The sequence below is a fragment of the Pseudoalteromonas sp. R3 genome (assembly GCF_004014715.1).
Taxonomy (GTDB): domain Bacteria; phylum Pseudomonadota; class Gammaproteobacteria; order Enterobacterales; family Alteromonadaceae; genus Pseudoalteromonas.
The window spans coordinates 3,628,498-3,686,168 of record NZ_CP034835.1 but is presented as its reverse complement, the minus strand read 5'-3'; the positions used below and the strand labels follow the sequence as shown (position 1 = coordinate 3,686,168).

At 51.6% G+C, this 57,671-nt stretch carries 39 protein-coding genes, 1 tRNA gene and 1 pseudogene (2 of these 41 only partly in view); 28 read left to right on the top strand and 13 right to left on the bottom strand.

Going from position 1 to position 57,671, the window contains the following annotated elements:
* The 16 genes from trmJ to ELR70_RS21160 form a co-directional block, all read left to right on the top strand.
* A protein-coding gene (trmJ, locus tag ELR70_RS21235) for a tRNA (cytosine(32)/uridine(32)-2'-O)-methyltransferase TrmJ (RefSeq protein WP_054015964.1) crosses the window boundary here: on the top strand, window positions 1-284 show its 3' end. The gene continues 439 nt to the left of window position 1, outside the view; only the last 284 of its 723 coding nucleotides appear in the window; the start codon falls outside the window, past its left edge; it ends in the stop codon at window positions 282-284.
* A 266-nt stretch (window positions 285-550) separates the two neighbouring features.
* A complete protein-coding gene (iscR, locus tag ELR70_RS21230; protein ID WP_010384014.1) occupies window positions 551-1,042 on the top strand; it encodes a Fe-S cluster assembly transcriptional regulator IscR in 492 nt (163 codons plus the stop codon).
* Between the two features lie 23 nt (window positions 1,043-1,065).
* Entirely contained in the window at window positions 1,066-2,280 is a 1,215-nt protein-coding gene (locus tag ELR70_RS21225; protein WP_054015963.1) for an IscS subfamily cysteine desulfurase, read from the top strand.
* Between the two features lie 53 nt (window positions 2,281-2,333).
* The gene (iscU, locus tag ELR70_RS21220; protein WP_054015962.1) at window positions 2,334-2,717 is read left to right on the top strand and encodes a Fe-S cluster assembly scaffold IscU; all 384 of its coding nucleotides are present in this window, start codon (window positions 2,334-2,336) and stop codon (window positions 2,715-2,717) included.
* Between the two features lie 9 nt (window positions 2,718-2,726).
* The gene (gene iscA, locus ELR70_RS21215; protein ID WP_054015961.1) at window positions 2,727-3,050 is read left to right on the top strand and encodes an iron-sulfur cluster assembly protein IscA; all 324 of its coding nucleotides are present in this window, start codon (window positions 2,727-2,729) and stop codon (window positions 3,048-3,050) included.
* Between the two features lie 63 nt (window positions 3,051-3,113).
* A complete protein-coding gene (gene hscB, locus ELR70_RS21210; protein ID WP_054015960.1) occupies window positions 3,114-3,638 on the top strand; it encodes a co-chaperone HscB in 525 nt (174 codons plus the stop codon).
* A gap of 56 nt (window positions 3,639-3,694) precedes the next feature.
* Window positions 3,695-5,557: a Fe-S protein assembly chaperone HscA gene (gene hscA, locus ELR70_RS21205; protein ID WP_054015959.1), complete on the top strand. Its 1,863-nt coding sequence runs from the start codon at window positions 3,695-3,697 to the stop codon at window positions 5,555-5,557.
* Window position 5,558: 1 nt separating this feature from the next.
* Window positions 5,559-5,897, top strand: a complete 339-nt coding sequence (gene fdx, locus ELR70_RS21200) for an ISC system 2Fe-2S type ferredoxin (protein ID WP_010384025.1) — start codon at window positions 5,559-5,561, stop codon at window positions 5,895-5,897.
* Between the two features lie 60 nt (window positions 5,898-5,957).
* The gene (locus ELR70_RS21195) at window positions 5,958-7,394 is read left to right on the top strand and encodes an NAD-dependent succinate-semialdehyde dehydrogenase (RefSeq protein WP_054015958.1); all 1,437 of its coding nucleotides are present in this window, start codon (window positions 5,958-5,960) and stop codon (window positions 7,392-7,394) included.
* A gap of 237 nt (window positions 7,395-7,631) precedes the next feature.
* Window positions 7,632-8,288 carry an NTP transferase domain-containing protein gene (locus ELR70_RS21190; protein ID WP_347232130.1) on the top strand — a complete coding sequence of 219 codons (657 nt, stop codon included), beginning with the start codon at window positions 7,632-7,634 and terminating at the stop codon, window positions 8,286-8,288.
* A gap of 270 nt (window positions 8,289-8,558) precedes the next feature.
* The gene (locus ELR70_RS21185) at window positions 8,559-9,632 is read left to right on the top strand and encodes an aminoglycoside phosphotransferase family protein (RefSeq protein WP_054016058.1); all 1,074 of its coding nucleotides are present in this window, start codon (window positions 8,559-8,561) and stop codon (window positions 9,630-9,632) included.
* A gap of 181 nt (window positions 9,633-9,813) precedes the next feature.
* Complete coding sequence (locus ELR70_RS21180; RefSeq protein WP_054015956.1) at window positions 9,814-11,190, top strand: Gfo/Idh/MocA family oxidoreductase; 1,377 nt, start codon at window positions 9,814-9,816, stop codon at window positions 11,188-11,190.
* Window positions 11,191-11,275: 85 nt separating this feature from the next.
* Window positions 11,276-11,812, top strand: coding sequence for a nuclear transport factor 2 family protein (locus ELR70_RS21175; protein ID WP_235577110.1), 537 nt, complete (start codon window positions 11,276-11,278; stop codon window positions 11,810-11,812).
* 30 nt (window positions 11,813-11,842) lie between these two features.
* Window positions 11,843-12,097, top strand: a complete 255-nt coding sequence (locus tag ELR70_RS21170) for a hypothetical protein (protein ID WP_054015955.1) — start codon at window positions 11,843-11,845, stop codon at window positions 12,095-12,097.
* Window positions 12,097-12,717 carry a nicotinamide riboside transporter PnuC gene (gene pnuC / locus ELR70_RS21165; protein ID WP_054016056.1) on the top strand — a complete coding sequence of 207 codons (621 nt, stop codon included), beginning with the start codon at window positions 12,097-12,099 and terminating at the stop codon, window positions 12,715-12,717. Before ELR70_RS21170 ends, pnuC begins: the two co-directional genes overlap by 1 nt.
* Window positions 12,704-13,492 (top strand): phosphotransferase, encoded by a 789-nt coding sequence (locus ELR70_RS21160; protein WP_054015954.1) that lies wholly within the window; start codon window positions 12,704-12,706, stop codon window positions 13,490-13,492. Before pnuC ends, ELR70_RS21160 begins: the two co-directional genes overlap by 14 nt.
* A 99-nt stretch (window positions 13,493-13,591) precedes the next feature.
* On the opposite strand, the gene ELR70_RS21155 is transcribed toward ELR70_RS21160, so the two are convergent.
* Window positions 13,592-13,774, bottom strand: coding sequence for a helix-turn-helix domain-containing protein (locus ELR70_RS21155; RefSeq protein WP_054015953.1), 183 nt, complete (start codon window positions 13,772-13,774; stop codon window positions 13,592-13,594).
* 221 nt (window positions 13,775-13,995) lie between these two features.
* Here ELR70_RS21155 and ELR70_RS21150 point away from each other — a divergent pair.
* Window positions 13,996-14,070, top strand: a tRNA-Arg gene (locus ELR70_RS21150).
* Window positions 14,071-14,107: 37 nt separating this feature from the next.
* Here the strand turns inward: ELR70_RS21150 and ELR70_RS21145 are convergent.
* Both ELR70_RS21145 and ELR70_RS21140 read right to left on the bottom strand, forming a co-directional pair.
* On the bottom strand, window positions 14,108-15,067 hold the full coding sequence (locus tag ELR70_RS21145; protein ID WP_054015952.1) for a zinc transporter ZntB: 960 nt from the start codon (window positions 15,065-15,067) through the stop codon (window positions 14,108-14,110).
* A gap of 66 nt (window positions 15,068-15,133) precedes the next feature.
* Complete coding sequence (locus ELR70_RS21140; protein WP_054015951.1) at window positions 15,134-15,874, bottom strand: alpha/beta fold hydrolase; 741 nt, start codon at window positions 15,872-15,874, stop codon at window positions 15,134-15,136.
* A gap of 292 nt (window positions 15,875-16,166) precedes the next feature.
* Between ELR70_RS21140 and prfC the strand changes: the two genes are divergently transcribed.
* The 4 genes from prfC to ELR70_RS21120 all read left to right on the top strand — a co-directional run bounded on the left by prfC (window position 16,167) and on the right by ELR70_RS21120 (window position 21,193).
* Window positions 16,167-17,756: a peptide chain release factor 3 gene (prfC, locus tag ELR70_RS21135; protein ID WP_054015950.1), complete on the top strand. Its 1,590-nt coding sequence runs from the start codon at window positions 16,167-16,169 to the stop codon at window positions 17,754-17,756.
* A gap of 188 nt (window positions 17,757-17,944) precedes the next feature.
* Window positions 17,945-19,687, top strand: a complete 1,743-nt coding sequence (argS, locus tag ELR70_RS21130) for an arginine--tRNA ligase (RefSeq protein WP_054015949.1) — start codon at window positions 17,945-17,947, stop codon at window positions 19,685-19,687.
* Between the two features lie 95 nt (window positions 19,688-19,782).
* Window positions 19,783-20,421, top strand: a complete 639-nt coding sequence (gene pdxH, locus ELR70_RS21125; RefSeq protein ID WP_054015948.1) for a pyridoxamine 5'-phosphate oxidase — start codon at window positions 19,783-19,785, stop codon at window positions 20,419-20,421.
* Window positions 20,422-20,431: 10 nt separating this feature from the next.
* Window positions 20,432-21,193 (top strand): TatD family hydrolase, encoded by a 762-nt coding sequence (locus ELR70_RS21120; protein WP_054015947.1) that lies wholly within the window; start codon window positions 20,432-20,434, stop codon window positions 21,191-21,193.
* Window positions 21,194-21,256: 63 nt separating this feature from the next.
* Here the strand turns inward: ELR70_RS21120 and ELR70_RS21115 are convergent, their stop codons facing one another.
* Together ELR70_RS21115 and ELR70_RS21110 are read right to left on the bottom strand one after the other, a co-directional pair.
* Window positions 21,257-21,436, bottom strand: a complete 180-nt coding sequence (locus tag ELR70_RS21115; protein ID WP_054015946.1) for a hypothetical protein — start codon at window positions 21,434-21,436, stop codon at window positions 21,257-21,259.
* A gap of 185 nt (window positions 21,437-21,621) precedes the next feature.
* Window positions 21,622-22,242 (bottom strand): AhpA/YtjB family protein, encoded by a 621-nt coding sequence (locus ELR70_RS21110; RefSeq protein WP_054015945.1) that lies wholly within the window; start codon window positions 22,240-22,242, stop codon window positions 21,622-21,624.
* A 121-nt stretch (window positions 22,243-22,363) separates the two neighbouring features.
* Between ELR70_RS21110 and serB the strand changes: the two genes are divergently transcribed.
* Window positions 22,364-23,377, top strand: coding sequence for a phosphoserine phosphatase SerB (gene serB / locus ELR70_RS21105; RefSeq protein ID WP_054015944.1), 1,014 nt, complete (start codon window positions 22,364-22,366; stop codon window positions 23,375-23,377).
* A 50-nt stretch (window positions 23,378-23,427) separates the two neighbouring features.
* Here serB and ELR70_RS21100 read toward each other — a convergent pair whose 3' ends face one another.
* The 7 genes and pseudogenes from ELR70_RS21100 to ELR70_RS21070 all read right to left on the bottom strand — a co-directional run bounded on the left by ELR70_RS21100 (window position 23,428) and on the right by ELR70_RS21070 (window position 47,572).
* The gene (locus ELR70_RS21100; protein ID WP_128064707.1) at window positions 23,428-29,073 is read right to left on the bottom strand and encodes a thioester reductase domain-containing protein; all 5,646 of its coding nucleotides are present in this window, start codon (window positions 29,071-29,073) and stop codon (window positions 23,428-23,430) included.
* A complete protein-coding gene (locus tag ELR70_RS21095) occupies window positions 28,968-40,808 on the bottom strand; it encodes a non-ribosomal peptide synthetase (RefSeq protein ID WP_277749885.1) in 11,841 nt (3,946 codons plus the stop codon). The genes ELR70_RS21100 and ELR70_RS21095 overlap by 106 nt, the downstream gene beginning before the upstream one ends.
* A complete protein-coding gene (locus tag ELR70_RS25775; RefSeq protein ID WP_277749884.1) occupies window positions 40,718-41,668 on the bottom strand; it encodes a polyketide synthase dehydratase domain-containing protein in 951 nt (316 codons plus the stop codon). The genes ELR70_RS21095 and ELR70_RS25775 overlap by 91 nt, the downstream gene beginning before the upstream one ends.
* 12 nt (window positions 41,669-41,680) lie before the next feature.
* Window positions 41,681-43,170 (bottom strand): annotated as a pseudogene (locus tag ELR70_RS25770) (beta-ketoacyl synthase N-terminal-like domain-containing protein); the annotation flags it as partial.
* 108 nt (window positions 43,171-43,278) lie between these two features.
* Window positions 43,279-44,823 carry a carbamoyltransferase C-terminal domain-containing protein gene (locus tag ELR70_RS21080; protein WP_241566343.1) on the bottom strand — a complete coding sequence of 515 codons (1,545 nt, stop codon included), beginning with the start codon at window positions 44,821-44,823 and terminating at the stop codon, window positions 43,279-43,281.
* A 260-nt stretch (window positions 44,824-45,083) separates the two neighbouring features.
* Entirely contained in the window at window positions 45,084-46,139 is a 1,056-nt protein-coding gene (fabD, locus tag ELR70_RS21075; protein WP_054015942.1) for an ACP S-malonyltransferase, read from the bottom strand.
* 17 nt (window positions 46,140-46,156) lie between these two features.
* Window positions 46,157-47,572, bottom strand: coding sequence for a PfaD family polyunsaturated fatty acid/polyketide biosynthesis protein (locus ELR70_RS21070; RefSeq protein ID WP_054015941.1), 1,416 nt, complete (start codon window positions 47,570-47,572; stop codon window positions 46,157-46,159).
* Window positions 47,573-47,763: 191 nt separating this feature from the next.
* On the opposite strand from ELR70_RS21070, the gene ELR70_RS21065 reads away from it, so the two are divergent.
* From ELR70_RS21065 to ELR70_RS21055, 3 genes are all read left to right on the top strand, one after another.
* Window positions 47,764-48,810: a fibrinogen-like YCDxxxxGGGW domain-containing protein gene (locus tag ELR70_RS21065; protein ID WP_054015940.1), complete on the top strand. Its 1,047-nt coding sequence runs from the start codon at window positions 47,764-47,766 to the stop codon at window positions 48,808-48,810.
* A gap of 311 nt (window positions 48,811-49,121) precedes the next feature.
* Window positions 49,122-50,252: a hypothetical protein gene (locus ELR70_RS21060; protein WP_054015939.1), complete on the top strand. Its 1,131-nt coding sequence runs from the start codon at window positions 49,122-49,124 to the stop codon at window positions 50,250-50,252.
* Between the two features lie 119 nt (window positions 50,253-50,371).
* Window positions 50,372-51,064 carry a penicillin-insensitive murein endopeptidase gene (locus ELR70_RS21055; RefSeq protein WP_054016055.1) on the top strand — a complete coding sequence of 231 codons (693 nt, stop codon included), beginning with the start codon at window positions 50,372-50,374 and terminating at the stop codon, window positions 51,062-51,064.
* A 39-nt stretch (window positions 51,065-51,103) separates the two neighbouring features.
* On the opposite strand, the gene ELR70_RS21050 is transcribed toward ELR70_RS21055, so the two are convergent.
* The gene (locus ELR70_RS21050) at window positions 51,104-52,753 is read right to left on the bottom strand and encodes an alpha/beta fold hydrolase (protein ID WP_054015938.1); all 1,650 of its coding nucleotides are present in this window, start codon (window positions 52,751-52,753) and stop codon (window positions 51,104-51,106) included.
* Between the two features lie 576 nt (window positions 52,754-53,329).
* On the opposite strand from ELR70_RS21050, the gene pdhR reads away from it, so the two are divergent.
* The 3 genes from pdhR to aceF all read left to right on the top strand — a co-directional run.
* Window positions 53,330-54,079 (top strand): pyruvate dehydrogenase complex transcriptional repressor PdhR, encoded by a 750-nt coding sequence (gene pdhR / locus ELR70_RS21045; protein WP_054015937.1) that lies wholly within the window; start codon window positions 53,330-53,332, stop codon window positions 54,077-54,079.
* Between the two features lie 68 nt (window positions 54,080-54,147).
* Window positions 54,148-56,814: a pyruvate dehydrogenase (acetyl-transferring), homodimeric type gene (gene aceE / locus ELR70_RS21040; RefSeq protein WP_046003629.1), complete on the top strand. Its 2,667-nt coding sequence runs from the start codon at window positions 54,148-54,150 to the stop codon at window positions 56,812-56,814.
* An 11-nt stretch (window positions 56,815-56,825) separates the two neighbouring features.
* Window positions 56,826-57,671 carry the start of a pyruvate dehydrogenase complex dihydrolipoyllysine-residue acetyltransferase gene (gene aceF / locus ELR70_RS21035; RefSeq protein WP_054015936.1) on the top strand. Its footprint extends 1,044 nt past the window's final position, so 846 of the gene's 1,890 nt are visible here — the first part of the coding sequence; the start codon lies at window positions 56,826-56,828; its stop codon lies off the right edge, out of view.

Below are 57,671 nucleotides of genomic sequence, written 5' to 3'. Positions count from 1 at the left end.
CGATGGCGGTGCAGACGTTGGCTTATGAAACTCGCATGACCTACCTGGACCGCCAGGAACAACCTGTTGAGCCGGACGATGCGCAGTACCCTACGTCCCAGCAGATGGAACTATTTTACGAGCATCTTGAGTCTACCCTGAACGACACTGGCTTTATCATTAAGCAACATCCGGGCATGGTGATGACCAAGTTAAAACGCTTGTTTAACCGTGCCCGCCCGGAAGATCAGGAATTAAACATCCTGCGTGGGATTTTAAGCTCAATAAATAAATCAATAAAATAAAGAGTTAGCGTTTTGGTATGAGATATACCAAAACGCTGCAATAATCTCTTACGCAAATACTTGACTAAATTACTCAGGTAATTACAATGTCCGTAATACCTGAGGAAATTAGTCAGGTATTACGATAAGCGCAGATTAAATACGTCAGGTAAGTACCTACCTACGTGTTATCCGCATGGTGCAGGGCGATTCGTTGTTGGTTAATACTTGACTATCTTAGTCAGGTAATTACAATTTGCGCCTTGATAACTTTTCTGGGGGCACGCATGAAACTGACTTCAAAAGGCAGATATGCAGTGACAGCGATGCTGGACGTCGCACTACACGCAAATATTGGGCCCGTGCCTCTTGCGGATATTTCCGAACGTCAGGAAATTTCCCTGTCATACCTGGAACAATTATTTGCCCGCTTACGCAAACATGGCTTAGTTAGCTCTGTTCGCGGACCGGGTGGTGGCTACTTGCTGGGCCGCGACGCGCATACTATCTCGGTTGGTGATGTGATCGCTGCGGTAGATGAATCCGTAGATGCAACCCGATGTCACGGAGAAGGCGGCGGCTGCCAAAGCGGCATGCGTTGTCTGACACATACGCTGTGGTCGGACTTAAGTATGCGTATAGAAGAGTTTTTAAACAGTATTTCCCTCGCCGAGTTAGTCGCCAATTCTGATGTGCAGTCTGTTGCCACACGTCAGGACAATGGGGTTAACAGTGCAATGAAGCAATTAGAGAATATTCAAGTGAGTTGCCAGCTGTAAACTGGCGTCTAGCGGAGAAAGAAATGAAATTACCGATATATTTAGATTATGCAGCGACCACACCGGTTGATCAGCGTGTTGCAGATGAGATGATGCAGTGCCTGACGATGGATGGTAATTTTGGTAATCCAGCCTCACGTTCGCACCGTTTCGGGTGGCAGGCAGAAGAGCTGATTGACCAGGCGCGTAATGATATCGCTGATTTAATCAATGCCGATCCGCGTGAAATTGTTTTCACCTCAGGGGCTACAGAATCAAATAACCTGGCTATCAAAGGTGCGGCTAACTTCTATCAGAAGAAAGGCAAGCACGTGATCACCGTTAAGACCGAGCACAAAGCTGTGCTTGATACTTGTCGTGAACTGGAGCGTCAGGGCTTCGACGTCACTTATATGGAAGTGGAAGAAAACGGTCTGCTGGATCTGAAAAAGCTTGAAGCCGCTATCCGCGAAGACACCATTTTGATAAGCGTTATGCACGTTAATAACGAGCTGGGTGTGATTCAGGATATCGCCACTATTGGTGAGATGTGTCGCGAGCGCAAAATCATGTTCCATGTCGATGCCGCGCAAAGTGCCGGTAAAGTACAGATTGACCTGCAACAGCTGAAAGTAGACTTTATGTCTTTCTCAGGCCACAAAGTGTACGGTCCTAAAGGCATTGGCGCACTGTATGTTCGCCGTAAGCCGCGTGCACGCCTTGAAGCGCAAATGCACGGTGGTGGTCATGAACGTGGTATGCGTTCAGGTACACTGGCAACCCACCAAATCGTGGGCATGGGCACAGCTTTCCGTGTTGCCAAAGAAGATTTCGAAAAAGATCATGCGCACATCAGCACACTGCGTAAGCGTTTGCTGGACGGCGTGATGGATATGGAAGAAGTGTATTTCAATGGTGCGATTGACCAGTCAGTACCTGGCATTGTTAACCTGAGCTTCAACTTTGTTGAGGGTGAGTCATTGCTGATGGCGGTTAAAGACATTGCCGTGTCATCTGGTTCTGCATGTACTTCTGCAAGCCTTGAGCCATCTTACGTACTGCGCGCACTGGGTCGTAACGATGAGTTGGCGCACAGCTCAATCCGTTTCAGCATCGGCCGTTTTACCACTGAAGAAGAAATCGATTATACCGTTAAGCTCATCAAAGACTCGATTGGTCGTCTGCGCGAGATGTCACCGCTTTGGGAAATGTTCAAAGATGGCGTGGACTTAGATGCAGTTGAATGGGCACACCATTAAGCAAATCCGTGTATAGCAAGTTAATACTATAGGCAGGTAGTGAGGAAAGAATTATGGCGTACAGTAATAAAGTAATTGACCACGTGGAAAACCCACGTAACGTTGGGTCATTAGACAAAAACGATCCGAGTGTGGCCACTGGTATGGTTGGTGCACCGGCGTGTGGCGATGTGATGAAGCTACAGATCAAAGTATCTGATCAAGGCATCATTGAAGACGCGAAATTTAAAACCTATGGTTGTGGCAGCGCCATTGCGTCATCTTCACTGGTTACTGAGTGGGTCAAAGGTAAGACGCTTGACGAAGCCGGAGAAATCAAGAATACCGATATCAGCGCAGAACTAGAGTTGCCACCAGTGAAAATCCACTGTTCAATTCTGGCAGAAGACGCGATCCAGGCTGCAATTGCAGACTACAAGAGTAAACAGGCGAAGTAAGAGATAACTATGGCAGTGACACTGACAGAGTCGGCGGCAGGCCGAGTACAGACTTTTTTGGCCAACCGCGGTAAAGGCATTGGGCTGAGAGTCGGCATTAAAACGACCGGCTGTTCAGGTCTTGCCTATGTACTCGAGTTTGTCGATGAGCTGGACGAAGGCGATGAGGTGTTCGAAGAAAAGGGCGTCAAGATCATCGTCGATGCCAAGAGCCTAGTGTATATCGATGGCACTGAGCTAGACTACACCAAAGAAGGTCTGAATGAAGGGTTTAAATTCAATAACCCGAATCAGAAGGACGAGTGTGGCTGCGGCGAAAGTTTCACCGTTTAATCTCTCTTGTGATTAACAAATAGAAAGCCCTGCCTTGGTAGGGCTTTGCTGTATTGGATGTGTATGCGATATTTTGAATTATTCGATTTACCTGTCAGCTATCAAGTTGATCTGAGTGTTTTAAATCAGCGTTACCTTGACCTGCAACGCGCGGTTCATCCTGACAAGTTTGCCCACCTTGGCGAGCGTGAAAAATTGTTGGCGGTGCAAAAGACGGCAGAGATCAACGATGCGTTGGCAGTGCTGAAGCACCCCGTGAAACGTGCGGAATATATGTTGAGTGAACGCGGTGTTGATATCCGTGCTGAGCAACAAACCCTGCAGGATCCTGCCTTTTTAATGCAGCAAATGGAGCTGCGTGAAGCGCTGGAAGACATTCAACATAGTGGCGATCCTGAAGCGGAAATCGAGTCATTTGAAGCGCAGGCCAAACAGCTGGAACAGCAATATAGCGCCGGCTTGGGTGAGCTTTTGGCGAGCAGTGACGAAGGTGACCTGCATCGCGCGGCGGATCATATTCGTAAACTCAAGTTTGTTTATAAATTGAAAGACGAGTTGTCTCGAATTGAAGACAGCCTGTTTGACTGATACGGTGTAGCTGCATATTGCAGCGACAACCAGCTTCACCAAAGTGAAAGAGCATTATGGCATTATTGCAAATTGCTGAGCCGGGGCAGAGCGCGGCACCTCATGAACATAAACTGGCCATTGGGATAGATCTGGGGACCACGAATTCGTTGGTTGCTACGGTTCAAAGTGGCGAAACCAAAACCCTGACCGACATCAATGGCGACGCGATGTTGCCTTCTGTGGTTCGTTATCATGGCGAACAAATCATCGTCGGTAAATCGGCGCAGCAAGAGGCGGCACTGGATCCGGAAAATACCTTGATCTCAGTGAAACGCTTTTTGGGTAAAACGGCTGAAGAAATTGCCAGCAGCTATGGTCAGCTGCCTTATACCTTTGTTGAACATCAGGGCAGCCTGGCTGTTCAGACCTGTGCGGGTCCTGTCAGTCCGGTTCAGGCATCGGCTGAAATACTTAAATCACTCCATCAGCGCGCAGTTGAAAGCTTCGGTGGTGAGGATGTAATGGGGGCGGTGATCACTGTACCTGCCTATTTTGATGATGCACAGCGTCAAAGCACCAAAGATGCCGCTGAAATCGCGGGTCTTAAAGTATTGCGTTTACTGAATGAGCCAACCGCAGCGGCAGTCGCTTATGGTCTGGACTCTGGTCAGGAAGGCGTGATTGCTGTGTATGATTTAGGCGGTGGTACTTTTGATATTTCTATCCTGCGCCTGAATAAAGGTGTATTTGAAGTACTGGCCACCGGTGGCGACTCAAGCCTGGGCGGTGACGACTTTGATGCACTATTGGTGAATACCTTTAAACAGCAAACCGGATTAACCGACCTGACAGCCAAAGAGCTGCGCCTGTTCATCAACAAAGCCAAGGCGTGTAAAGAAGCGCTGACCAGCTATGAAACGGTGAACGTGAAATTGCCTGTACGTGAGCAGGAATTTACCGTGACCATCAGCCAAGCGCAGTTTGCTGAATTGGCAGAGGAATTGGTTAAGAAAACACTACGTTCGTGCCGTCGTGCGCTCAAAGATGCGGGCGTTGAAAAAGAAGAGGTGCTGGACGTGGTGATGGTGGGTGGCTCAACCCGTATGCCAGTGATCCGCAGCGCCGTCGAAACTTTTTTTGCTAAACCTCCACTGACGTCGATTGACCCAGATAGAGTGGTTGCACTGGGCGCCGCAATTCAGGCAGATATCTTGGTCGGTAACAAACCGGACTCAGATATGCTGTTGCTGGATGTGCTACCTTTATCCTTGGGACTGGAGACCATGGGTGGTCTGGTTGAGAAGATCATTCCACGTAACACCACCATTCCGGTTGCCCGCGCTCAGGAGTTCACTACGTTTAAAGACGGTCAGACGGCCATGTCACTGCATGTGTTGCAGGGTGAGCGAGAGCTGGTTGATGATTGCCGCTCTTTGGCTAAGTTCAGTCTTAAAGGCATTCCGCCAATGGCGGCAGGGGCGGCACATATTCGCGTAACCTTTAAGGTGGACGCAGATGGTTTGCTGAGTGTGTCTGCGATGGAGAAATCCACTGAAGTACAGGCTGAAATTCAGGTTAAGCCGTCATTTGGTCTGAGTGACGATCAGGTTGCACAGATGCTCAAAGATTCAATGAGTAATGCCAAAGAAGACATGCAGGCACGTATGCTTAAAGAGCAGCAAGTTGAGGCGTTACGTGTCCTCGAAGCACTGGAGGCCTCTTTGGCGACCGACAGTGAGTTGCTAAACGAGCAAGAGCTTGTAGCACTGCGTAGTGCGATGGCCGAGCTTGACAATGCACGATTAACGGCCACAGATCCACAAGCGATCAAAGCGGCAATAGAACAGGTGGATGAGGCAAGCAGCGAGTTTGCATCACGCCGTATGGATGTATCAATTAAACACGCACTGCAAGGTCAGTCGGTAGACGAGGTGTAATATGCCACAGATTATCTTTTTACCCCATGAAGAACTTTGCCCTGAAGGCGCTGCTATTGAGGCTGAATCAGGCAAAACTGTACTGGATGTGGCACTGAAAAATGGCATCAGCATTCCACATGCCTGTGAAAAATCCTGTGCGTGTACCACCTGTCACGTGGTGATCCGCGAAGGGTTTGACTCGCTTGAAGAAAGTGATGAGCTGGAAGATGATATGCTTGATAAAGCGTGGGGGCTGGAAGCCGAATCCCGGCTGGGCTGTCAGGCGGTGATTGCCGACGAAGATTTGGTTGTGGAAATTCCTAAATACAACCTCAATATCGTCAACGAAGAACATTAATCTTTGTCTCTACAGGGCCGCATTTAGCGGCCCTGTTCAGTTATGGAAGGAGCGTTTGCTATGACACTTATCACCGAACAAAACCACTCATGGGTGAATGGCAGCCCCTGGCAATCACAGCGGCAATTAACAGTGCATAACCCGGCCAACGATGCACCCATCGCGACGGTTTCCATTGCCGATCACGAGGCCGCAGAACAAGCGCTCAGCGCAGCGCTGGCATGTTTTGATATCCTTAAACAGTGCCCGGCCCAGCAGCGAGCCGAGGTGCTGACGCGCTGGTATCAGCTCATACTGGACAATGAAGCGCTGCTTGCTGAGCTGATGACCAAAGAGCAGGGCAAACCGCTGCGTGAAGCGAAAGCCGAAGTCAGATATGCCGCGGGGTTTGTGCAGTGGTTTGCTGAAGAGGCCCGGCGTGCCTATGGTGAAGTGATCCCATCACATACCTCACATCATCAGCTGACAGCGATTAAACAGCCTGTCGGTGTGGTGTTAGGGATCACGCCCTGGAATTTTCCACTGGCGATGATCACGCGCAAAGTAGCGCCGGCTTATGCAGCAGGGTGTCCGTTTATCCTCAAGCCATCAGAGGAAACGCCGCTCAGTGCTATCGCGTTGGTTAAGCTGGCGCTGCAAGCTGGATTTGAAGACGGTGCTTTTCAGGTTCTGGTAACGGATGATGCTGAGGCGCTGGTAGCTCCGTTACTGGCAAGCCCGGTGGTGCGCAAGCTGACTTTCACAGGCTCCACGTTGGTGGGTAAAAAGCTGTTGGCACAAAGTGCCGACACGGTAAAACGAACCTCGATGGAGCTTGGAGGTAATGCGCCCTTTATCGTTTTTGCAAGTGCTGATATAGGTGAGGCGCTAGCTGGCTTGATGGTTGCTAAGTTTAGAAATGGTGGACAAACCTGTGTGGCAGCCAACCGGGTTTTTGTGCATCAGGATGTACAAAAAGCGTTCACAGATGCACTCATTGATGCGGTTGAAAAACTGGTGGTTGGTGACGGATTAGAGGCGGATACAGATATCGGACCGCTGATCAACGCTAAGGCCAAAGACAAAGCGCAGAAGTTGATTGAAGATGCGCTTAACAAAGGGGCTCAGCGGGTTTATAAGGGAGTTGCCGGAGCCGGCAACTTTATGGCACCGACTATCTTACTGGGTGTTACCGAGGAGATGGATATTTACCATCAGGAGATTTTTGCGCCAGTTGTTAGTGTTATTACATTTGATGACGAACAGTCTGTAATACGTCAGGCCAATACTGTTAATGAAGGGTTGGCCGCCTATTTCTATTCTCAGGATGTGTCTCAGATCCATCGGGTGTCGATGGCACTTGAATATGGCATGATTGGTATTAATGAAGGAGCGATTTCGAACCCAGTTGCCCCGTTTGGTGGTATGAAGCAATCTGGTCTGGGGCGCGAAGGAGCCAAAGAAGGGCTTCTGGAATTTCAGGAAATCAAATACCTGTGTCAAAAGTTTCATGAATGATTGTTCCGTAAACTGGAACTTTTATTTAGACCCATTGTTGGCAGTGCGAGTAGAGCCGTGGCTTTATTCGCATAGAAATGCGATTAAATCAATAAAATTCAATGTCTTAGTCTCTTTTCTCTCACCGTTTTGTGATATTTAAAGCGCGATGGTTATCTCACTTTTTACAACGACTTTTAATTTATGTCGAAGCTATGTACACTAGCCGTTTAAATTTTGATTGGCTGGAAATTGTCTATGTACACTGGGAAGGAACCGAGTCTGGTGATCCTGGCTGCGGGTCTGGGCACCCGGTTTGGTGGTAACAAGCAAATAGCACAACTGCCCGACTTTAACTGCACCATCATGGAGCTGAGCATTCAGGACGCACATGCAGCCGGGGTTCGTCACGTAGTCTTGGTCATTAACCGTTTGATTAGGCCATTGATAGAGCAGCAAATTTTACCGCGGCTTTCGGGCGACCTGCAGGTTGAGCTGGTCGAGCAAGCCATCATGGATGTGCCGCTGCGTTTTAACGACAAAGCCTTGTCACGCCAAAAGCCTTGGGGAACCGGTCATGCACTGTTGTGTGCTAAACCTCATATCCCTGGCGCAGCTATTGTGATAACGGCTGATGACTATTACGGCCCAGGTGCTTTTAAGCAATTGGTTTGTCACTTTGCAGGGCCAGAGCAAAGTGACATGGCTATTGTTGGCTATCCCTTAGCGCAAACTTTGTCACAACAAGGTGGCGTAAATCGAGGAATATGCCAAACTCACAAAGACTGGTTATCAGAAGTTGTTGAATATCTGGATATTCAACAAGGTTATGATGGTCTGTCGGGTAATTCGCCTGAAGGTAGCCGGGTTAAGTTGTCGGCATCTGCGCTGGCTTCGATGACTTGCTGGGGGTAACGCAAACCTTGTTATCGCAGCTTGAAGCAGAGTTTTCTCGGTTTCTAGAAAATTATGACAGCGATGTCAAAAGCGAGTATTATTTACCTGACTGTATCCAAAGCTGCATTAAGCAGGGCCTGCTGCGAGTTCGAGTGCACCGCGCCTGTGATCGCTGGTTTGGTATCACTTACAAAGAAGAATTAAAGAGTGTCTCAGGATTATTATATGAACTACGTCACGGATGAGCCTATCACCTGTCACAGTATTGAAAGTGGCAATGAGGTTACAATGAAAAATCGCGCAATTGCAGAAGTCTTGTCGCAGCAATTTGGTCTGCATGGAGACTCTGTCTCTCTTCGTCCTATCGGCAATGGACATATAAATACAACAATGTTGCTAAAAAATAAGCAGCGTGCTTTGGTTGTGCAAAAACTCAATACAGTTGTTTTTCCAGAGCCTGAGCAATTAGTTAAAAATGCCAGAAAAATAGAGCATCACCTTGAAAGTAAAGCTAAAAATGGTGACTATGAGTTAGCGATCATTCGTCATGTATCGACTGTCAGTGGTGACTACCTGGTGCATATTGAGGGCGAAGTTTGGCGGGCGTTAGAGTTTATAGGTGGCAGTTACAGTGAAGATGTCGTCGACAGTGAACTGAAAGCCGCCGTTGCAGCGAATGCTTTTGGTCAGTTTGCATCTGCATTAGATGACTTTGATGCAACTCAGCTCCATCATGTAATCCCGGATTTTCATAATCTGGCAATGCGCATTGAGATGTTTGAAGATATTCTCAGTCGCGACCCACAGGGACGTTCAGCCTTATGTCAGGAAGAAATCGCGTTTTGCCGAGCGCAATTTTCGCTGGCACAAGAAGTGGCCGATGTGGAAGCGCAATTACCATTGAGAGCTTGTCATAACGATACTAAAATCAATAATATGCTGTTCTGTTCTGAGTCAAATAAAGCACGAGCCGTCATTGATCTCGATACCTGTATGCCAGGTTATTGGTTCTATGACTTTGGCGATATGGTCAGAACTTTTTGCTCTCCGGAAGCTGAAGATTCGATTAACCTGGCAAACGTTCGGGTACGAGAAGAAATCTTTGCTGCGTTGGTGAAAGGCTACAAAGGCCCTCTGTCAGCGAGCCTGACTGACACTGAGAAGCACAGTTTCATTCTTGGCGCGAAAGTCATGCCTTTTATGATTGGCTTACGCTTTCTAACCGATTATCTGGATGGAGATAATTATTTCGCCACTAAACACTCTGAGCATAACTTACAGCGTGCAAGAAACCAGTTTGCGTTGTATCGGGACATCGTCGAGAAACAGGTCCAGCTGAGTCATATTATTGATGCAGCCTGAGTTTTCAGACGTAAAAAAAGCGCCGTAAGGCGCTTTTTTTACGTCTGAAATGCCTATTGCGCTAACGTGGGCAGCTAGAATATCACTTTGTACCGATTAGATACCTGTTTGTCGCAATGCTTTTGCAACCTTGTGTACAATCCGTTAGCGTTCAGGGGAAGTATCTTCGAGGATAATAATAATGACAAATTTAAATCGCCGAGATTTTCTCAAAGCTGCCGGGGTTGCAGCGGCCGCAGGTGTCGTTTCTGGGTGTGCGCAAAGTAAAGCGGACCCGTTGCAACATGTACCAGAGCGACAGGGTAAATCAGTGATTGGCCTGATAGCACCAAAAATGGACATTGTTCGTGTCGGTTTCATTGGCGTGGGCCAGCGGGGGTATGGCCATGTTAAACGCATGAGTCATATTGATGGGGCTGAGATTGTTGCCTTGTGTGATACCCATGATGAAGTGTTACAGCGCTCAGCAAACTACCTCGCTGAGCGTGGAGTAAAAGCACCAGCGCTGTATCAGGGGTCTGAATTTGCATACCGGGAAATGCTTGCCAGGGATGACATTGACATCGTTATCATTTCAACTCCATGGCGCTGGCACGCACCTATGGCTGTGGATACTATGGAAAGTGGTAAGCATGCCTTTGTCGAGGTGCCATTGGCTCTGACGGTTGAAGAAATGTGGCAACTGGTTGACACCGCAGAACGTACCCAGAAAAACTGTATGATGATGGAAAACGTCAACTATGGCCGTGATGAGCTGATGGTGCTGAATATGGTGCGTCAGGGCCTGTTTGGTGAACTGTTACATGGTGAAGCGGCTTATATTCATGAATTACGCTGGCAGATGAAAGAGCTGGAACATAAAACCGGCTCATGGCGTACGCAGTGGCACACCAAACGTAACGGTAACCTTTATCCCACCCATGGTTTGGGACCGGTTTCTCAGTATATGAACATCAATCGGGGCGACCGGTTTGATTATCTGACGTCCATGAGTTCTCCGGCACTGGGCCGTGCAGCTTATGCTGCGCGAGAATTTGCACCGGACCATGAGCGCAATCGATGGCAATATGTGGCTGGAGATATGAATACGACTTTGGTTAAAACGATCAAAGGTCGCAGCATCATGATCCAGCACGACACGACGACGCCACGCCCTTACTCCAGACATAACCTGATCCAGGGTACCAATGGCGTGTTTGCCGGATTCCCAAATCGCATTGCGCTGGAGCACGGCGGTAGTAAGTCCTTTCATGAGTGGGATGAGGACATGAATGCCTGGTATGCTAAATATGATCATCCCTTATGGCTGAAAATGGGGGCCGAGGCGGAACGTAATGGTGGCCATGGTGGTATGGATTTCTTGATGTTTTGGCGAATGATTTACTGTCTACGCAATGGCGAGCCATTGGATCAGGATGTCTATGATGGCGCAGCCTGGTCAGTGATTTCGCCTTTGTCGGCACTGTCAGTTGCAAATCGCAGTGAGTCAGTCACTATTCCTGACTTTACCCGGGGTGCCTGGGAAAGTGCAAAACCATTGGGGATTGTTGGCGTATAGTTGCTTGCCAACACAGATCATCCAATCCGGGTGTGGTATCATTTCAGGGTTAATACCTGATAGATACTCATACTCGGAGGTAAGTTTGCGCGGATCATTTAAAACTCATGTCTTTTTGTGTCTGATCTTATTGATCACTATGCTGACAGCTGGTTGTGGTTTGACACCAAGCGGTACCCAGCAAACACACCATGCCAGTAAGCTTCAACAGCACATAAATAACTATATTGCGACCTATCAGGCGCGTCAGGACTTTGAACACTTTTTGTCTTATTATGCCGATGATGTGCAGCTTGAAGACATGATCTATGGGTTTGTCGTCAAAGATAAACAGGGGCTGGCTGAGTTTTTTAACTGGTCGGCGGGAAACGTACAAATTCTGGATGGTGAACAAACCTTTATACTGGACGAGGTGATCGTCAATGAGCAGCAAAGACGTGCTGTTATTCGTGGTACCTATGTTCGCTTTACATATGAAGGGCGGGAAATGGGGCCCTGGCGGTTTACAACCGTGTTGCATTTTAACTCGGACAATAAGATTTCCTATCAGCAGGATTGGATCAACTACCGGCCTCTCACATTGACGGACGGTGGTAGTAATTTAAACCTTCTAAGCAACTAATCCCTTTATAACTCTGGCGAGGACTCTGCTATGCAACTCTCTGTTGAGATCAGCAAATACCCATTACACTCGGACTATATTCCGTTTATCAAAGACTTTATTGAGCGGCTGAATCAGCATCCGGAGCTCAAAGTGGTAACAAATACCATGTCCACCCAAGTGTTTGGCGACTATGATCTGCTGATGGCGGTATTATCTAAGCAAATGAAGCGCTCATTTGAACAGTTCGGTAAAATAGTGTTTGTCTGCAAATTTATCAGTGGCGATCTGTCACCTCAGTCATGATGCAGTGGCTTACTGAAACTCTGGCTGGGTTTACCGCCATGTCAATGTGGGAGTATCTGGCTGTTATTTTATCCGCGGCCTACTTGTTGCTGGCAATTCGGGAAAACTCCTGGTGCTGGCCTGCGGCATTTGTCAGTACATTTATCTACACCGTGATGTACTGGAATGGCGCATTGCTGATGGAATCACTGCTGAACTTTTACTACATGTTTATGGCGGTGGTCGGTTGGTGGATGTGGCGCAGTGGTCGGCAGGATAAGTCACTGCCCATCGTATCCTGGTCCTTATTGTGCCATACAGTTATCATTCTGAGCACCTTAGCTGTGGCACTGGCGATAGGGTATGTAATGGACAATTATACCCATGCTGAACTGGCCTATCTGGATAGCCTGACGACTTGCTTTGCTGTTGTGACAACTTATCTTGTTGCCCGCAAGGTACTGGAGAACTGGTTATACTGGGTGGTGATCGATGCCGCTTCCATGTATCTGTATTACCTCAAGGGCTATTATCCCACACTGGTGTTGTTCGGCTTCTATACTGTGATGGTCTGCTGGGGCTATGTACGCTGGTACGAGGTACATCAAGACAAAGAGGGTAAGCCGCTTGCCGCTTTGTAATGCCCAACTCGAAGGTTTGCTCAGGCAGGCCTTTGAGGATGTTTCAACCCGTGTGTTGCGACCGCTCGATAAAGGGTTAAGTAATAAGAATTACTACCTGGAGGTAGGACAGCAGAGCTATCTGCTAAAGTGCTACTCAAATGCGTTGCCCACAATGGCATTGGATGCGCAACGTCAGCTGGCAGAAGTTGGCGTGGCGCAACCTCCGGTTGTCTATGACGCGCACTCTCGGCTGGCCTTATTTGAATTTGTCACGCAGAGCAACGAAGCGATTAGTCTCAATGAAGCGCTATTAACGAGGCTGCAGACATTACATCAGTTTGCTTTCCCTGAGATCGGACATCTGAGTTTGAGCACTGCCCTGACAGAGGCAGGCCAGGTGCTGGCACAATCTGCATATGCAACACAACTGTGTTCGCAGTTGGCGCAGTTTGAGGGGGATATCTGCTTTTGCCACAATGATTTGGTCAGGGACAATATACTGGCAACAGCCCAGGGACCGATGTTTATCGATTTTGAATACGCGCAGTACAATGATCGGTATTTTGATTTAGCGGCTTTGTGTACGTCATTTTCACAGACAGTGCATCAGGGCAATGCTATGTTGAGTCAGTATTATACACTGTTGAACACAGCTATGCCTGCTTATGCTCAAGACAAGCTAAAGTGTTATGTTCAGGTTTATCTGCTACTTAGTATCGCCTGGTATCAGCAGCGTGGATTAGATCAGTATATAAGACCTTTGTGGGTACAACTTAAAGTCTGGCGGGGCTAGTTGCTTCGCACAGGCATGTCAGCCCGAAATCATTCGGGCATAAAAACAGGCTGATAACGAAGCACGTGGGAAGAAATGACTGGTCAGCCTTTCGCGGGGCTAAATACCTCCCAACCGTTGTGCCAGTTCTTTATACTTTTCTACATCTTCTTTATCAAAAATCGGTTCGCCCTGGTCGTCCTGTTGTTTGGCAACCAGAAGGTTTTCGCGTGCCAGTCGTCTGACGCGCTCCACTTTAACATCTAAAAATTCAGCAACTTGTTCAGTGGTCATTGGAGTCATAATACGGTCCTCTCAGATGATGTCATGTTAATACAGGAAGACCAATTTCCCTTGTATTAACAGGTCGTCATTATTGTTATTGTTCTAAGCATAGTTAAATATCGCGAATTTCGCTCTATGTGAAGTCTTTTTTCCAGTTTTAGACTATAAATTAAGCATATAGACAACAATGACTGGTATTTGCTGTTCGATATGATTATTATTGGCACCACAAAGATGTTGCTCTCGTGGTGAAATGGATATCACGTGGCCCTCCGGAGGCCAAGTTCTAGGTTCGATCCCTAGCGAGAGCGCCATTTTTCACTGCAAACTTGCTAGTCTTATATCAAGCGCCTAAATCCATTTTCTCCGCTTAAAAAGTATCGCAACTGCGATGGTCAATACCACCAATGAAATCACAAAGATAGTAAATGACCAAGGGTTCTCGGTGCCTGGAATACCACCGATATTGACACCCAACAGACCCGTTAAAAAGCCTAAAGGCAAAAACAAAGCCGCTACAACAGACATGATATACATGCGCTGGTTAAGTTGTTCATTGAGCTGATTGGCGATGCTTTGCTGGAGTACCTGTGCGCGCTCTATACTGGCTTCGAGTTCTTCAATATAGCGGCTCAGGGTATTATTGGCTTCACCCAATAACCGCCTTTGCTCAAGACTGAGCCAGCTTACCTTGGTATCGATCAGGTCATAGATTGCCTGGCGCTGCGGTTTAATATAGCGCTTTAACGAGATCACCTGGCGCCGCAACAGGGTAATTTGATGGTAGTCAGGCTGAGACTCTTCTTTATCGAGCTGTTCTTCAAATTCGTCCAGCTGTTCTTCGACCTGCCATAGTGTGTCTTGCATTCGGTGTGTCAGACGATCGATCAAAGCACAAGTCAGGTCGCTAATAGTGTGTGCACCAGCCCCATCCAGTAGGGCATCACGTAAATCTTCGATAGAGATCAACACACGTTTACGACAGGTGATCAACAGGTTTTTACTGACAAAACAGCGGACTGAAACCATGTCTTCGGGGTTTTGCCTCGGGTTTAGATTAACGCCCCGTAAAAAAAGCAACAAGCCCTGACTGGCCCGGGTCACGCGAGGGCGGGTTTCTTCGGCAAGTAGTGCCTGCCACTCCCACTCCTGTAAGCAATCTAGCTGGCTGAGAAAGTGTTGTACAGCCTCACAGGTATAGTCGAAATGCAACCATATTGGTTGTTCGTCTTGGAGTGCCTGTGCCAGATCAGTGACAGGCACAGTGCCACCCTGACCATTGAGGCTAAGCGCATGAAGTAAGCCTTCCATATTCAATCCCTACGGGTAAACAAGTATGTTTATCATTGGTTAGCAGAGGTGTTTTGGCAAGCACCACTACAGTATTTTACTGAGCACCTGATTCACCGCACGGATCACCTCATCACGACATTGATTAATGAAAAAGTGATCGCCATGGAAGTAGTGAATATCAATTGTATGGTCACTGAGGTCTTGCCAACCATGCAGTTGTTCATCGCTGATATCACTGTCATCGTATCCATGGAATACGGTGATTGGACAGGGCAGAGCGATTGCTTCTCCCTGATAACACTCGGCAATCTGAAAGTCGGCTCTGAGTAAGGGCAGTAGTAACTCCATCAGTTCTTTGTGCTCCAGCAGCTCCTTGGGCGTGCCATTGAGCTTGTATAATTCAGCGACAAAGGCGTCGTGAGGCAGGTTGTGGATACGCTCTTTATCTGAGGAAGTGTGGGGTGCGCGGCTGCCTGAAGCAATGAGGTGGCGTGGCAGAGGCGCGTTTCGTTCAGCCAAGTGTTTAGTGGTTTCAAAAATAACCCGACTACCCAAGCTGTGGCCCATGAGAACATAAGGTTTTTCGGTCAGAAACGCCTGATGTGCGAGCAGTTCGTTGACTTTGCGCTGCATGTCAACATGGGCCGCTTCTCCCATGCGAGCGCCCCGGCCGGGGAATTGTAGCAATACCAGCTCTACATCGGGGTGCAGTGCATTACTCCAGGGCATGTATATCGCAGGAGAGCCCCCGGCATAGGGAAAACAGAAGAGTCTGAGTTTTGCATTGGGGTTTGGTTTAGGTATTACAAAAAGCTTGTTGTTCATATCGTTATGTCTTTTTCTGGAATTGGGAACTATCCTACCAGACGATATTCAGCCGCGTCATTTTATTCAAAAAATATTCACATAATACTCAGACTTTCAGATGCGTAAGACAGAATTGACCTAGTGTTGCACGAAATCCTGATTGAACTTGCCTTCATTGATTGTTAAAAGTGCCAAGATCGGCGAAAATAGTGCACGATTAAAAATGAACCCGCCGGATGACCCTGCAAAGTGTCGTGCGCACACTTTGCGCAGCATGTATGGATCCGCGTATAACCAAAAGAATTGACTAATGGCAGATCAGACTTTCCTCAATGAAATAAATAAGCGACGTACTTTCGCTATCATCTCACACCCGGATGCGGGTAAGACCACCATCACAGAAAAAGTATTGTTGTTCGGTAAGGCCCTGCAACAAGCCGGCACGGTTAAAGGTCGTGGCTCCAACCAGCATGCAAAGTCAGACTGGATGGACATGGAAAAAGAACGTGGTATCTCGGTGACGACCTCAGTCATGCAGTTCCCGTACAACGACAGCCTGGTAAACCTGCTGGATACGCCGGGACACGAAGACTTCTCGGAAGATACCTATCGTACCCTGACTGCTGTGGACTCGTGCCTGATGGTAATTGATGCCGCGAAAGGTGTTGAGGATCGAACTCGTAAGCTAATGGAAGTCACCCGCCTGCGTGATACGCCTATCGTGACCTTCATGAACAAACTGGACCGTGATATCCGCGATCCGATGGAGCTGCTGGACGAAGTTGAGACCGAGCTGAACATCATGTGTGCACCGGTTACCTGGCCAATTGGTTGTGGTAAAGAATTTAAAGGCGTTTATCACATTCATCGTGACGAGACTATTTTGTATCAAACCGGTCAGGGTCACACCATTCAGGACGTCCGCACCATTAAGGGGCTCGACAACGCAGACTTAGATGCCGCCATCGGCGAAAGCCTGGCAGAGCAGTTACGTGAAGAGCTGGAACTGGTCATGGGTGCCTCTCATGAATTCGACAAAGAGCTATTCCTGAGCGGCGAACTCACACCTGTGTATTTCGGTACTGCATTGGGTAACTTTGGTGTGGACCATATGCTGGATGGCCTGACAGAGTGGGCACCGTCGCCGCTGCCACGTCAGACAGACGAGCGTGAAGTGAGCGCAGATGACGAGAAGTTCACCGGTTTCGTATTTAAAATTCAGGCCAACATGGACCCGAAACACCGCGACCGTATCGCCTTTATGCGTATCGTGTCGGGTAAATATACTCAGGGCATGAAAATGAACCATGTACGTCTTGGCAAGCAGGTGAGTATTTCAGATGCCGTGACCTTTATGGCGGGCGATCGTGAGCGCGCACAGGAGGCCTTTGCTGGTGATATCATTGGTCTGCACAACCACGGCACCATCCAGATTGGTGATACCTTCACTCAGGGTGAAAAGCTCAAGTTCAGCGGTATCCCGAATTTTGCCCCTGAGCTGTTCCGTCGTATCCGTCTTAAAGATCCGTTGAAACAAAAACAGCTATTGAAAGGCCTGGTACAGTTATCAGAAGAAGGCGCGGTTCAGGTATTCCGCCCGTTGATCAACAACGATCTGATCGTTGGCGCGGTTGGTGTGCTGCAGTTTGATGTGGTTGTGGCACGTCTGAAGTCTGAGTACAACGTGGATGCGATTTATGAAAGCGTCAACGTTCAGACAGCGCGCTGGGTTAATTGTGACGATGAGAAAAAGCTGGCAGAGTTCCGCCGTAAATGCGAGCAAAACCTGGCACTCGACGGAGGTGATAACCTGACTTACGTTGCGCCAAGTCGCGTTAACCTGAACCTGTCGATGGAGCGTTATCCGGACGTACAATTCCATCAGACACGCGAACACTAAACACTGTGGGCTGTTAAATACTCGCAAAAGTAATGGTGTGGGTTGATTTGAGCTATGGGCTTATCTTAAGCTGGTAAGTCCGCCCCGCCTGTTCGCTTAACTGAACGAGCCGCGTTTTATGCCGGCGCCTGAGGGCGTCGATGATGTTTGCTCAGTGCACACGCAGGCACTGACCCAAAGGAAACACAATGAACATTAAAAGTATTCTGATTGAAAAAGCTCTGTCTGCGATGGCTGCGGCAGGGATCCCTGAAGGCACTAACCCGGCGGTGACGCAAAGCACCAGGGCACAGTTTGGTGACTATCAGATCAATGGCGCAATGGGCGCCGCGAAAGCACTGAAAACCAACCCGCGTGAGCTGGCACAGAAGATCATTGATAATCTGGATGTCAGCGACCTGGCTGCAAAAACCGAAATCGCCGGCCCGGGTTTTATCAATATCCACCTGAAGCCTGAGTTTCTGGCAACCAGCCTGGAAGCGGCCAATCAGGACGCCAAGCTGGGCGTAGCTGAGCACGCTCAGGCACAAAATGTGGTGGTGGACTTCTCATCGCCTAACCTGGCCAAAGAAATGCACGTAGGTCACCTGCGCTCGACCATCATTGGTGATGCGGTGGTACGCGCCCTTGAGTTCCGTGGTGACAAAGTCACACGTCAGAACCACGTGGGTGACTGGGGTACTCAGTTCGGTATGCTGATAGCCCATCTGGAAGACATGCTGGCACAAGGCATTGACCTGGAAAATGTGGCCCTAGCCGATTTAGAAACTTTCTACCGTGACGCTAAGAAGCGTTTTGACGACGAAGAAGGCTTTTCAGACAAAGCCCGTGATTACGTGGTTAAGCTGCAAGGCGGCGATGCGCACTGTCAGAAGTTGTGGCAGCTGTTTATCGACACTTCTGTTAAGCACTCTGAAGAAGTGTACAAAAAGCTCAATGTGACGCTGACTCGCGACGACATCATGGCTGAAAGTGCCTACAACGATCGTCTGGCCGGTATTATCGAGCTGCTAAAAGAGAAAAACATTGCGGTTGAAGATCAGGGCGCGCAGGTGGTGTTCCTGGATGAGCTGGCAAACAAAGACGGTGAGCCGTCGGTGTTTATCGTGCAAAAATCTGGCGGTGGTTTCCTGTATGCCACAACGGATCTTGCGGCCTGTGACTATCGCTCTAATGAGCTGGGTGCCGAGCGTATCCTGATCTTTGTCGATGCACGTCAGAGCTTGCACTTTAATCAGGTTGAGTTGACTGCCCGTAAGGCAGGTTTGCTGCGTGACGAAACCAGCTATGAGTTCTGTCCTTTCGGTACTATGATGGGCAGCGATGGTAAACCATTCAAGACCCGTACCGGCGGCACGGTTAAGCTGGCGGAGCTACTTGATGAAGCCGTCAGCCGTGCCAGCGAAAAACTGGCTGACCGCGCGTCTGAGCTGAGCGAAGAAGCCCGTGCTGAAATCGCCCGTAAAGTGGGTATTGGTGCGGTAAAATACGCCGACCTGTCGAAGCACCGTACCAGTGATTACATCTTCAACTGGGATACCATGCTGAGCTTTGAAGGCGCTACGGCACCTTATTTGCAGTATGCTTATACCCGTGTGCGCAGTATCTTCCGTAAAGCGGGTGTTGACAGTGCAGCACTGAGCGGCAACATCAGCATTGTTGAACCACAAGAAAAGGCGCTGGCGCTGAAGCTTCTGCAACTGGAAGAAGTGTTAGACTTGATGATCGGCGAAGCGACACCGCACGTATTGTGTGGATATCTGTACGAGCTGGCGAGTCTGTACATGACCTTCTATGAAGCCTGTCCTATCCTCAAAGACGATGTGTCTGCTGAGGTACGTGAAAGCCGACTGTTATTGTGTAATCTGGTTGCCAGAACACTGCAAACCGGTCTGGAGCTGCTTGGCATCGAGGTGATGGAGCAGATGTAAACCCCGGGTGAGATCATGCAGCTCACCCTGTCCGTTACATGCTAGACTAAGGCCGCAATATTGCGGCCTTTTGTATTATATAAGGAATGACCACCATGAAACTTGATGATATTCGTCGCGAATATACCAAAGACGGCCTCTCCCGCGAGAAGCTGGATGATAACCCCATAGTACAGTTTGAGCACTGGCTGCAGCAGGCGGTGGATGCAAACCTCAGCGATCCGACTGCCATGGTGGTGGCCACGGTAGATGAACAGGGTCAGCCGTCGCAGCGTATTGTGTTGCTCAAGCAGGTTGACGATAACGGCTTTGTGTTTTTTACCAATACCGGGTCGCGTAAGGCACAGGAACTCAAAGGCAATAACAAGATTTCATTGCACTTTCCCTGGCACAATCTGGAGCGTCAGGTAATTGTGTATGGTGAGGCCGAGCAGCTGCCAACCTCGGCGGTGGCGAAATACTTTCTGTCACGTCCCAAGGAAAGCCAGCTGGCCGCCTGGGCGTCACAGCAGTCGCGCCCGGTGTCTTCTCGTCAGGCCCTGATGCAAACCTTTAACAGCATGAAAACCAAGTTTGCCAAAGGCGATATTCCGCTGCCAGATTTCTGGGGCGGCTATTGTGTTAAACCCCACCAGATTGAGTTTTGGCAAGGGGGAGAGCACCGTTTACACGACCGCTTTATGTATCGTAAAGATGCAAGCGGGCAGTGGCTGGTTGAGCGTCTGAACCCGTAAGGTAGAAACTATGCGTTTTGTCGATACCCATTGTCACCTCGACTTTACTGAGCTTGCATCACACCTTGCGGAGCATCTGAGTGAGGCACGGGCACTGGGGGTCGAGCAGTTTGTGGTGCCGGGGGTGACGCTGGCTCAATGCCGCACCTTGCCCGCTTTTGCGCGGCAGTATTCAGGCGTCAAAATCGCCTTTGGCCTGCATCCGTACTTTATGGCGCAGCATAAAGCGGGTGATATGGCGCAACTGGCCGCACTTGCACACCAGCATAGCTTAGAGCTGGTGGCCATAGGTGAGTGTGGCATAGATGCCATGGTAGAGGATATCCCCGCGCAGCAGGCACTGTTTATCGAACACATTACGCTGGCCAATGCACTCGGCCTGCCGCTGATAGTGCACCACAGAAAAAGCCATCACCTGCTGGCAGCGGCGTTTAAACAGCTGCCACCTCAAAACGGTGGCGTTATTCATGCCTTTTCCGGCTCACTGCAAGATGCCAACACGTATCTCAAACTGGGCTTTAAACTTGGCGTGGGGGGCACCATTAGCTATCCGCGGGCGGCGAAAACCCGCACTACACTGGCTCAAGTGCCGTTGGACTCTCTCGTGTTGGAAACCGATGCGCCTTCTATGCCGTTGGCAGGGTATCAGGGTCAGCCAAATCTACCTAAACGGTTGGTGGAGGTATTTGAGCATTTGTGCGCTATTCGCGACGAGTCACCGCAGGCTATTGCAGAAGCACTTTATTGTGCGTCAGGAGAGATGTTTGGATAGGGAAGTAAAGGCTGTAAGCAGCAAGAGTTGAATGAGAGGTATATAACCTCTCAAAGTCAGCACCTACTTAATTGTGCAGTATTCAAAGCCATTAGAGGCACAATTAAAATTCGTTTTATTACCATTGCAAAACTCAACATGCGTAATGAAACCAGCTCCTGCAACATTGGGAGTTGCCAAACGGTTGAGGTTACTTTGACTAGATAGCACTTTTATTTTTTTCTTTTTAATCTGTAATTTCATTTTATTTTCCTTAAACTTGAAATTGTGCCAACGCCGAATTTAATTGCTCAGCGCGGTAAGCTAGTTACCCATTCTGGTAACTCACAGTAAAAAATTATTTTAATTCCAACCTGATGTCAACAATTTTAACTTTTTGTTTTTTTGTGATTTATTGCCCATGCTGGTTTTTAGGGTTACTGGCAGTGCTATTGCTCATCAGCAACGCTATTGCGGATCTGACGTTTCACTTCCCAGCGCTTTAAGGCCCGGCCAATTTGCCAGGTAAAAATACAGGCAATAGCCAGCATCAGCAGCACCACGCGACCCAGCTCGTGGAAGTGGCGGTGACTTTCGGCCATCGCGGATTCGGTTAAATACTCGACGCTGACGAAACCTATGGGTTGTTGCTCTGTATCATAAATGGGTTCAATAATGGGCTGCTTAGACTGAGTCAACCCGGCTAAATGACGAGGCAAGTCGGTTATCTCAGGTGGTGCATCCTGGCCATCGTTGCCGATAACAAATTGGCCTTGTTGATTGTAGAGCCTGACCGACAGTACAAATTCGTCGCTGGCGAGGTGATTACACAAAGCCCTGAGTTGGGGCGTATCCATACGACTAAGCGGTAAAGCAGCATTCAGCGCCAGTTGTTTCGTCAGGCTACGGCCTGTGTGATCGGCATTGGTGTGTAACAGCTGATGAGAGCGAAAGCTGGTATTAAAGGCCAGCCAGGTAACGGTTAAAAAGCACATTGCGGCGACCAGTAGGCGCAGTAACCGGCGGTTGCGTGACGACGAGAGATATTCAAGGGCTTGTGTATTTTTCATAGATCTTGTTTGCCTGCTGACATGCCATGATTAAGATGTTACAAAGGGCGCATACCGTTACCAAACAAGTACTAATACATCGGTTCAGAAGAACCGGATATGACCCCAATCAGGAGTATCCATGTCAAAGTCACTCGCGTCAATCCAGTTGCGTGCCATCGCTGAGCCTGCTCAGCAGCTTCTTACCTTAGCAAATTGGTACCAGATTGAAAACGACGATCACCTTAAGCCTGGCGCTTGTCCATTGTCAGAAGACGGTCAGTACTTGTGCTTCTTTGGTGGCGAGATCAGCGAGGAGACTGTTTTGGAGGTTTTAGGGCAGTGCCTGCGTGCGGATATTGAGGTCACCAGGTTAGCGCTGTATCAACCCACAGCTGACATGGCACCCGGACTGGTTTTATATACCCAGTCGACACGCGATGTGCGCGCGACCATTCGCGCATTAGCGGCACAGTGTGGCCTGCAAGGTGCCGCAATCAGTCAGCCGCCCAGCATACTCAAGCCTGGTTTACTGGTGATGGATATGGACTCCACTGCAATCAAAATTGAGTGCATTGATGAAATTGCCAGACTGGCCGGGGTCTATGATGAGGTCGCCGCCGTCACTGCACAGGCGATGGCCGGGCAGCTGGCATTTAACGACAGTCTTTATCAGCGTGTTGCTAAGCTATCCGGAGTCGAATTGCCGCTTATCCAGCAGCTCAAAGATAACCTGCCGCTGATGGAGGGGGTTGCACAGCTATGTGAAATTCTTAAAGCCCATCACTGGCATCTCGCAATTGCCTCCGGTGGCTTTACCTGGTTTGCCGAAGCGTTAAAAGCGCCCTTACAGCTGGATGCCGTTTTTGCCAATACACTGGAAATTGCAGAGAACAAGCTTACTGGCAAAGTGCTGGGTGAAGTCGTCGATGGCAGTAAAAAAGCCGAAGTCCTTAAATCCTTGGCTACACAGTTTGGCATTGCACCCAGGCAAACCGTGGCTATGGGCGACGGAGCAAATGATTTAATCATGATGGCCGCTGCGGGCTTAGGCGTTGCAGTACACGGCAAACCTAAAGTGGTAGAGCAGGCCGATGCCGCCATTACCCAAGGGTCTTTGACTCAGCTGCTTTATTTGCTGAGTGTCCCGGTCTAGTTGTGAGTTACTAAAAGCAAAGCGGGCATAAAGCCCGCTTTGTTATCTCCTTAACTCTCCTGCCAGATCTCCCGATAGTGTCTGTCTTCCAGCCACTGGGTAAAGTAAGTATCAAACAAACGCTCCCAGTCACCCAGCGTGATGTCATAGCGCTCTGTCAGCGCAATAAAGTTGTCCTTATCATACGGGTCCATCGGCATAAAATAGGCTTCAAACAGGTATTCGTCATAGCCGGGGCGTGATGACAATAAACCCTGCATAATGACTTGATCTTTGCCCTCACGCCGGGCCGCGTAGGCTTCACAGGCACTAATAAACTCGGCTTTATCTGTTTGCGAAAAGCGTAAACCCCGCTCAGTGGCAAAGTCATAAAAGGCCGCAATGCTCAGTGGCGCTGGGTTGGCCACGTGATAGACCTGGTTGCGCTTTTGTGGGTCGTTCATGCCCGCGACAATACAGGTAGCTGCGCGGTCAACCGGAATAATATCCAGCATGTAAGGACTTTCAGTCGGGCGCACCTCAATGCTGAGCATCATTTTCAGGATACGGTGGAAGACATCATCCGTGTTACCAATGCCGGTTTTAGATGACCCCGAGATTTCTGAAAAACGGTAAACCGTGTAGGGCACACCTATGTGTGATGCCTGACGAATGTTTTCTTCCTGCACCCATTTCGACTGACCATAACCGCTGCACAGCAAGGCTGCTTCATCTGTTGGAATAAAAGACTCACGCGGGTTTACTGAGAAGTGGGAATCCTTTATCTGGGTACTGGCGGTGGTGCTGGAGACAAAGTGGATCATCTTCAGCGTGTCCGTACAGCACAGTGTTAGCAGGGCATTGGTACCAGCCACCGACTTTTTAAAGGCAAAGTAGGGCTGGATATGGTTCACATAAGACGCCGTATGGACCACATGCTGGATGTCCCGGCACAGCAGTGCCCAGTGCTCATCGGATACGCCTAACCGGGATTGCTCCATATCTCCCGGGACAGGCACGATGCGCTCCAGATCCAGAGTCAGCGCATACTGCTTGGCATTATCGGCAATGCGAGTGAGGGCTTGCTCTACACTGTCGGCGCGTACCAGGCAGTATATTTTTGCTTTGGTGGTGGCCAGCAGCTCTGCCAGCAGGTGACTGCCTAAAAAGCCGGTTGCTCCGGTGAGCAGCACATTGCGGACGTCGCCCTCATAGGCATGCACTATCTCATCGGGCAGCGTCGGCAAGTCAATGCCCGCATCGACAATAAACTCAGGTAACGAAGCGTCGTCCTCATGCTGAACCTGGCCATGGGCCTTGTCGATTTCGTCGATCAGTGTCTGAATGGTATTCATGTTCTTAAAGGCATCGGCCTGAATATCAATATTGAGCCGGGCCTTGAGCTGCTGGAAGGTTTTCAGCAATGAGATAGAGTCAAAGCCATAATCATACAGGTCGCAATTTAGATCCAGCTCATCGGGAGCTATTCCCAGCACCTGGCCAACAATGCTCACCACAGTGCCAGCGATATCCTGAGACGCCTCAGTTACTGCCTCTGAACCGTGTTCAAGGCGGGATTGTAGGAGGCGTTTACGCTGTAATAGTGCCGTTGTGTTATGCATGATGCGCTCCGGCTCTGTGGTGCAAATGGCCGCCAGGGTGCTGCGCTTGGTGCTGAGCAGCTTGGGCAGTTGTGCAAAGGCATCGTGCATCTGGATCAGCTGATAGCCCTTTTTCTCGGCAAAGCTGTTTTCAATGCTTTTTAGCGGATCATCTGAATGCCAGTAGCCCCAGTTAATTGCCAGAGTCTGACCATGACGCTGTTGCTTATCCACTTGCTGATTTCGGGTCCGGGCAAAGGCGTTCTGAAAGCCATTGGCATATGAGTAAGACAGATGATTCAGGCTACCAAACACGGCCATAGAAGAGAACAGCACAAAAAAGTCCAGCTCACAGTTGCTGAGCAGGGAGTCCAGCTGCTGCGTGCCTTGCACTTTGACCTGCATTGAGCGGGCAAAGTCGGCCCAGTCGTTTTCTTCTTCCGTGTAGGTGGTGCCGAGGTGAAACACGCCGTTGAGCTCTAGTGATTTGTCGTTCAGTAAGTCGCTGAGTGATGCCAGATGTTGGGCGTCGGCAATATCACACGCCAGGTAATGCACTGTGCCTTTTCCTCTGAACTGAGTCAGTTGTGGCTGTACGGCTTGCTCATCGCGCCTGCCTAGTAAGATGAGGGTCGCATCAAAGTCTTCCAGCAAGCGCTGGCTCAGTGCCATACCCAGTTCGCCCAGTGCCCCTGCGATCAGATAAGTACCGCCGTGACGTATTTCATACTCAGGCTTAACTGTGTCGCTTGCGTCCGGCAGTTGTGTTAGTTGCAGTGCATAGCGCGCACCATCGCGGTATTGCACCTGATTCGGCTGATGCTCGGTTATGCTCAGTAAGGTACTGGCAAACTCCTGTAGCAACAATTCGCCCAGACAAGCAGCCTCACCGAGCTGCTCAACTAACATCCAGCTGTGCTGCGGATTGCGCAGGTTGTAGCAACGTAGCAGGGCACTCAGGTCGTCCCGGGTTTCAATTTGCGAGTCGGTCTGAGTGGCATAAAACAGCTGCATCGTGTGATTGTCGTGACGGGCGGTTAGCTGCATCAGCTCGAACAGGGGTTTTATCTGCTGCTGCGGCTCAAGCAATGAACCACAGCCCAGCACAAAGATGGTATCCGGCAGATCTTCTGGATCCAGCGCTGAGTTATCCAGTTGCTCAAAGCACAGCGAAGTCACCTTACAGCCACTTGCATGTAGCGGCTTACTAAGTGTTTCAAGCTGCGCCTGGGTGTCTGATACCAGCAAAATATGTCTGTGTGCCAGCTGTGTTGTCAGTAGCGTCTGCCAGTCCTTAGGCAGAGTCAGTGCAGCCGGGTGAAATTGGTTGTCGAGCAGCAGCCAGGGACTTGTTTGTTCAGCCTCAATCACATTTTTGCTGATAAAAGACGTACCAGGCAGGTGCAGTTTTGGTAAAGAAGTTGGGTAAAGCGGTTGCCAGCTCACGACTTTGCCGGATTGCCACAAGCGTATTATGGCGGCATATTCCTGAGTTTGATGCAGTGTCAGCAATTGCTCAGCTGTTAGCTGCTCGCTGGTGTTATTGCTGACCTTGGAAGCCTGATCAGGCACGGCCTCGCTCAGGGCTGTGCGCAGCTCGTCCAGTGAGGACACCACCCAGCCGAGTCTGTACGCCTGCGCGGTGCGGCCCTGTGCTAGGGTCGCGGCCAGTTGTGCCAGTATTTGCGGCGTGTCTGGCAAAGTCGCAACATGATTGGCAAGCTCAGTGACTTTTTGTCCCAGCGCCGCTTTGCTGGTGGCCGAGAGCACCACCATCGCCGGCGAGTCTGGCAAAGCTGTGTGTTGCTCAGTGATGTTCGGCTGATACTCTTCGAGCACCACATGGGCATTCACGCCACTGATCCCAAAGGCACTGACGGCTGCCCGCCGTGGTGTATCGCCCTGCTCCCAGGGCTGCGCTTGGGTTTGTACCGTGATCGGCGTATCCTCGAGTGCCAGATAGGGGTTAAGTGCCTGCACATGGAGCGATGGTACCAGGGTCTGATGCTTAAGTTGCAGCACAACCTTGATAAGCCCGGCGATACCCGCCGCAATCTCGGTATGGCCTATGTTGCTTTTCACTGAACCCAGCGCACAGCGGGCTGGCCACTGATGTGTATTAAAGGCTGCCTTGAGCGCATCCAGTTCAACCGGATCGCCGAGTGTGGTGCCGGTGCCATGACACTCGATGTAGCTGAGTGTGGCCGGGTCGATGTTGGCGTTGCGCCAGGCTTTATCCAGCAGCTGAGTTTGTGCCCGGGCATTGGGCACGGTAAAGCCTTGTGATTTACCGCCATGGTTAACCGCTGAGCCCAGCAATGTGGCGTAAATGGCGTCCTGATCGCGCTCGGCTGCCGAGCGCTTTTTCAGCATGATCATGCCAACGCCTTCGCCCCGTACTATGCCATCGGCATCGGCAGCAAAGGTTTTGCATCGTCCATCCGGCGACAGCGCACCTATCTCCTGCATGGCCATAGAGGCGGTGGGGGTGTCTATGATATTGACGCCGCCAACAATGGCCTGCTCACACTCACCCATGCGAATGGCTGCCATGGCCTTATGTACGGCCACTAGCGATGATGAGCAGGTGGTATCTATCCCTTCGCTCGGGCCGTGCAGGTCGAGGAAGTAGCTCATACGGTTTGGCGCAAATGCCGGGGAGGTGATCAGCCCTTCGTGATATCCAGACTGACAACCAATAAATAACCCGGTGCTGGTGCCTGCCAGCGATTTTGGATCGTATCCGGCATTTTCAATACACTGCCAGACATGCATCATTAGCAGGCTTTCCTGCAACTGAATGCGCTCACACTCTGCTGGGGCAATATTGAAGAATAAGGGGTCGAACTCGGTGTCGCGTCGCAGGCGGCCCAGCCAGTTAATTTCGCCGGGCCAGCTGAGCTCGCTGTCTTGCGGTTGTGGCCAGCTGTGGCGGGTTACACAGTCTTTGCCTGTGCTCAGGTTGTGCCAGAATTCGTCGAGGTTACTCGCTTCGGGGAAGGCGGCGCTGATCCCAATAATGGCAATCGCTTCATCGTTTGAGGTATTCACCGGGACTTGTTCTGCTGCTGTATCCGTTGAGCTTGTTTGCGTCACTGTGCTGCTAGTGATCAGCATATCGCCATACTCGGCGATAATATGGGTTCTGAGGCTGTTCAGGGTCGAGTGCATAAACAACACGCTGGGTGACAGCTCAAGCTGATAGCGGCTGTTGAGCTGATTGATAAAGGTAATAAAGGCAATGGAATCCGCGCCAAACTCGCCCAGGTCGGTATCTCCATCCAGTGTGTCTGGTTGCACGCCGAGTAAAGCCGCCACCATAGTGCTCAGCTGCTCTGTCAGCGCAGCGTCCAGCGCGGCTTCACTGCTAAACTGGGCCGCTGGTGTAGCGGAGTCACTGACTTGCTCATGGTTTGTGTCGGCCGGGGTATATTGCACCAGCGTCTGAGGCTGGCGCAGTGCTCGGTAAAAAGCGTCTATGCCACTGTTGGTGGGCATTGCCGCATCCGTATGGGCAAACTGGGCATTGCGCTGCATACCGCCGTCTTGCCAGAAAGGCCAGTCGATACTGGCGCTCAGGCCATGGCGCTTACCGCTGGCAACCTGGGCATGACGCTGCTGCATATAGCTGTCGAGAAACGCATTGGCCGTGGCATAGTCGCCCTGAGAGGCCGCGCCCTGTACGCCACTGAGCCCGGCAAAGCAGGCGAAGAAGCGCAGCGGCAGATCCGCGGTGGCCTCATCCAGCGCCACCACGCCCGTGACCTTGGGCGCCAGCACTTGCGCAAAGGAGGTCGGTGTTTTGTTGCACAGCAAGGTATCCTGCACTATGCCAGCGGCATGGATCACACCGTGGAGCGCGCCAAATTCGCGCACTATGTCGCGCACCAGCAACAAGGTATTCATCTTTTGAGCCACGTCCAGCTGACGATAAACCAGTTGCACCTGACCTTGCTTAAGGTTGCGCAGCTGCGACTGTATCTGAGTGTCGTCGGCGGCTCGTCGACCTGTCACGACCACTGTGGTGGCAAACGGCAAAGCGGCCAGTTCGGCAATAAAGTGACGACCAATCCCCCGAGCCCGCCGGTGATCAGATACACGCCATCGGGCTGCCACGCACTGATCGGGTTCACATCGCTCACTGGCTGGTAGTCCAGTACTGTGCGGCCCGTGCCCTGATAAGCAATGACGGAGTCGGGCGCATTGCGGTTATCTCTCAGCAGAGTGTGCAGCGTATCTGAGCTCAGTGTCGGGTCTACCAGCAACAGCTGTGTGCGCAGCATAGGGTGTTCAATGCTGGCGGTTTTCAGCAGGCCGTGCAGGCAACTGTTGAGGTTAGCCAGTGGCTCGGCCTGAGTGTTGCCTATCACCAGCTGTAGCAAGGTCGGCTGTCTGGTTTTCGCGAGAGACTGTATGATGTCGAGCAGCTGAATTCCATAGTCGCTGACCTGCTGCTCCGGTGCGTAGTGGCTTGAGCTAAGCACTTGGGTGATGGCTCCGGCGACTTCCAACTCCGGCAGGTCGCACAGCACTACACAGTGTGACGCCGTGCTGTCGGGCGCAGCTGTCTCATTGTCTGTAATCACAGGCTGGGTGCGCCACTTTGGCACGCTCAGCGTGCATGGGACCAGCTCTTCTGTTTGAGTCTGACTCAGGCCAAGTGTGTACGGCTTCAGATCAAAGGGATAAGTCGGCAGGCTAAGTTTGCTGATTGCCTGATCCTGATACATAAAGTCCCAGTCCTCAAAGCCGCTGTCCAGCCAGTGACTCAGAATAGCCTGATAGTTGCCCTGTGCCAGCCAGCTGGCCGGTGTACCAGCGGGAACTGGGTTCAAAGGTGTTTGTTCACTCCTTGCCAGGTAATTCGTCAGCTGAGTCTTAAGCTCGTTCAGAGAAGACACCACAAAGCCTGCGCGATGCGCCATCACTTGGCGACCGGTTTGCAGGGTGTAGGCCAGGCTGACTCTTAGTGCATCATCGCACAGGGTACGCTCAAGCCAGTTCAACAGCTCACTGACCTGACGCTGCAGTACCTCTGGTGTGGCTGCCGACAGCACTACGATGGAAGGCTGGCTGCTCAATGTATTCTGTGTTTGCGCAACCGGTGCTTCTTCCAAAATGGCGTGGGCATTGGTGCCGCCAATTCCAAATGAGCTGACCGCGGCTCGTCTTGGTAGCAAAGGGGTTTCCCACAAGCGCGTGCTGTCGACGACATAAAACGGCGAGTTAGCCAGGTCCATATGTGGATTCGGCTCACTGTAGTGCAAGGTGCCTGGCAGCAGTTTGTGGTGCAGCGACAAGCTGGTTTTCACCAGTCCGGTAAGCCCTGCCAGGGTATCTGTGTGGCCCAGGTTCGATTTTACGGCGCCCAGTCCACAATATTGTTTTGCTTCGCTATGCGGCTGATAAACCTGTTGCAGTGCCGCAAACTCAATGGGGTCGCCCAGTGCGGTGCCGGTGCCATGGGCTTCGACATAACTGATGCTTGCCGGTGAAACATCGGCGCTTTGCAGTGCCCGGGTGATCACCTGCATCTGGCCTTCCGTGCCCGGGGCAAAGAAACCGGCCTTGTTATTACCATCGTTGTTCACCTTCACCGCCTTAATCAGGCTGTAAATGTGATCGCTATCCTGGGTTGCCTCATCGGCCCGTTTGAGCACCACCACAGAGACGCCATTGCCGCCTATCATGCCATCGGCTTGAGCATCAAAGACTTTGCAGCGCGCATCGGGGGCAAAGTTGAGGCCTTTTTCTATTTTGTATCCTGTGCTGCGCTGCGGGAATAAACAGGCTGCGCCAACAATGGCATAGTCAATGTCACCGGCTTTGAGTGCCGAGCAGGCCAGTGCCAGGGCGCTCAGGGATGAAGAGCAATTGGAGTGCACAAACAGGCTCGGGCCGGTCAGGCCGAGATGATAGGAAATACTGGTTGCCAGCGTGCCGGGCTGATTCAGCGTCGATGCAACATAGTCCTCGGCATTGAGGACAAACTCCCCGTTGCTGAATTTGTCATACAGGTTAAGATCGGTCAGGTCGCCGCCAGAGGCGGAAATATACACGCCGGTGTTGGGCATTTGGTCACAGCGATAGCCAGCATCTTCCACCGCTTTCCAGGCGTGCAGTAGCAGCTGGCGCTGTGCATAGCTCATGGTGCGGGCTTGTTTTTCCGAGAGATTAAAAAAGCCGGGGTCGAATGCATCCTGGCCCTCTACCCAGGTATCGAGCCAGATCATAGACGCGTCTGACTCGGCTCTGTGGCTGTGGCGAACCAGGTTGTTGCCTTCAATGAGGTTTTGCCAGAATGTCTGCGCGTCGGGGGAGTTCGGGTAATGACAGGACAAGCCTATCATAGCAATGGCCTGATTGGCGGTTGTCGGCTTTGCAGGGCGCACCGGCTCTGGTGCTCGTATAGGCGCTGCAATCGGACTGGTGACTTTGGTCGATAAATAATCGTACTGAGCGTTAATGGTGTTGTACTGAAACACCTCCGTCAGCGGCAGGTCGATATTGAACCTGGCGCTCAGTTTGGTGGCCAGTACATTGGCCAGCAGAGAGTCGCCCCCAACCGTGAAAAAGGGTGCATCCGGCGCAACTTGACTCACGTCCAGCACATCACACCAGACGGCCGAAATCTCGGCCTGTAAGTTTCGCTCCGGTACGGCTGCGCTGAGGCTTGCTTCCAAAGTTGAGAGGGCGGCCTGCGCGGTGTGTGAGTTAAGTGGCAACTGGCTGAGCAGCGCCTGTTTATCCACTTTGCCATTGTTGGTCAGCGGCATTGCGGGTACTGAGACAAAATACGCCGGCACCATGTATTCGGGCACAAGCTTTAACAACTCGCCACGAATGGCTTCATCGGAAAGCGGCATTTGGGTGACCAGGTAAGCCACCAGTACGTCACCATGACGTTTGCTGGCAGCCAGCACGCAGGCATCCTGAATGGCCGGGTTGGTTAGCAGGGCGTGTTGTACTTCGCCCAGCTCAATGCGGTGCCCACGGATCTGAACCTGATCGTCGCAGCGACCCAGATATTCATACTGACCCTGCCCATTAAGGCGTGCCAGGTCGCCGGTACGATAGAGGCGCTCCTCGCTTTGCCCGGCAAGCGGATTAGGCATAAAGCGCTCAGCGGTCAGTACCGCTCTTTGATGATATCCCCGACTGACGCCACAGCCTCCAACGTACAACTCGCCGGGCTGACCCGTCGCGACAGGACTTTGCAGTTCATCCAGTAAGTACAGGCGGTAGCCGGGCAGCGGCTTTCCTATGATGCTCTTGCCCGGGTTCTGTTCGACCAGCTCGCGGGTAATTTCCATCTCGGTGACGTGTACTGTGGTCTCTGTGATGCCATACATGTTGACCAGCTTGGGGAGCGGCTGTGCTGCCTCAAACCAGGGCGTGAGCTTACTCAGCTCAAGCGCTTCACCGCCAAAGATCACGGTACGCAGAGAGCGTGTCAGCGTCGGGTGTGCCAGCAAATGCGTCATTAGCGGGTAAAACGCCGATGGTGTCTGATTTAAAATGCTTACCTGATTGTCGTGAATAAAGCGTGCGAACGCAGCACTGTCTTTTTTGCAGGCATCGTCCACGATCACCAGTTTGCCGCCATGGGCCAGCGCGCCCCAGATCTCCCAGACCGAGAAATCAAACGCAAACGAGTGGAACAGGCACCAGGTATCCTGGGCATTAAACCCAAACCCTGGCTGGGTGTTGTTCAGCAAAGCGGTAATGTTGCTATGTTCAACCAGCACGCCTTTGGGCTGGCCTGTTGAGCCCGAGGTATAAATGATATAGGCCAGCGCCTGCGGTGCCAGCGCTATGCCCGGAGCGGTGACGGGTGCCATAGTGCTGCTTTGCAGGCAGTCACTAAGTCGGTACGCCTGGCTGTGCGTGACCGGCAGTGTTAGATCGTCGCTCGTCAGTACCAGCGCCGGATCGGCATCGGCCAAAATAAAGCGGGCTCTGTCCTCTGGTGAGCTGAGGTCCACCGGCACGTAGGCACTGCCGGTTTTCAGCACCGCCAGCATGGCAACTATCATTTCCACACTCGGGCGCAACAGCAAAGCAACCCGGCTGCCAGGCCGCGCGCCTTTGGCAATTAAGGTATGGGCCAGCTGGTTGGCCTGCTGCTCCAGTGCCTGATAACTCAGCGTGGTACCGGCAAACGAGACCGCCGTCTGGGTTGGGTGCTGCGCGGCCTGTAAGGTGAAGCTGTCAACCAAAGTAGCGGGTTTTACATTCGGTGTCTGTGGCTGACCATCGGGTGGTAAGTCACCGCTAAGCAGCACGTCTTCCAGCAGCCGCACATAATTATCCGCGAGTGTTTGCACGGTATGACGTTCATAAGCGCGGGTCGCGAATTTAAAGGCCAGCTGATGGGCGCCACCCAGCGGGGTGACCTCCAGGCTCAGGTCCAGCTCAGCATCCTGCTGGAATTCTTGCCACAGCGCGCCCAGTAGCGCCTGATTGTCTTCGACCCAGTCGGCCTGAATAAAGTTATGACAGGCATAGCCTATCTGAAACAGCGGGTGAACACCCGGTATACGCGGCGCATTGACGGCGCTGAGCAGCTCAGACAAGGGCAGGGCGCTGTGACTGATCACGGCGTCCAGTTGTGTCTGGTTCGCCCGTGCCTGACCGACAAAATTTGTGCTGCTATTGCGGGTCAGCGGCAGTGGTAATTGATTCACAAACAGACCCAACGACTGCGCCATACTGGCTTTGGGTCGTTGCATCACAGGCGTGCCCAGTATTAGCTCATTGCGACCAGTGAGGCGGCTCAGTAACGCCTGAAACACGGTTAAGAAAAACACTGAGGTGCTGAGTTTGTGACGGGTTAAAAACTGCCCGAGTTGCTGCTGCGTGCTGGCTGGCAAGCTGAGCGTCACGCGCGCACTGTTTGGCTCGTCCGGGCTTACTTGCGCTGTGCGTTTTCCGGGCAGGGCCAGCGGTGTCTGCACAGGGTTTAAAGACTGCTGCCAGAAGTGTTTCAGCGTATCTGCACTTGGGCTGGCCAGCAGCTGCTGCTCCCAGTCAAGGTAGTCGAAAAAGCCCTGGTCGGGCGCTGCCGCTGGTGCGCCTTCATGATAGGCCTGCCACAACTGAGACAGCAGCTGGGTGGCGGAGACCCCATCAATGATCAGATGGTGCAGCACAATCACCATCACATGCCGTGACTGAGCGCCCGACGCCACTTGCCAGGCGCTTGCGCGCAGCAATGGCCCTGATAGGTCAAAAGGCACCGCAATGGTCTGTTGAATTGCGTCAGTCAGGGCAGCCTTAGAGGTCGGTGCCAGAGACGTTTGTTCAATCCGGATTGTGGCCGGGTGGATCTGTTGCGTGGGTCGGCCATCCGTTTCGTGAATACGCAGGCGCAGCACCGGGTGGCGCTGACAAAGACTGTCCAGCGCTTGTTGCATACGGGCAACATCCAGACTGGCAAGCTCGAATACCAGCGGGATATTGTAGCTGCACAGCGTCGGGTTTTGCTTGTGCAGCAGCCACAGGCCCTGCTGGGCTTTTGACAGCGGCAGTGGACCTGTCAGCGTTTGTTGGCTGAGCGGCTCTTGGTGTGTTACCTGCACCGTGGCGATATTGGGTTGCTGTTTAACAAGGTAAGCATGCAACTGGTTGAGGGTTTTCACCTCAAATAACAATGCTGGTGGCAGGGCATCCAGGTTAAGCTGAGGATCGGCCTCAAGCTGTTGTACGACGGACATCAGCATAATGGAATCAAAGCCCATATCCCGGAAGTCGAGTTCGCTGTCGAGTTCTTCCACCGGCAGTTTACTGACTTGCGCCACCACGGCTTTAAGGTGGTCCATTAAAGCACTATCACTCAGTGCTGCCGTGTTATGTGATGCCGGTATCTGGGTGTCAACCTTGGCAGCTGGATTTGTCCAGCGCATCAGTTTGTCCGCGTTACCGTATAAAAAGCACTGTTGCGTGTGCGGCTTGGCAAACAGCTGATAAAAGGCTTTCAAACCAATGTTATCAGGCATAGCAGTAAAGCCCTGCGAGCGCAGCAAACTTTGCTTAACGGCGTCCATTTGCATGCCGCCTTGTGCCCACAGCGGCCAGTTTACCGACAGGCTTAGACCATGGCGCTGACCTTGCTCACCCCATTGCTGGCGCTTGCTCATATAAGCATCCAGGAAAGCATTGGCAGTGGCATAATCGGCCTGACCCGGGTTACCAAAGCACGCTGCAATGGATGAAAAGCAGATAAAGAAATCCAGCGGAAGTGCTTTGCTGGCCTCATCCAGTGCCATCACCCCAGAGACTTTGGGCGCCAGCACGCGCTGGACTGCCTGCGGAGTTTTGATCGCAATCAGTTGGTCTTCAATCACACCGGCGCTGTGCAAAATTCCGGTCAGGGCACCGTGCTGCGCACCAATGCGGTTAAGCAGCTCAGCACACTGGGTTTGAGTGCTGATATCGGTTTGGTAATAATGAATTCGGCTTGTATCTCCCAGCTCACTGAGCGACTCAGGTGCGGTGCGTCGACCTGTGATAATCACCTGAGCATGGCGGGTTTGAGTCAGGATCTCTTTGGCAAAGCACTGACCCAGCTGGCCAAGGCCGCCGGTGATCAGATACAAGCCATTTTCTTTCCACGGCATCAAAGCGGGCACATCGCTGTGTTGTGGCGTCAGCGTTTGTATCTCGCACTGACCCTGAATAAAACGCAGTACTTTGTGTTGGGTATACTGGCTTGCCTGAACAAGGTGCGCCGCAGATTGTGCAGGTGTATCACTTTGTATCAGCTGCACACTCAGCAGGTGATGTTCTAGTGCGGCGGTTTTCAGTACCCCTGCCAGCGCCATCAGCAGGGGGTCGTTCGCAGGCACGAGCAGCTGGATAAGCAAAGGCTCAGTGGTGCTGGCAAGCTGTTTGATGTGTGCAATCAGAGCAATGGTCAGCGTCTCAATTCGCTGTGCTGTGTCACCCGATGTATCTTGCAGCACAATGGCATCTGGTATCTCGTTGTGTGGCGCCAGCGCGATGACCTGGCGTTTGCCAGACCAGCTTGCCTGTGAAGTCACATCCAGCGGTTGCCACTGCGGGATGAGGTGTAACAATGAATCTTCTGCGATGGTAGTCGGGGCCGGTTGCGGGTTCACCTGGGTGAGTTTGGGTGCCCCGCTGAGCCAGAATGGTGTGCTGGCAAACGGATAGGTCGGCAGGCGCAGTAAGGTCGGCTGAGAGGCGTAAAATGCAGACCAGTCGAGTTCGGCACCGACCACCCATAAAGCGAGTAGCTTGTTCAGCTCACCAGCTTGCGTCCAGCGGTTAAAATCGTCTTTATCCAGCGCCGCTAAAATGGCTTTACCTTGTTTACTGTTGCCCTGTTTATAGGTACCGGCTTGTTGATTGGCAAAGTCATTCAGCTGGTTTTGTACCTGGGCCAGCGTTTCGGCAACAAAGGCCATACGACAGTCCATAGCTTCACGCGCACTTTGCAGCGTATACGCCAGCGCTTCAAGTGCGCTGTCATCCAGTTGTGCCTGAGCGAGCCAGCCTGCCAGTTTACGGGCTTTGTCGCGCAGCACCTCGGGAGATTTGGCCGACAGTGCGATGATCACCGGCTGTGCGCTGCCTGCTTGCACTGCGGTTTTTGTCGGCTGATATTCTTCGAGGATCAGGTGGGCATTGGTGCCACTGAAACCAAATGAACTGACACCGGCGCGTCGCGGCTGGCCATCCGGCACGCTCCAGGGTTGCGTCTCCCGGGCGACATAAAACGGCGTATCCTGCCAGTCGATATGGCTATTACCCTGCTGATAATGCAGTGAAGCCGGAATGGTTTTGTGCTGCATGGCCAGCACCGTTTTGATCACACCGGCGACGCCTGCGGCGGTCAGGCAGTGGCCGATATTGGTTTTGACCGATCCCAGTGCACAGAACTGGCTGCGCTGGGTCGCTGTACGAAATGCCCGGGTCAGGGCCTGAAATTCAATGGGGTCACCCAGCTTGGTCCCGGTGCCATGAGCTTCAATCAGGCTCAGAGAGTCAGGGGCAATATCAAATTGCTCATAAATACGGCTATGTAACTGTTGCTGAGAAACTGAGCTGGGCGCTGTGATCCCGCTGGTGGTGCCGTCCTGATTGGTGGCTGAGGCTAAAATAACCCCCAGAATATGGTCGCCATCACGCTCGGCATCACTCAGGCGCTTTAACACCACCACACCGACACCTTCACCCGGCACAAAGCCATTGGCCCGGTCATCAAAGGTATAGCAGGTGCCATCGGCACTGAGCATGCCCGCCTTACCGGCATGTTGTGAAAACTGCGGGGTACACAAGGTGGCAACGCCCCCGGCCAGTGCCGCGTCAATTTCGCCGTTTTTCAGCGCCTGACAGGCACTGTGCATGGCCACCAGTGACGACGAACAGGCGGTGTCTATGGCCAGCGCCGGCCCCTTGAGGTTCAGATAATAAGAAACCCGTGCCGGGATCACTGAACCAGCATTGCCCCAGAACAACTGCGCCGGGGCATCCTGGGGTGCCAGCGAGGCATAGTCGCCCTGCGCGCAGCCCAGATAAACGCCGGTATTGCTGCCGGCAGCGCGGGTGATCATGTTAGCGTCTTCCAGCGCCCGGTAGGCTTCTTGCAAAAACAGTCGCTGCTGCGGGTCCATCACCTCAGCTTCTTGTGGTGTGATGGAGAAAAACGGCGCGTCAAAGCTGGCGATGTCACCCAGCAGGCTGGCGTAGCGACACCAGTTTTGTGCGTCGGGTGACAAGTCGCTTAAATCCCAGCGCTGCTGGGCACGCACCGAGGTACGCTTGTTGCTCAGCATTTCCCAGAATTCGTCGACATTGCTGGCATCACCAAACTGACAACTCATGCCCACGATGGCAATTTTGTCTGCGTTGTTATGACTGGTTTTGTGAGCCGGTTTTACTTCATCTGTAGCGGGTTGCACCGATACAGGTGCAGCCTGTTGCGCAGTCGCCATGGCTGGCTGCGTTTTGTGCATCAGGGCTATTGCCTTATCGCTGTGCTCAGCCACTATGTGTTTACTCAGCGTCGCGATGGACGGAAAATCGAACAATAAAGTTGGCGGCAGACTTAGGTTGAAGTGGGCATTGATCTCATCGAGGATCTGAATGGCCAGGATCGAATCCACGCCGTAATCGGCAAACGAGTCATCCGGGTCTAATTCATCCGCTGTCATGCTCAGTGCCTGGCTGGCGATCCCTGCGAGGGTTTGGGCGACGAAATCGCTCAGGGTTGCGCTGTCTGTTGCAGGCTGCGAGTCGGTCTGTGTCTGTTCGGGTTGTTGCATTGCCGTATTGTGGTTTGAAATTGGTGTTGTTTGTTGAGCCGGTTTTGAGCGTTGCTGCACCAAATGGCCATTGCTTTGCGCGCACAGCACTTGCTGTGGTGATTGAGCGTCTGTGGCAGAGGTTGCCAGTTCAAAGCCATTGCTGCTCAGTAACTGTTGCCAGCGTGGCTGCGACAATAAAGGAGAGCCTGGCAGGCGCAGTGTGGTGTCTTTGCTCAGCCACCAGCCTTCGAGCAGGCCAAAGGTCAACTGAGTAAACAGCGACGGCTGAGTGACTTCGTTGATCAACAGCAGGCCACCGCGCTTCAGGCAGGCCTTGGCGTTGTGCAGTGTGGTTAACATGTCTGCGGTGGCGTGCAGCACATTGGTGGCAATCACCACGTCATAGCTGGCTAAGTCAATGTGTTGCTCAGCAAGTGGCTTGCTGACGTCAAAATAGGCCATCTGCACAAAAGGATAGTCCGATTGAAATTGTGCTTTTGCATGACTGAAAAAGGCCTGCGACAAGTCGGTGTAAGCGTATTCAGTGACAGTAAAAGTGCGCAATTCGGGCAGTACAGTACGCGTGGTGCCGCCGGTGCCTGCGCCAATTTCCAGAATTCTAATGGGCTGCGTACCTAAACCTGCCAGATAGCGGGTAAGCTGAGTAACCAGCGCCTGATTGGCGTGCATGGCCACCGGGTTATCCCGATATACCGATTCGACCAGCGCCAGTGAGCCACCGGGAAACAGCACATCAGTAGCTTTACGCTGGCCGGATAAAATCTCGGGCAGTGCCGCCAGCGCTGCGTTGAGCAGTGCATAATCTTCCTGAGCCAGCATAGTCTGCTCGGCTGGAAGCTCCGGCAGAGTAAGCGCGTCGTCTTGTAGCAAACCGGCCTCGCTCAGGTAGCGGGCGGTTTCCTGCCACCATAATTCAAAGTAATCCGGCAAGGCTGATAGCGCATCGGTGCGCTCAGCCGGATGCTGCCAGCCTGCACTGATAAGTGCCTGGCACAACGCATAAAAGATCTCGGTGTCAGCAGGTTGGGTATCGAGTGTCAGCGCAGGTGCAGCTTGTTCAGACTGAAATACGTTATAGTTGCACTCTGAAGAATAGCTGCTGCGCACCAGCGCCGCCTGTGCCCGCTCTGGTGTCATTTTCACTACACCGACCTGCGTCAGCGTTGAGGACATGAACTTTGCCAGTGCCGCCATGCCTGATTGCGCGTCGACAGAGCCAATCCCGACCTGGCGCATTTTTCGCTGATAATACGGGTCGCTGACCCGGCCAACGCCGCCCCAGTAACCCCAGTTAACCACCTTGATGGGCAGTTCAGTACTGGCGGAGCGGGCCAGACTGTCCAGATACTGACAGCCCGCAGCATAGTTACTCTGGCCGGGGGCAGGCGAGAAAGACTGCATTGAAGAGAACAGCAGGACGAAGTCGAGCGACCGGTCTTTACACACGCTCAGTAAGGTTTCGCCACTGGCCTGTTTGGCCTGATAAGCTCTCAGGAACTGGGCGTCGTGCATGTTGGCCAGGATCTGATCTTCCAGATGCAACACAGAATGTACCACGCCATGGAGCTGCCCATAGTCTTGCTCAATGGTGTGCATCACGGCACGCATGGCCGCTTCATCGCAGGCATCGGCCTGAATATACTGCGGTGCAGGGCCCAATTCACCCAGCCGCGCGATGGCCTGCTCTATGTCTTCATTCAGCGCACGACGACCAACCCAGACAACTTGTGCCTGATGCTGGCGGATCATCCATTCACTCCAGACCTGACCCAGGCCCCCTGCGCCGCCCAGCACCAGATAGACGCCATTCTTGCGATAGGCTGACTGTCCTGAATCCAGGTAGGTGTGCTCGCAGGCGCTGAAGGTATGCCAAATGTCGCTACGATGTGCATAAAAGCCCGCAGGCAGGCGAGTCGTCTGTTGCCAGTGGCTTGTCTCTTCTTTGCATTCAGCACTTAAATCGACAATGCGCACGTGCCAGCGTGGGTATTCCTGAGCCACACTTTGCAGCAATCCAATCAGCCCGGCGCCGTGTGCATCGACGGTTTCGTCATACACTTGCTGTGTCTGGAAGGTAAGTAAAGTGATGGCCAGCGGCTCTGTGCCTTTACCTTGTTCGATCAGGGCTTTCAGGTGAGTAAACAGTTTTAGTGGCTCTGCGTACTCGTCCTTGGCGACCCACAACAGGTGATCAGCAGGCTCCGCCGAGTCTGAGCACCAGGCTGGCATAAGTGACGCAGGACCCTGATAATCAAAGCGGTATTGAGTCGTTTCAGCAGGTGGCAGTGCTGTCAGATGCTGCCAGCCAGGGAGTACGGAAAACAGCTGGGTCGCATCGGTATCGTGCGCCATTGAGCGGGTCGAAAATCCACGCAGGCGCACATACACCGCACTTTGTTCATCGCAGATATCGACATCAAACTTCTGGCTGCTGGCATCAGCATGGGTGGTTTGGGTCGCACAGGCTATCAGTGTTTTACCCGATGGCAGCGGCGTGAGTAATTCAGCCTGTTCCAGTGCAAAGGGCAATCCCGGGCGGGGATCTTGTGCAAAACCCAGCAGGGAATGCAGGGCGCTGTCGAGTAGCTCGGGGCAAAGGCAAAGTCGGGGGCAATAACCGGGTTGAGTTCGCCCTGTGCCTGTTGGTCTGCCACAGACAATGTGGTGATGCGCTGAAAAGCCGGGCCATAGTCAACGCCTGCTGCGCTAAATTGCTGATATAACTCTGTGGTTGTGACTGTACAGGCGTCAGACAGTGCTTCGATGGCGCGCGTTGTGACGCTGTGCTCTGTGACCTCAACCTGACCACTGGCATATACGTGTTCTTCACGGTATAACTCAAATGTTACCCGATCACCGGTTTGTTTTAGTGACAAATAAACCGGGCCGCTCTGAGCGTCGATGATCACCGGCCTGCGCCAGTTCACCTGACTCAGGCGCAGCGACTGGTTATCCGCCAGCTGGCCCGACAAGATCATGGCGGCATGGACCATTTCAAGCGTACAGACGCCGGGCAGCATAGCCTGGCCCTGCACCTGATGGTCACGTAGAAAGTATTCATTGCCTGTAAAGTCACTGACAAAGATCAGCTCACCCAGCGCCGGTATACTGCGATGCAGCAGTGGATGCAGGTGTGAGGGCTGCGCAGCGTCTTCCGCGTCGAGCCAGTAAGGTTTATGCTCAAACGGGTAGGCAGGCAAACTAATACGTTGCGGGCTGAGTTTGCCATAGTTGGCCTGCCAGTCGATGACATCGCCCTGTACCCAGCCGGTTATGCGCGCAGCGAGTGTTTCGTGAGTAACTTCGCTGTGCTCTGCAGTGGTGGCAACTTTACTATAGTGCCAGTCGCCAGCCTCACCGGTAACAAACTGGCTCAGTTGTGCTTTGACAGAAGCCAGCGAGTTTGCCGCAAACCCCATCCGGTGTTTCATCGATTCCCGGCCCACCGTGAGCGTATAACTTAAATCCTGCAGCTCAACCGGGTTATCCGACTCAAGGTAGGCAAGCAAGTCTGCGGCACGCTGCGTGAGCGCGGTCCGGGTTCTGGCCGACAGCAGTATCGGCAGGGCGGTGTCTAACGCTGGGCGCTGTGGGTTGAGATATTGTGGTGATTCTAAGATCACATGGGCGTTCACTCCGGCAAAGCCAAAGGAGGATATTCCGGCAAGGCGCTGCTCGCCCGCCCAGGGCACACATTCGGTGGCTAACTCAAACGGCGATTTCTGCAGAGAGATTTTCGGATTCAGCGTCGCAAAGTTTTGCAGCGGCGGCACCTGTTCATGCTCAAAGGCCAGCAAGGTTTTGATCACCCCGGCAATACCGGCGGCCGATTCTAAATGGCCGATATTGGTTTTCACTGTACTGAGATAGCACGGCGTATCGGGCGTTTGCTGTTTACTGGCTCGAAAGGCGCGTTTCAGGCCCTGGATCTCCAACGGATCGCCCAGCACGGTGCCGGTGCCGTGTAATTCGACAAAGCCAATCTGATCAGAGCCTATCCGGGCATTGTCGATGGCCTGCTGGATCACCCGCGACTGCGAAAACGGGCTCGGTGAGGTCAGGGTATTGGTTTTACCTGAGTGCCCCACAGCGCTGCCTTTGATGATGCCATAAATGGTGGCATTCAGCGCTTTGGCGGTCTCTACCGGCAGCAATAACACCATGCCAACCCCTTCGCCACGGACATAACCATCGGCTTCGGCATCCAGGGTTTTGCAGCGCCCCCGCGGCGAGAGCACGCCCAGCTTGCTAAAGCTGACATAGCGGTTTTTGGTGATCAGCAGGTTAACGCCACCAACCAGCGCGGCATTGATCTCACCTGAGCGAAAATCATTCATGGCCTTGTGAATGGCCACCAAAGACGAAGAGCAGGCGGTATCGACGGTTTCACTGGGCCCCTGAAAATTAAAATAGTGTGAGATGCGATTGGCAAACACCCCGGTCGACATGCCGGTCAGAAAGTGCGGGTCGATATTACCGGTCGAAAACTCCTGATAGTCGGTATTGCTGCACCCCAGATAGACACCGGTGGCGGTATTTTTAAATTGCGATGGTGCGAGCCCCGCATCTTCAAAGCAGGCCCAGGCCAGCTCCATGCTCAGGCGCTGCTGGGATCCATGCTCTGCGCTTCTTTGGGGGAAATGGCAAAAAAGCCGGCATCAAACCCGGCGATATCACCAATAAAGCCGCCCCATTTGCTAATGCTCTTTTGCGCCTGTTTATCGGGCTTTGGGTCGTAGTATTTTTTCCAGTCCCAGCGCTCCACTGGCACTTCGCTGATACTGCTGATTTTATGACTGAGGTTGTGCCAGAACTGATGTTTGTTATCGGCGCCCGGAAAACGCAGAGACAGGCCGACGATGGCAATATCCGGTGTCTTGTCTGGCAAAGAGGGAGTCTGCGGGTTGTGTTTGCTTGTCATGATCTGTCTCGATAAACGTCTAGTCGGGCTGCGCGAACGCTGTTGTTTGAGCGTCGCGCGGGTCTTTCTCAATCGGGCAGCCACGTTTATGGCGTGACTGCTACAGGGTTACTTCTCGTAAATGGTGTTGTTGATCACCAGCACATCAATGCCGGACATCAAAAACACCGCCAGCATGTCCTCAACCGAGTGGACAATGGGCTTACCCATAATGTTAAAGCTGGTGTTCAGCAGTACCGGCACACCGGTGATTTCACGGAAGCTGTCGATCAGCTTATAGTATGGCGCGTTCCATTCTTTCTTCACGCTTTGCAGGCGGCCGGTGTTGTCGACATGCACCACGCCCGGCACCTTGTCGCGCACCGCTTCTTTAAACACCAAAGTACGCTCCATATAAGGAGATTCCTGATAGTCCTCAAAGTACTCGTCTCCATACTCATGCAGGATAGACGGCGCAAAGGGGCGGAATTCTTCGCGGAACTTAACCCGGGCGTTCACTGTGTCTTTAATGTCGACCAGACACGGGTTAGCCAGGATTGAGCGGTTGCCTAAAGAGCGCGGACCAAACTCAGCACGGCCCTGTGCCCAGCCGATGATTTTACCTTCGGCCAGAAACTCTGCGGTTTTCTTATAAACATCTTCGCCATAATCGGTGGCTTTGAGGTGGCTGTAGCGGTGCAGTTTATCCAGTGATTTTTGCTTCACCTCAGAGCCGGTATAGGGGCTCTGAATTTGCGTAGAAGGCTGCCAGCTTGGGTTATCCTGCTGGTAGCACAGCAAGGCGGCACCAATGGCATTACCATCGTCTGCCGGGGCTGAGGGTACAAAAATGTTGTCAAATTTGGATTTCGCCAGCGCGGTGCCCATGAACGAGGAGTTCAGTGCACAGCCGCCGGAAATCGCGAGGTTTTTCGACGGTGCATGCTCATAGATAGCATCGATCAGATCCATAAAGATCTCACTGAATACCAGTTGTCCGGTGTAGGCAAAATCTTTGTAGGCTTCAATGGATTCGCCCGGCTCGCGCGCCATGGCTTTGATCTCTTTCATAATGGCATTGAGGTTTTTCGGCACCACGAAGTTGCCGTTTTTCACCTGCAAAGAGGCGCGCAGCAGGTCGTAGATTTTCTGATCTTTTTTACCATAAGGTGCCAGGCCCATGACTTTCCATTCTTCGCCCTTGAGCGGATCAAAGCCCAGGTTTTCACAAATAATGGTGTAAAACAGGCCCAGACTTTTAAATGAGCGTTTCACCTTGATAGGTGCCGGGGTGATCTTACCGTCTTTATAAGTGAAGTAGTCGATACTGCTTTTCTCGCCCATACCGTCTACCACCAGGCAGGAGGCTTCGCTGAATGGGCTGTTAAAACAGGCGTTGGCGGCATGCGTAAGGTGGTGATCAAAATAGCGTACTTCAGTGGGCTTTTTATTACGGTAGTTACCCACGATAAAGTTACGGCATGAGGCTTCAAAAAAGCGCGACAGGGTGCGCCCCGCAGCGGCCTGTGAGGCTCGGGCAAAGTAGAACTGATCTTTGATGTCGCGGGTGTTCACGTCAATATTAAACGAGAAGGTTTCGAGAATGCTCAGCACCACGTTTTCGAGTATGTTGGTGCTTTTCTCGCGGCCTTTACTCCAGGTTTTGGCTATCACCAGTTCAGTGCAGTCGCTGCAATAGGTCTTGAGGACTTCCTCGATGTAATAGGGGTTATCCGGCAGGCAGTACAGGCCCCGTTTGTAGCCCAGAAAACGCTCGGCGTCTTCGCAAAAATCACGTCACCCTGCTGATTGACAATCGCAATGGCAGGATCATGAAAGGAGGTGGCAAGGCCAATATAGTATTTCATCGTTTCAGTCCAAAAGTTGGGTCATTATTCTGTGTCCGGTCTGTGCCGGGGCATATTCTTTCTCTGTTACAGCGCTGTGGCTTCGTCTAATGCGATATAGCCCTGCGCGCCTTCCACATACACCGCGGGTCGGTGGCCAAACAGCAATATGGCTGGGGTACGGGTGCGCATTGGCTCGCTAATATGGGCGACTTTGATTGTTGTGCCGACGCCATGCGTTTGATTCCACTGTTCAACCTGCTGTGCCAGCGTTTGGGTGTCGTTTTGTGCGTAGTCAACTGCGTGTTGTTTGATCTCCGCCACTAATTTAGTGAGGACCTTCTTTGGGCCCAGCTCGACAAATGTCATGTCACCCTGCGCCAGCAGGTAGGTAATTGTTTCGGTCCAGCGTACTGAGTGGGTCAGCTGTGCGACCAGCTGTGACTGGATAGTGTTGCTCTGGTGGGGCAGCGCGCTGACGTTGGCAATCACAGGGACTGCGGGGGCTTTGAATTCAACCTCTGCCACGCAGCGTGCAAAGTCTGCCTGTACATCGGTCATATAGCGGGAATGGAATGCGCCGCTGGTGTTAAGCCGGATAAACCGCCCACCGGTTTGCTCTATAGCAGGCTGAGCACGGCTGATGTCGTCGCTCAGGCCTGAGAGCACGCTTTGCTGCGGGCTATTCAGATTGGCAATGTCCAGCGCATCCAGCTGATGCTCTGCCAGAGTTGCTCTTATCGCGGCCTCGTCTAACGCCAATACCGCGGCCATCGCACCGCCGCTCACCTGGCTCATCAGGGCGCCGCGCTGTTGCACCAGTCGCAGGCCATCTTCAAAAGACAGCGCACCGGCGGCAAACAGCGCGGTGTATTCGCCCAGGCTGTGCCCGGCCATAAAGTCCGCAGGCGCCGGGTCGCGCTGCTGGTGTGCCAAAAATGCCAGCGCACTGACCACATACAGGGCAGGCTGGGTGTACTCGGTCTGGTTCAGCTGGTTATGTGGGTCGTCCAGACACAAGGTTTTAATGCAGTAACCCAGCATGTCACTGGCTACCTGGGTTTGCTCGGGAAACAAGTCAAACCAGGTCTTGCCCATGCCAACGTATTGCGCGCCCTGTCCGGGAAATAAATAGCTTTTCATTGTTGCCTCGCCTGTGGTTAATCGACGTGTGCTGGCGCCAGCCAGTGCCGGGTTCGGGTTGTCAGCACGGTGGCGGTCTCTGTCATCAGCAGCTGAGCAATATTGGCCACGTGGCGCTGTTGCCACGGCTCAAGATCAGTGCCTTTCACCCATTGATTAAACGCCCCCAACGCCGGTCCGGTATGGACCTGAAAATTGACCCGCTCCTGAGTGGTTCCGGCAAATGCCAGCTTCATCGAGTGGGCAAAGTACCAGCGAAACACGCGGGCCATCTTGTACTTAGGGTCCTGCTCTGCACGCATTGCTTCTTCACTGCGCCCTTGCTGATGTAAGTACTGACAGGTTTCCTGCCAGATCTCAGCAAAGGTCTTTTTAAATACTTTGTCTTCCAGTTGCGCACGCTGCGCCGCGGGGATAGCATCCAGTGACGGGTAGTGCTGATAAAGCTGATAGAGCTTTTGCGCCCGGGCAGGAAAAAACACGCCTTTTTTCAGCACCTGTACTTTGGCACCCAGTTCAAACATGTCTCCGGCAGGGGCGTAGTCGGTGTCCTGTACATTGATGTCCTGCAACAGGGTTTTCACAGCCGCCGAAGTATCGGCTTCGACCGTACACTGGTTGATGGAGCCGGTCAGGATAAAGTCTGCGCCCATCATAAACGCAGCCGCCGCCGAGTCAGGTGTGCCTATGCCCCCGGCCAGACCGACGCGCGGTATAATGTTGAAGGCATGCTCAGCGCTGAGGGTATCGCGCAACAGTTGCATGGCGGGTAGCAGCACCGCCGGCATACCCTGATCGGTATGACCGCCGGAATCGGCTTCCACACACAGGTCGTCACACATGGCAATCTGCTTACTCAACTCAGCCTGCTCGGCGGTGATCTGACCATCCGTAAGTAAACGAGCAACGATGTGCTCGGGTGCCGGGCTTAAAAACGCACTGGCGACTTCCGGGCGTGACACTTTGGCCATCAGCTTATTGGTCGACACCACCTGGCCCTGCTCATCTCGCACCAGACCACGCAGGCGATACAGTACCAGCGCCGGAGTAATACGGATAAAAGCCGCGGCTTCCAGGCGACGAATCTGGCGCTTCAGGCACAGCTCAACCAACGCCATTTCCTGCTCTGGCTGGGTCAGATTGCAGACCAGGTTCAGGCCAAAGCGCTGTTCTTTTGAGAGCGCGTTTTGTATTTCACTCAGTGCCTGGTCAACGACATCGACAGACAAGCCGCCCGAGCCAAAAAAGCTCAGCAAGCCGGCCTGTGCCATGGCGATAACCAGCTTTGCCGAGGCAATGCCCCGATACATGCCGCCGCTGGCATAGGCATACTTAACGCCATAGTCGCGCCGAAACGATGCGGCGCCCAGCTGTTGCGCTGAAATGGCTGGAAACTGGTTTGGGCTGGTGTCGCCTGAGAGAGTATGAATCAAGGGTCAATGCCAGAGTATGATAATTACACTGAACCGTAATACATAATTATGAAAACATAATGGAGAAGCAGGAGGTTGGAGGAGTCTAAATCATCGCTGCAGGAATAGGGTATTTTTCGTAATGTCGTCGTATTGAATAGTGAAACAAATGACTTTAAAGTACATTTTCTTTATAGGTTAAGGATTTAACTATGAGCTCTTATCGGACTTTACTATCACTTGCCGTACTCAGCGGCAGTGCTTTCGCGAATCAGACGTCGACACAATTTGACGGTACCTACTTACTCAATATGGATAACCATCACAATGGTGTACTGGTCAATGACCTGACCTTTGATTTTACAATGCAGGGATTTAGTAGACACTTTATCGCCACGACAGAGAACAAAATCCTGTCTGGCTCCACTAGCTTGAATGGCACCAGTATTCGTTTTGAAGTGAGCGATCTAGTATCAGGTCAGAGTCAGTATTTTTCTGGCCACCGCGGTACATCAGGACACTATCAGGGCAGCTGGCACAGTGACGATGGCCGCGCGGGGGACTGGGGCATGGTGAATGCGGCTGATGAAGCATTCAGAACCTGTCAACAAATTTTGGATGCCGGTGCGAGTATCGGCGATGGTGTGTATCAGATTGTCGATGATAATGACGAACCGCTCTCTGTGTACTGTGATATGACAACCCATGGCGGTGGCTGGACACTGGTTGGCAGTTACCCTAATAAGGAGCCGGGCGGTAAAGCGCGGATCTCAGATTACGGCTCAGACCCTGAAACAAACCCTCTGGCACCGACTAAGTTGTGGTTGTATCAGGGCGATTTAACCCGCTTTGCGGATGCTCGTGAGCAAATTGCCTGCCCAGTAGGCGCGGGCTGTAATAACAATAAGAATGCCTTTGCTGACAACTTGACAACGCAAGAGCTGGATTTGATCCGGTATTCATGGGGCTTCCTCGACCGAGGTGATTACATGAAGGAGCTGAGAGAGATCCCAAGCTGTCGCACCGATTATGATGACGCCAGCACAGCTAAAGTCGGCTGTGTGAATCCGGACTATCTGGCCTGGGATGATGATGTGTATCGCAGCAGCTATCAGGTGGGCTGGCAGATTGACCTGTATGGTACGACGCATTGTTGGGTCGCCCGCGGCAGTTACAACTCGGATAAGTTGGGCTCCACTTCCTGTATTTCTAAAGTAGAGCCAAATGGCCAGAATTTCGCGCTACTTTGGATGCGTTAAACGATAAACTTTAGTGGGGTAAAGTGATTTGCCCCATTCCTATGGCTAGACATGACTTTATGGTTAAAGAGTCTGTTATTTCCTCAAGGCGACAATCAGCTCTTCATCTGCCCCCCAGATTTGCATAGATAGAGACAGCGCGTTAGAGGCTTAAAACTTTCTGCTGTTAAAATGTTGTGGTAAATGTTAATTTGTTGGGCTGTGGCTTGCGGTATTTGCTGTTAGATCTCAGCTTGGTAGTAACGCAGTGCCGCATTACTAGGAGCCGTTTTGGCTGCTGAGTAACATTTAATCACTTCAAGGACTAGATCATGACAGTTTTATCACGTTTTTTCTTTTTGGCTGCTGTAGTATGCAGTCAGGTAAGTCTGGCCAGTGTTCACCTGGTAGACAACGAATGTAGCGCAGCACTGAGCGCACACAGTGAGTATTCGCTCAGTCAATCTGCATTGACTCCAGACTCCTCATTACGTTTTCTCGGTTTTGACATTATAGATAAGCAAGGAGAGCCACATCTTCGGGCGCGCTTTGCTGCAAGTGGGCTGGAGTTTGCATTTTTTGATATCTACTCAGGTCAGCACTCTTTGCACTGTGGTATTTTTATCCCCGAGCGGGTTCAGGGTCAAAGGCAAGCCTGGGCTGCAGATTTGCCCGTGCGTGAGGCGTTGGCTCGTTTGCAAGACAGCAATACGCTGAATATCTGGGTAAATAGCGATCGACTGATTGAGGGGAAATCGCAGAGCTTTTTAACTGAGCTGTCTTACAGTCGAGCAGCATTGTTGAACTTATTACAACATAATAATGCAGCACGCCTGCCTTATGCTCTGAAAATGCAGCATCCCAGCGATCTCAATCAGGTTTCAGCTGACAATGATATTGTGTATTGTCTCAACTCACGGTTTGGGAAATGCGACTACAGCCACCCAGGCTACAGTGAGCTTGCACACCTGATCTTGCCCATCAAGGGTGAGGTAGTATTGGATGGTTATATCTCCCGCTTGCTGTTCAAAGAAGATGTGGAGCAAGGCGGACTGAGCGTCGCCGCAACCGATTTTGGCGTCTGGAATTGGGATAACCCGGTTTACGAACTGGGGGCGCTGCGTGGCAATGCCAAAGCCTTTTTGGCACCGTTTTTTACTTTAAGCTATCTAAGCGCGCCGGACTCAGAACAGGTCCAGACCAAAATTGCCTGGGATATTCCTTCGCAGTATGGGGCATTTCTAAATCGCAATACCTATGCCCGCGATTATGAAACTTACTGGCTGATGAACTTTGCGTTTGAACATAACCCGCTTGGCAGCCCTGAGCAGGCAAAGCAACTTGGCTATGCTGAGGATCACTACCAGCGCCAAACCCAAACCAGCTTTATCGCACTGACTGGCCTGAATGAGGCAAAGCAAGGGGCATTTAAACTGGCACCACTAAAAGTAACTTATCCTTAACCCCCTAAACTGGCTGGGTCTTATTGGACCCAGCCGAGTAGGTATTGCATGCTGGCAGCTGCCAGACAACCACAAATTTTGTCAGCATTTATTCAGTTCAGTGCAGTTACATTGTCGCAATGACATATCGATCTTTATTACCATTCATTATTCTCGTCCCTGTGTTTGCGAACGCTAAAACCAGCACCTGTTATGGTACAACGGCACGAGGCGCTTTGAGCGATGGGGTCGAGCTACCGTATTCAGGGAACAACTTTGAAGGTTACAGCCGGCTTGCGCGGCTGGCCGGGCGTACCTATGTACATTCAGAGGTGTATGAAATTGTGACAGCTGCCTATCAGGCGCTGGAACAATCGCACCCAGATAAAGTGTATAAGTACGCTGAGACAGGTTTTGCCGCAGGCGGACAGTTCAGGCCACATAAAACCCATCGTAATGGCTTATCGGTGGATTTTATGACGCCCGTTATCAATACAGCAGGTGAGTCGGTACACTTGCCAACACATCCATTTAATAAGTTTGGCTACCTTATCGAGTTTGATGAACAGGAGCAGTTTGACGGCCTGAGAATAGACTATGATGCGATGGCGGCGCACATTGTCGTGCTGCATCAGCAGGCAATACGTCGCGGTCATGATATCTGGCGTGTTATTTTCGACCCTAATTTGCAACCGAACTTATTCAGCACACTGTATGGGGAATATCTGAAAACTCAGGTTCAGTTTTCTAAAAAGCCGTCCTGGGTCCGTCATGATGAACACTATCATGTTGATTTTGACATACCCTGTGAGCCAATGACTGAAACCGGATAACGTGGTTTCAGTCATTGTGTTAAATGTGAAATAAATCTATCAGAAGTCAATTAGTGGCATAAAGGTGGCGGATGCCTGCGCAAATGCTTGTGGATCAGATGCCTTGAGCTGCATGATATCGGCCTCTGACATGACCTCTGGCAGGCCATCAAAAGCATCGGTCGTACCGAACAGCACCAGGCTTGCCATGGTGGATGCGTCAAAGTTAAGCCCCTGCAATTCTTCGATACAGCTGGTATCTGGCTGGCTCCAGATATCTCCAATAAAGTTTTGCATGATTGTCGCACCACAGGTGTTGGTGTTTACGTCCCTGGTCTGGCTGACAAAAAGCACCCCATGATGGGTCTGCGGCAGCTCAACATAACGCTGATTAATGTTAGTAAACGCGTTTTGGATCAGCGGTATATAGGTATGCGGCGTTTGTGGGTCCAGGTCGCCATTGAGTACCAAGGTCGGCATGTAGTGGTGCATTGGCTGATAGATATAAGGGTCGCTGTAACGATTGCTCCAGATTTGCTTATCTATGTGTATACGATAGCTCATAAAGTCAGGGTAGCAGGCAATGGCATCCTGACAATAAGCCAGCTTGGTTGGCAAATCGCGTTGCACATGATTAATTTCGTTGTGGGTAATAAGTTTTGAAACAACGTGCGAAAAGCCCAAAGGATCTTTTTCCCCAAGTGGGAGCACTTTTTTACCCAGGCCTTTAAAGACAAAATTATGCAGGTTATTCAGGGCCACGACGTCATCGTTATTACACCGGTTCAGGCGATGCAGCGCGGGCAACAATATCTGCTCCACAGAGCGAGACAAGCCGAGGGACGCCAGGATATGCAAAGCCCGGCGGTCAAAGTCCAGTCCGGGGCAGTGCTGGGCGGTAAAAATGTCATTAAGGCGCAGTTTGAGCTGCGACAGCGAACTGAAATTTAACCGCGACTGACAGCTTGTATCAAGCTGGCAGTAGGCGAGCAAATCGTCCAGTGTTGCGTTAAAGTTCTCATCCCACAGGTCATTACCAAATTCGGCGGGTGGCAGCACAGAGTCGAGAATAATGGCCTGAGCGCCGGTTGGGGCAACCTGACTGAACCTTTGTGCCCACAGCGTGCCATAAGAAACGCCATAGACATAGCTGGGTTGCCAGTTGAGCACCTTACTTTTGCCGATCACATAATCCAGATCCCGTGCTGCTGCTGTGGTATTAAACTCAAACAGACCATCACCCCATTGCTGATGGAGATCATCAAAACAGGTTTGGGCATACTGAGCATAATCGGCGTCAAGCGGATTGCTGCACGCCAGATGAGTAGACCAGCCAACGCCGCGATGTTCCAGCACGTATAAATCATATTGCTCGGTAAAAGGCGACAAAGTGGTATTTAATTGCTGCACAAAAAAGCTGCCAGAGCCACCTGGCCCACCCTGCAACAACCAAATTTGCCCTTTACTGTTTGCCGATTTTGCAGGGTATTTAGAGACCAGCACGGAGATTTTCTTACCGTCTGGCTCCTGCCAGTTCAGAGGCACATCGGCCAGTGTACAGGTGTTTTTACCATCTGTGGACTGAAACTGCGTCGGACACGCGCCCCAGTTAAAATCCAGATAGCGGTTAAAGTGTGATTCTGTGAGGGTGGCGGCCTGACTGACATTGCTCAGTGTGAGCGCACTCAGTGCGACTATTGATAGCTTCATTGTTTTCTTATTTCCCTTTACTTTTTATCAACCTTGTTCGTTTGTAATTAACACTATCTTATTCATGTTTTATTTTGAATTATTTTTTACCTGAAAAAGGTTCATACTGATAAACCAGCTGAGTGCGCTTTTTGAATTATAATTCTGAGTCGAGGTTGAAAATGGTTTTCAGCACCAGGGGGCGTTCAGGTTATGGCTGTGTAGGCAGTTGAGCCAAACATCCAGAAAAAGCAAATTGCCGGTGCGTAAATATGACGGGTCTTTTTCATCTCCATGCTCATCTGGTCTGACCATTTTATTTTCCTTTTTTAAATCATCTAACTTGTATAAAGTTTAGACACTTTGTGGTGGCGTTTTTTGTACTACTTTTAGCCGCAAAGCGCCGATTTTTGACAGTTGCGCTTGATTTTGATAACGTAGTGCACAAATTTGGTATGACCAATTTACCTTTAGGGTTGACCTTACCGGATCTGTTTAAGTAAAGAGTGAGCTGGATCAGTATCTTGCCGGTGTTTTGGCGGGCAGGAACAGAGACAGCTGGCTTGGGGTTTCACCTATAAACTCGGCGTTTAATCAATGTCTTTAAAGATAAAAGCAGCGAAACTATCAGATGTCATTCTGGAACAACTGGAAAATATGATCCTCGAAGGGTCGTTGATGCCAGGGGAAAAGCTGCCGCCGGAGCGTGAACTGGCCAAGCAATTTGAAGTGTCGCGGCCATCGCTGCGCGAAGCCATTCAAAAGCTTGAAGCCAAAGGGCTGGTTACCCGACGTCAGGGTGGCGGCACCTATGTGAAAAATCAGCTTGAAGAGGGTCTCACTGATCCCTTATTCGAGTTGATCAGTAAACACCCCGAGTCGCAGTTTGATTTGCTGGAGTTTCGTCACGCCCTGGAGGGCATTGCAGCGTACTACGCCGCCATGCGTGGCACGCAAACGGATCTCGATAAAGTGGAACAAAGCTTTGATGACATCGCCAGCGTTGGCGATGACCTGGTACAAAAAGCCAGAGCCATCAATACCTTCCATTTTACCGTAGCAGAAGCCTCACACAATGTGGTGCTATTACATCTGATGCGGGGCATGCAGTCTTTGCTGGAACAAAATGTATTGCAGAACTTAACGGTGTTAGTGCAAAAGCCGGAAGCCAGCGCACAGCTTGCCCATCATCGCGAGGTGTTAAAAAACGCCGTGATCGAAGGTAAGCCCGAGCAGGCAAGACTGGCCAGTAACGCGCACTTAGCCTTTATCGAAGAGGCGTTGCTGGAAGCCGGGCGGGAGCGGTCGCGTATTGAGCGCAGCTTGCGTCGCACCAAAGCACAGTAGTACACAAACAGAGCCATAAGCTAACGCTATAGAATAAATTCGTATTTTAAACATAAGGAACACTCCATATGTCTGAAGTCAATAAATTTGACGTAGACGCGCTAGAAACCCAAGAGTGGTTGCAGGCGCTTGAGTCGGTTGTAAAAGAAGAAGGCGTAGAGCGCGCACAATTCCTGCTTGAGCAGGTACTTGAGCAGGCGCGTCTGGACGGCGTTGATATGCCAACCGGTATTACGACCAACTATGTCAACACTATCCCGGCTGATCAGGAACCAGCCTATCCGGGGGATGTGAATCTGGAGCGTCGTATTCGCTCTATCATCCGCTGGAATGCGATCATGATCGTATTGCGCGCTTCTAAGAAAGATCTGGAGCTGGGCGGACATATGGCGTCGTACCAGTCGTCTGCAGCGTTTTATGAAATGTGTTTTAACCATTTCTTCCGCGCACCGAACGAAAAAGACGGCGGCGACCTGGTTTACTATCAGGGCCACATTTCACCGGGCATTTATGCCCGTGCATTCGTTGAAGGTCGTTTGAGCGCTGAGCAGCTAGACAACTTCCGTCAGGAAGTAGACGGTAAAGGTCTGTCTTCTTACCCGCACCCTAAACTGATGCCTGAATTCTGGCAGTTCCCGACTGTATCTATGGGTCTGGGTCCAATCGCGTCTATCTATCAGGCACGTTTCCTGAAATACCTTGACGGCCGTGGTCTGAAGGACACTGCCGAGCAGCGTGTATACGCTTTCCTGGGCGACGGTGAAATGGATGAGCCGGAATCTCGTGGCGCGATTTCTTTCGCGGCGCGTGAAAAGCTGGACAACCTGTGTTACCTGATAAACTGTAACCTACAGCGTCTGGATGGCCCGGTAATGGGTAATGGTAAGATCATCCAGGAACTGGAAGGTCTGTTCAAAGGCGCTGGCTGGAACGTGATTAAAGTCGTGTGGGGTTCAGGCTGGGATAAGCTACTGGCGAAAGACACCACAGGTAAGCTGTTACAGCTGATGAATGAAACCATCGATGGTGACTACCAGACGTATAAAGCTAAAAATGGCGCATACGTACGTGAGCATTTCTTCGGTCGTTACCCGGAGACCGCGGCACTGGTTGCTGACATGACTGACGAAGAGATCTTCGCGCTGAAGCGTGGTGGTCATGAGCCGTCTAAACTGTTTGCAGCGTTTAAAGCAGCACAAGAAACCAAAGGCCGTCCGACGGTGATCCTGGCTAAGACTGTAAAAGGTTACGGCATGGGTGAAGCGGCGGAAGGTAAAAACATCGCCCACCAGGTGAAGAAAATGGACATGACGCACGTTGAGCACCTGCGTTCACGTCTGGGCCTGGAAGACCTGGTATCTGACGAGCAAATCAAAGACCTGCCTTACCTGACACTGGAAGAAGGGTCTGCAGAGTACGAATACCTGCACGCCCGTCGTAAGGCACTACACGGCTACACGCCGCAGCGTTTGCCTAACTTTACAGAAGCACTGACGCTGCCAGAGCTGGATGCATTCAAGCCACTGCTGGAAGAGCAAAAGCGTGATATTTCAACCACTATGGCGTATGTTCGTGCGTTGAACATCCTGCTGAAAGACAAAGGCGTAGGTAAAAACATCGTGCCTATCATTGCTGATGAAGCGCGTACTTTCGGTATGGAAGGTCTGTTCCGTCAGATTGGTATTTACAACCCGCACGGTCAGAACTACACGCCTCAGGACCGCGACATTGTTTCTTACTACAAAGAAGCGACGTCTGGTCAGGTACTGCAAGAAGGTATCAACGAGCTGGGCGCAATGTCTTCATGGGTGGCGGCGGCAACGTCTTACAGCACCAATGACCTACCAATGATCCCGTTCTATATCTACTACTCTATGTTCGGTTTCCAACGTGTTGGCGACATGGCGTGGATGGCGGGCGACCAGCAGGCACGTGGCTTCTTGCTCGGTGCAACAGCAGGTCGTACAACGCTCAACGGTGAAGGTCTGCAGCACGAAGATGGTCACTCGCACATTCAGGCGGGCACTATCCCTAACTGTATTTCTTACGACCCAACGTTTGCGTTTGAAGTCGCGGTTATTCTGCAAGACGGTATCCGTCGTATGTACGGTCCTGAGCAGGAAAATGTGTTCTACTACCTGACACTGATGAACGAAAACTATCATATGCCTGCTATGCCAGAAGGCGCCGAAGAGGGTATTCGTAAGGGTATCTACAAGCTGGAAAGCTACACCGGTGATAAGGCTCAGGTACAGCTGATGGGCTCAGGTACTATTCTGAACGAAGTACGTAAAGCGGCGCAGATCCTGAGCGACGATTACGGCATTGCGTCAGACGTATTCTCTGTCACGTCATTCAATGAACTGGCACGTGACGGTCAGGACGCTGAGCGTTTCAACATGCTGAACCCGGATGCAGAACAAAAAGTATCTTACATCAGCACGGTACTGGGCGAAGCCCCGGCAATTGCGGCCACTGACTACATGAAGAGCTATGCCGATCAGGTTCGTGCCTTCATGCCTAGCGTTTCTTATAAAGTGCTGGGTACCGACGGTTACGGTCGTTCTGACAGCCGTGAAAACCTGCGTCGTCACTTTGAAGTGAATGCAGGCTACGTGGTTGTTGCTGCACTGAGCGAGCTGGTTAAGCAAGGCAAAGTTGAAAAATCAGTAGTAACAGACGCTATCAAGAAATTTGATATCGACACAACCAAAACCAACCCACTTTACGCATAAGAGGCTAAGTGATGGCAATCGAAATTCATGTACCAGATATTGGCGCCGATGAGGTTGAAGTAACCGAGATTTTGGTCAGCGTTGGCGACACGGTAGAAGAAGAGCAGTCGCTGATCACCGTTGAAGGCGACAAAGCATCAATGGAAGTGCCTGCTGCGCAAGCGGGTAAGGTTAAAGAAATCAAAATCAGTGAAGGCGACAAAGTGTCGACCGGTTCACTGATCATGGTCTTCGAAGCGGCGGGCGATGCGCCTGTTGCTGAGGCTGCACCTGCCCCAGCTCCGGCTGCTGCGGCGCCAGCCCCGGCAACTGCTGAAGTGAAAGAAGTCCACGTACCAGACATAGGTGGTGACGAAGTTGAAGTCACTGAAATTCTGGTTGCGGTTGGCGACAGCGTTGAAGCTGAGCAGTCTTTGATCACCGTTGAAGGTGACAAAGCGTCAATGGAAGTACCAGCACCATTTGCCGGTACTGTGAAAGAAATCAAAGTTGAGATTGGCGGTAAAGTTGCCACTGGCAGCTTAATCTTTGTGTTTGAAACTGCCAGTGCTGCAGCACCGGTTGCAGCAGAAACTGCGCCAGCCGCAGCCCCGGTTGAAGCAACGCCTTCACTGCAGGAAGTTCAAGTACCAGATATCGGTGGCGACGAAGTTGAAGTTACTGAAATCATGGTGGCTGTAGGCGACAGCGTGGAAGAAGAGCAGTCTTTGATCACTGTTGAAGGCGACAAAGCCTCAATGGAAGTACCTGCGCCATTTGCCGGTACAGTCAAAGAAATCAAAGTTGCTGCTGGCGATAAAGTGTCAACGGGTTCACTGATCTTTGTATTTGAAACTGTTGCAGCTACAGCACCAGCT

Coding starts and splice junctions, on each gene's coding strand:
- iscR (WP_010384014.1), top strand. CDS start 551: ATGAAACTGACTTCAAAAGGCAGATATGCAGTGACAGCGATGCTGGAC.
- ELR70_RS21225 (WP_054015963.1), top strand. CDS start 1,066: ATGAAATTACCGATATATTTAGATTATGCAGCGACCACACCGGTTGAT.
- iscU (WP_054015962.1), top strand. CDS start 2,334: ATGGCGTACAGTAATAAAGTAATTGACCACGTGGAAAACCCACGTAAC.
- iscA (WP_054015961.1), top strand. CDS start 2,727: ATGGCAGTGACACTGACAGAGTCGGCGGCAGGCCGAGTACAGACTTTT.
- hscB (WP_054015960.1), top strand. CDS start 3,114: ATGCGATATTTTGAATTATTCGATTTACCTGTCAGCTATCAAGTTGAT.
- hscA (WP_054015959.1), top strand. CDS start 3,695: ATGGCATTATTGCAAATTGCTGAGCCGGGGCAGAGCGCGGCACCTCAT.
- fdx (WP_010384025.1), top strand. CDS start 5,559: ATGCCACAGATTATCTTTTTACCCCATGAAGAACTTTGCCCTGAAGGC.
- ELR70_RS21195 (WP_054015958.1), top strand. CDS start 5,958: ATGACACTTATCACCGAACAAAACCACTCATGGGTGAATGGCAGCCCC.
- ELR70_RS21190 (WP_347232130.1), top strand. CDS start 7,632: ATGTACACTGGGAAGGAACCGAGTCTGGTGATCCTGGCTGCGGGTCTG.
- ELR70_RS21185 (WP_054016058.1), top strand. CDS start 8,559: ATGAAAAATCGCGCAATTGCAGAAGTCTTGTCGCAGCAATTTGGTCTG.
- ELR70_RS21180 (WP_054015956.1), top strand. CDS start 9,814: ATGACAAATTTAAATCGCCGAGATTTTCTCAAAGCTGCCGGGGTTGCA.
- ELR70_RS21170 (WP_054015955.1), top strand. CDS start 11,843: ATGCAACTCTCTGTTGAGATCAGCAAATACCCATTACACTCGGACTAT.
- pnuC (WP_054016056.1), top strand. CDS start 12,097: ATGCAGTGGCTTACTGAAACTCTGGCTGGGTTTACCGCCATGTCAATG.
- ELR70_RS21155 (WP_054015953.1), bottom strand. CDS start 13,774: ATGACTCCAATGACCACTGAACAAGTTGCTGAATTTTTAGATGTTAAA.
- ELR70_RS21145 (WP_054015952.1), bottom strand. CDS start 15,067: ATGGAAGGCTTACTTCATGCGCTTAGCCTCAATGGTCAGGGTGGCACT.
- ELR70_RS21140 (WP_054015951.1), bottom strand. CDS start 15,874: ATGAACAACAAGCTTTTTGTAATACCTAAACCAAACCCCAATGCAAAA.
- prfC (WP_054015950.1), top strand. CDS start 16,167: ATGGCAGATCAGACTTTCCTCAATGAAATAAATAAGCGACGTACTTTC.
- argS (WP_054015949.1), top strand. CDS start 17,945: ATGAACATTAAAAGTATTCTGATTGAAAAAGCTCTGTCTGCGATGGCT.
- pdxH (WP_054015948.1), top strand. CDS start 19,783: ATGAAACTTGATGATATTCGTCGCGAATATACCAAAGACGGCCTCTCC.
- ELR70_RS21120 (WP_054015947.1), top strand. CDS start 20,432: ATGCGTTTTGTCGATACCCATTGTCACCTCGACTTTACTGAGCTTGCA.
- ELR70_RS21115 (WP_054015946.1), bottom strand. CDS start 21,436: ATGAAATTACAGATTAAAAAGAAAAAAATAAAAGTGCTATCTAGTCAA.
- ELR70_RS21110 (WP_054015945.1), bottom strand. CDS start 22,242: ATGAAAAATACACAAGCCCTTGAATATCTCTCGTCGTCACGCAACCGC.
- serB (WP_054015944.1), top strand. CDS start 22,364: ATGTCAAAGTCACTCGCGTCAATCCAGTTGCGTGCCATCGCTGAGCCT.
- ELR70_RS25775 (WP_277749884.1), bottom strand. CDS start 41,668: ATGGGGTTTGCGGCAAACTCGCTGGCTTCTGTCAAAGCACAACTGAGC.
- fabD (WP_054015942.1), bottom strand. CDS start 46,139: ATGAAAAGCTATTTATTTCCCGGACAGGGCGCGCAATACGTTGGCATG.
- ELR70_RS21065 (WP_054015940.1), top strand. CDS start 47,764: ATGAGCTCTTATCGGACTTTACTATCACTTGCCGTACTCAGCGGCAGT.
- ELR70_RS21060 (WP_054015939.1), top strand. CDS start 49,122: ATGACAGTTTTATCACGTTTTTTCTTTTTGGCTGCTGTAGTATGCAGT.
- ELR70_RS21055 (WP_054016055.1), top strand. CDS start 50,372: ATGACATATCGATCTTTATTACCATTCATTATTCTCGTCCCTGTGTTT.
- ELR70_RS21050 (WP_054015938.1), bottom strand. CDS start 52,753: ATGAAGCTATCAATAGTCGCACTGAGTGCGCTCACACTGAGCAATGTC.
- pdhR (WP_054015937.1), top strand. CDS start 53,330: ATGTCTTTAAAGATAAAAGCAGCGAAACTATCAGATGTCATTCTGGAA.
- aceE (WP_046003629.1), top strand. CDS start 54,148: ATGTCTGAAGTCAATAAATTTGACGTAGACGCGCTAGAAACCCAAGAG.